Raw genomic sequence first — 57,671 nt, 5'->3', positions numbered from 1 at the left:
AGAACGCCCGGCGCAGCGGGTCCATGCGCGGGTCGTTCTCCCATGCCTCCGGGATCATCATCAGCACCGCGTGCGGCAGGCTTCGCCCGGCCAGGTGCAGCAGCTCCAGAACCTCGTCGAAGTTCGCCGAGTCCGACGCCTCGGGCGTGCAGATCGGGAACAGCCGGCGGATGTTGCCGGGCAGGGTTTCCGTGGCCAGCAGCGCCTCGCGGGCGGCCATCCAGTTGCGGTTGCCGCGGATCGTGTTGATCTCGCCGTTGTGGGCGATGATGCGATACGGGTGCGAGAGCTCCCACGACGGGAACGTGTTGGTGGAGAAGCGCGAGTGCACCAGGGCGATCGCCGAGGCCACCCGCTCGTCGGACAGGTCGGGGAAGTAGGACACGACCTGGTCCGGGGTGAGCATGCCCTTGTACGTGATCGTGCGCGCGGACAGCGACGGCAGGTACAGCTTGATACCGCGCTCGCGGGTCTCCCGCTCGGCCTGCTTGCGCACGCAGTAGACGACGCGGTCAAGCTCCAGGCCGGACAGCACCACGCCGGGCGTGCCGAGCCGCTCCGCGCTGAGGAACACCTGGCGGATGCGCGGCATGGCGGCCAGGGCGGTGGCGCCGAGGTCGGTGGCGTCGATGGGCACGTCCCGCCAGCCGAGCACCTGGGCGCCCTCGACCAGCGCGTACTTCTCCAGCACCCGCTGGGCGCGCTCGGCGGCGTCGTCGTCGGTCGGCAGGAAGGCCAGGCCGGTGGCATATTGCCCGGCGGGCGGCAGCGCGAACGGCACCACCTCGCGCAGGAACGCGTCCGGAATCTGGATCATGATCCCAGCGCCGTCGCCGGTGTTGGGCTCCGCACCGCGAGCGCCTCGGTGATCCATCCGGCGCAGCGCCGTGAGGCCCTTGAACACGACATCGTGGGACTTTCGACCGTGGATGTCAGCGACGAAGGCGACCCCACAGGCGTCGTGCTCAAAGGCAGGGTCGTATAGGCCCTGCCGCGCCGGCTGGGAATAAACCATCGGGGCCTCCTGACGTTATCGAGTGCAAATCGGGACAACGTCGGCCCTAAGGAGCGGTCTTGCCAGTGTACGCGAAGAACGGGGGCAATTCGCATGATCGGCACTCGAGTCCGTACCTCATGACAGCGAGCCCGCCGCGCGCAACAACGTACCGTGCGCATCGGCGGCCGACCACCCGCAAGGTCGTGAGAAATCCCACGAGCGGCAGGTCGGGGCCCCGTTACCGAACTGTCACGCAACCTCACGCAGTCCGGAACGCGTCGAATAAGCGGATGGCTGCGATCATCGGTTACTTCCCACGATGTCGCAATGCAAGATCACTCGCCACCACGGGGTTCGCGCAAGTTTGGACCGGTGGCACAAACACGGGATACACCGGTGTTGCCACCGGTACATGCTCTAGCTAGCCCAACGAAGGAGGTGTGGACATGGGAGTCTCCGCACGCGCACTGGCCACGATCGCCGCTCTCACGGGTGTCGCCGTTCTGGCTGCGGGCTGCAGCAACGACGGTTCCAAGCCCAAATGGACCGGCCCTGACGGCAGTGCCGGCGGCCCCTCGGCTTCCGCGTCCGCCGAGCTGATCAAGGCGACCTTTACCGCCCCCGCCGACGGCGCGAGCAACGTCTCCACCGCCACCGAGCTGTCCCTGCAGGCCGCGCCGGGCTCCAACGCCCAGGTGACGCTCGCGGACGCCTCCGGTGCGACGGTGGCGGGCGCGCTCCGCTCCGACGGGACGACCTGGATCCCCGCCACGCAGCTCAAATACGGCACGCAATATACGGCGACCGTGACCTCTGCCGGCGACACCGCCGGTAAGAAGATCACGTTCACCACGATGGCGAAACCCGGCAAGACGGTCAACGCCTCGACGGCGATCACCGATAACAAGACGTATGGCGTGGGCATGCCCATCGTCGTGCGGTTCGGCTCCAGCGTCCCGCAGGATCTGCGCGCCTCGGTGGAGAAGCGGCTGCTGGTCACCGCCGACCCGCCACAGGTCGGCACCTGGCACTGGTTCAACGGCGGCGAGGTCCACTACCGCCCGAAGGAGTACTGGAAGGCCGGCACGAAGATCAGCACACGGCTCGCCGTCGGCGGTCTCCAGCTCACCAAGACCGGCTGGGGCACCAAGGACGTCACGAGCACGTTCAACATCGGCGACAGCATCGTGATGACCACGGACGACAAGACCCACCAGATGACGGTGGAGCAGAACGGCCAGGTCATCAAGACGATCCCGGTCAGCCTCGGCAAGCCCAAGACCCCCTCGTCCAGCGGGCACATGGTGGTCATGGACAAGAACCAGTCCGAGCTGTTCGTGGGGACCGACCCGGAAGACCCGTACCGTGAGACCGTCTACTGGACACAGCGCATGACCAGCGGCGGCGAGTACATCCACGCCGCCCCGTGGTCGGTGGACGCGCAGGGCAAGCGCAACGTGTCGCACGGCTGCACGAACGTCTCCGAGTCGAACGCGAAGTTCCTGTACAACCTGACCAAGATCGGCGACGTCGTGATCGTGAAGAACACGACCCGCAAGCTCGCCTGGGGCAACGGCTGGACCGACTGGGACAAGTCCTGGGACGAGTACGTCAAGGGCAGCGCGCTGACGCCGCCGGCCGGCACCGCGAGCCCGAGCGCCTCGGCGTCGGCGAGCGCCTCGGCGTCGGCGAGCGCCTCGGCCTCGGCGTCCCGCTCGGCCTCCGCGCCGGCCGCGTAAGCGACAGCGCGAAAGGCACCACAGGGCAGCACCAGACGTCGGCGGGGCCGTCGTCCGCTCCACACGGGGCGGGCGGCGGCCCCGCCGCTGTCGCGCCCCGAGGCGAAAAGAATCAGGAGACCCCCGAAGGAACGAGTTTGACCCCCGAAGGAACGAGTTGAAGTTGAACGATCCCCGGATGAATCCGAACATCGACGGGCGCTAGCGTCGCGCGCATGGCATTGGTCCGGCGCAACGCCGTTCTCGGTAACACCAGCAACCGGGTCGTGGCCGCGGCCGCGGTCGCACCGCCCAACCTCGCCCGGCCGCCCGTGCCCGCCCAGCCCGGACCGGCCGACGACGTGACCCAGCGCATCCCCGCCCCCGGGCCGGTCGCGGGAGTGCCCGGCCCGAATGTGCCCGGGGCCGGGATCGGCGCGGCCGTGGCGGCGGCCGGGGACGACGGCGTGGCGGCGCCCGGGGGCGAGGCGGCCGCGGTGGCGTCGCAGCCGGCCGGCGTCGGCGCGCTCATCGCGGCGTTCCTGCTCGTCGCGGCGGGCGGGGCGGGCTCCTGGGCGCTGTACCACTTCGGCGTCAACGCCGAAGAGATCCACCTGCCGGACGCGACCGCGCTCTTCGGCGTGCTGTTCGCGTTCGCCACCGCGCTCGAGCGGGTGCTCGAGCCCTTCGCCCGGTTCATGCCCGGTCAGCACGCCAAGGGCGAACTGGAGCGGGCCGTGGCGAACATGGCGAACAAGTACCACGACGCCACCCTCGACGACCTCATTCAGGTCGCGCACGCCAAGTCGCTGGTCGACAAGGGCCGCGCCAGCCGCGGGCTGATCTCGTGGGGCATCGCGGTCGCGCTGGCCACCGTCGCCTCCGCGTCCGGCGGGCTGTATCTGCTGCACTCCATCGCCGGCACCGGCTGGCAGGGCATCCCGGTCTGGGTCGACGCGATCATCACCGGCGTGGTGGTCGGCAGCGGGACGAAGCCGCTGCACGACGTCATCAGCAAGGTGCAGAAGAACAAGGAGAAGTCCGAGGACACCACGGCCGCCTGAGCCCGCGCCCCGGCGCCGCGCCAGCCGGGCTCACAGCACCAGCAGGCCGTCGGTCTGGCCGCGCTGGGCGAGCCCGGCCAGCGCGGCGTCGGCCTCCAGGAACGGCAGGTACGGCAGGTCGTGCGGATGCCCACGTAGCACCTGTGTCGCGTGGTGGGCCGGGACGGAGCCGGACGGGTATGCGCGGGCGCACCGCCCGTCGACGAGCGCGTGCCGGGTCCCGAACGCCGCCACCGCCTCCCACTCCGCGAGCGGCGCGGTCGTCGGCAGCGGCACCCCGGGCGGCTCCGGCAGCACGTCGACCGACGTGAACGGCTCGCTGCCGGCCAGCCACCACGACGCCGCGCGCACCGCGGAGCGCAGCGGGTGCTCGCACCAGTACGGCACCAGGCCCGCCCGCACCACGTGCCACGGGTCGAACAGCCGGCCGCACTCGACGACGAGCCGGTTGCCGGTGCGGGCGCCGGCGCGCAGCCAGTCGCGGTAGAGGTCGGCGACCGCGCCGCTGAGCACGTCGGGGTGGCGGTAGAGGATCTGGCGGACCGGATGGCCGTGCGCGGAGGCGTAGCGGCGCAGGTCCTCGACGAACCCGCGGTCCACGCTGCGCTCGCCGTCGCTGTCCTCCGGCAGGTCGCTCTGCATGGGCGCGGTGCGGCGGTCGTAGTAATCGGACGCTGCCAGGCCGGTGGAGCGGCCGCCGAGCTGGAAGGTGTACCCCTCCGGGCCGGACACGGTCAGCCAGCGGCTCACGTCGCGGGTCACGACGATCGGGGCACCCGGGCGCAGCCGATCGGCGATGAGGTCCCGGTAGGCCTCCGGCAGCCGTCGCCAGCGGACCACCGCGTAGGCGGTCGCGGCCGGGCTCCAGCCGCGCCACACCGGGTCGTAGATCTGCCGGACCGTCACGTCGGGGTTGGCGTCGAGGATGACGCGGGCGTGCCGCTCGCCGGCCGCCGCCGCCCCGCTGCCCTCGGCGGCGGCGATGTCGGCCGTCGGCAGCTCGAACGCCGCCGGCAGCCACGGCACGCCGAGCGCCGCCGCCAGGTGCAGGGCGGCGCCGTGCGGGGAGCCCACGACCAGGCCGTTGTAGCGGCCCGGCGGCAGCTGCCCGGCCAGCCACCGCGCGACCACGCCCGCGTCGAGCGTGGTGCCGGGGTCGCGGCGGGCGTGCCGGCCGCGGGCTGTGCTCCAGCGGGGCGCGGCGACGACCGGCCGGGGCACGCCGCGGCGGTACGACAGCGCGCGGCCCGAGGCGATGGCGAGGGCGGTGCCGAGGCCGGTCGGCCACTGCAGGTCGACGTCCCGCGCGGCCTCCGATCGCCGCCTCATGACCGCCGCCCAGTCGTCGAAGTGCGTTCCTGCCGCGCCATCCCGCCCGCTCCCCCGTCCCGTGTGTGCGACGGGACTGCCCAACAGCCGGGCGGCTAAACCCCTGCCGTGGCATAGCGGCACGTCAACCCGTAGACTCGCTACACATGAAGGCGGACGCGCTACGCGGGCATCTCGACGCACTCCTGCTCGCGGTGCTCGACGGCGAACCCCGCCACGGGTATGCGATCATCGAGGCCCTGCAGGAGCGCAGCGGCGGATCGCTGGCGCTGCCGACCGGCACCGTCTATCCGGCGCTGCGGCGGCTCGAGCGGGCCGGTTACGTGGAGAGCGCGTGGTCCACGGTCGGCGGCCGGGAGCGGCGCACATATCGGCTTACCAACGCCGGGCGGCGGGTGCTGTCCGAAGAGCGCTCGGCCTGGCAGGAGTTCACGGCCACAATCGGCGCGGTGCTGCTGCCGCCTCCCGCACCGTCGGCGTGACGCCAGTCTCGCTCGGGGGCACGGCCGGGCAGCACGGCTCAGCTAGCGCGACTCAGGCGATGGCGGCGTTGCGGTCGCGCGGCGCCGTGCGAGTGAACTGGACGCAGCGAACCGCGAGCAGGCCGGCGTAGCCGAACGCGGCCGTGTTGACCGCCATGCCGGCCAGCGCCGGCGGCCACGTCGCCGCGGCCGGCCACTGGTAGACGCTCAGCCCGAACACCGCGGCCCCGACCAACCCGTGCAGCCCGAGGAACGTGACGGCGCCGAGGCCGACGACCCGCGTGTAGCGCACGCCGTCGCGCAGGTAGCGGCTGCCCCACGCGAAGCCCGCGACCACCAGGGCGGCGATCCCGGCGGCGAGGAACGACGCGGCCTTGAAGTGGTCGACGAGCACCCAATACAGAGGGCTGGCGTGTTGGCCCGCGCTCCAGGGGCTGTCCCACCACATCAGCGGCTCGAGCAGGTTGACGAGGGGCAGGGCGAGCGCGATCCACGTCGCCGTGCGGCGACCCTGCTGGGCGGCGAGCTCGGCCTGGTATCCGGGGACGACCTGCCCGTGCGTGCCGAACTCGCGCACCGCCCGGTGCCGCGCGTCCAGCGGCTCCAGGCCCTCGTCCTCGAACGCGGCGGCCGCGTCCTCCAGGCTGTGCCGCGCCTCGGTGATCATCTCGGCGCGCGAACGGCTCGGCCCGCGCAGCGCGGCGGCCAGGCCCGTGACATAGTCCCCGATCGGATCAGCACCGATCCGGGTCGCGTCACGCTGCGGCACCCCCTCCACGGGTTCCAGGCTCTCACACCGGCCGCCGGTCGCGTCAACCGCTCGCCGGAGCATCAGCCGGCCACGGGGCCCGCCAGCCGGCCGCCCTCGACAGTCACCACCTCGTCGAAACGAGCCAGGTCGGCCTGCCGGTGGGTGACGACCACCACCGTGCGCTCCCCCGCCGCCCGCAGCGCTGTGGCCAGCACGGCGTCCGCCGCGGCCGGGTCGAGGCCCTCGGTGGGCTCGTCCAGCAGCAGTACCGGCGGCGCGTCCACGAGCGCCCGGGCCAGCAGCAGCCGCTGCCGCTGCCCGCCCGACAGCCGCCCGCCGTCCTCGCCGACGAGCTCGTCCAGGCGGTCGCCGTACTCGGGCAGCCCCGCCGACTCCAGCGCGCACCGCAGCTCTGGGTCGCCGAAGCCGTCCCGGCCGAGCGTGAGGTTGTCCCGCACGGTGGCGTGGAACACGTGCGCGTCGGCGAACACGCCACCGGCCACCTGCCACGGCTCGGCCCCGGCGGGCACCCCGTCGACGCGTCCGCCGTCGACGGGCACCCGCCCGGCGATGGCGTCCAGCAGCGTCGACTTCCCGGCCCCGCTGCTGCCCACGACGGCGACCCGCCGGCCCGCGGGCAGGTCGAGGTCGACACCCTCGAGCGCGGCCCGCACGCCGTGCGGATAGCGGACCGTGACCCCGCGCAGCCGCACGTTCACGGGTTCCCGCAACGCCCGCCGCCGCGGTCCGTCGGCCACGCCGTCGCGGTCGCCATCGCCGACGCGGGCAACGTCGCGGTCGCCGACGAGGGCCCGGACGCGCTCGACGGCGCCGCGAACCTCGCTCTGGCGGGCGGCGGCCGCGGCGAGCGGGGTCACCACCTCGCCGACGGTGAGCGCCACGAGCGCGAGCACCGGCGCGGCGGGGCCGTGCACGAGCGCGGCGATGCCCACGGCGGTGGCCGCCGGTACCACCGCCGCGACCCCGGTCACGAGCCCGGTCACGGCCGCGGCGCGCGCCTCCAGGCGGGCCAGCCGACGGCCGCGCGCCGACGCCTCGGCGAGCGCGGCCGGCATGGCGCCGAACGCGGTCAGCTCCGCGGCCCCGTGGACGAGGTCCACAGTGGACTCCGTGACCTCGCCGCGGGTGCGGGCGATCGCCGCCGCCGACGCGGGCCCGGTGCGGGCGAGGGCGTTGCCGAGCAGGGGCAGCGCGACGCCCGCGACGAGCAGCCCGGCGGCGAGCAGCGCACCCGCGCGGAGGTCGGCGGCCCCGACGCCGGCCACGGCGGCCACCCCGACGACGCCGGCCACCCCGGCCGGCAGCACCGCCCGCAGCAGCAGGTCCTGCACGGCGTCCACATCGGACACCACGCGGCTGAGCGCGTCGGCGTGGGAGGCACTCTGCGAGGAGGACTGCCAGGCCGGGTCCCGGCGCGCGGCCAGGGCGGCGAACGCCCGGGCGCGCAGGTCGGCGAGGACGCGCAGGACCACGTCATGGGAGGCGAGCCGCTCGGCGTAGCGGATGCCGCCTTTGAGCAGCGCGAAGGCCCGCACGGCGGCGATGGCCACGGCGAGCGCCGCGAGGGGCGGCTGCTCGGCCGCGCGCACGATCATCCAGGCCGCGGTGCCGACGAGCCCGACGCCGGCCACCTCGGTGAGCACCGCGAGCAGCCCGGCGAACACGAGCCGCACCAGCGCACCACTGCTGAGCAGGCCCCCGCGCGTCAGCGAACCGGCTGTGAGTCCTGAGAGTCCTGAGGTCATTGGGCCGCCACCGCCGGGCGCAGCTCGGCGAGGCCGCCGTCGACGGTCACCGTGCGGGTCGCGATGGACAGCAGGGCCGGGCGGTGCGCCACGAGCAGAGCGGTGCGGCCGGCCGCCAGCCGGGCCGCCGAGGCCACCACCGCGGCCTCGCTGGCCGGGTCGAGGCGCGCGGTCGGCTCGTCGAACAGCAGCACCGAGGCGTCGGCGCGCAGCCAGGCGCGGGCCATCGCCAGCCGCTGCCGCTGGCCGCTGGACAGGCCGTGCGCGCCGAGGTCGGTGTCATACCCGCGCGGGAGCGCCCGCACGAACCCGTCCGCCTCGGCGGCCACCGCGGCGGCGACCATCGCGTCCAGCGGGGCGTCCGGGGAGCCGAGGCGGATGTTGTCCGCGACCGTGCCGGCGAACAGGTGCGGCCGCTGCGGCATCCAGGCCAGCCGGGCGCGCCAGGCGGCCAGGTCGAGGCCGGCGAGGTCGGCCCCGCCGACCAGGACGCGGCCCTCGGTCGGGGCGGTGAAGCCCAGAATCAGCGACAGCAGCGTGGACTTGCCGCCGCCGCTGGGGCCGACCAGCGCGATCCGGTCGCCGGGCTCGATGCGCAGGGTCGCGTCGCGCAGCGCGACGACGTCGCCGTAGCGGACCTCGACCCGGTCCAGGGCGATGGCGGCGCCGGGCGGGGGCAGGCGGGGCTCGGTCGTAGCCGTCGTGGCCCTGGGCCGATCCAGCAGTACCGCATGAATCTCCGCGGACGCGGCGAGCCCCTCCTGGCTGGCGTGGAACTTCGTGCCCAGCGCCCGCAGCGGCAGGTAGGCCTCGGGCGCCAGCAGCAGCACCACGAGCGCGGCGCTCAGTGTCAGCCCGCCGTGCAGCAGCCGCAGGCCGACCGGCACGGCCACGAGCGCGATCGAGACGGTGGCGACGAGCTCCAGCACCAGCGCCGACAGGAACGCCAGGCGCAGGGTGCGCATGGTCGCGGCGCGGTACGCCTCCGCGGTGTCGCGCACCCGCCGCACGTAGGCCGGCTCGCGGCCGAACGCGCGCAGCGTCGGCAGGCCGCGCACGGTGTCGAGGAAGTGCCCGCCGAGCCGGCTGAGCAGGTGCCATTGCCGAGCAGTGCGCGCGCCGGTCGCCTTGCCGACGAGGACGCCGAACAGCGGGATGAGTGGCAGCGTCAGCGCGACGACGACCGCGGAGGCGAGGTCGGTGAACGCCAGCCAGGCCAGCGTGGCGAGCGGGACGAAGGCGGCGAGGAACACCTGCGGCAGGTAGCCGGTGAGGTATCCGTCGAGGCCGTCGACGCCGCGCCCGGCGAGGGTGGCCAGCTCTCCGGCGCGCCGGCCGGTGAGCCAGGCCGGCCCGCGCCGGGCGGCGGCGTCGAGCAGCTCCTCCCGCAGGTGCGCCTTGACCCCCGCGGCGGCCCGGCCGGCGATCGCGCCGAGCGCGCCGGCGTGCAGGCCTCGCAGCACTATCGCGGCCAGGCAGACGGTCAGCCACACGGCCGTCTGCGGGCGGTCGAGCCGGCCGGTGACGGCCGCGGCGAGCAGCGTGGCGAGGCTTACCGCCTGTGCCACGACGAGCACTGCGGCCAGCAGCGCCGACCCGGCCAGCACCACCGCGTAGCGGCGCACCGGGCCGAGCCGTAGCAGTCGTCTGTCCACGTGTCGTGACCTACCAGTACAGAGACGTCCGGCGGCTGCCCGTGGCTCGGAAGAGCCACCAGCAGGCGGCCTGGACGGCGACGAGCACCGCAAGCAGCGGCGCCGCGCCGAGGGCGAGTAGCCGCAGGGTTTCGCCGCCGGCGGCCGCGTCGTCGACGGTCACCGTCGCGCCCGGGTCCATCGTGGACGCTAGCACGGCCGGGAACAGGGCCGACGCCGCCGCGAGCACGGGTAGGGCACACGCCACAGCGCTGGCCGCGAACACCCGCCCGCCACCCCTCTTCGCCGCGAGCCCGGCGGCGACGACGGCAAGGGCGATCACGAGGGCCAGGGCGGTCCCGGCGACCGGGTTGCGGATGCCCGGGGGCGCTTTGAGGTACCAGCCGCCGAGGACGAGCACGGCGACGCCGCCCGCGGCCGGGCCGAGCCGGGCGACGAGCCGGCGCATCCGCTCCCGCGCCGGCCCAGCGTCGAGGCGCCAGACCAGGAAGGCCGCGCCGTGGACGAGGACCAGCAGGACGTTGGCGAGCCCGGTGAACCAGACCTGCGGGTCCTTCAGCGGCGCGAAGCCGTGCAGGTGGCCGCCGGCGTCGAGCGGGACGCCGTGCAGCAGGACGCCGAGCAGCAGACCCCAGCCCAGCGCCAACGCCAGGCCGCTCGCGGCGATGAGCGCGTCGAAGCCGGCCCGGCGCCGGCCGCGGCTGCGCAGTTGGACGCCGGCGTTGAGGGCGAGCAGGCCGAGCACGATCACGATCACCGCCGGGTACGCGGCGCCGTAGAGCTCGCCGTCCAGGCGCGGGAACGCGGCGACGAGCACGCCCGCGGCGCCGACCGCCCAGACCTCGTTGCCCAGGAACATCGGGCCGATCGCGTTGAGGGCGGCGCGCCGCTCGCCGTCGCCGCGCAGCGCCGGCAGCAGCATGGCGACGCCCTGGTCGAGCCCGCCGAGGACGAAGTAGGCCACCAGGCAGAAGCCCAGGATGCCGTACCACAGGTTGCTCATACGAGCGCCTCCCGCAGCTCGCGGTGCTCGCCGGTCTCGCCGGACTCCTCGCCGGTGCCGAACTCGCCGCCGGGCGTGCGCGCGGCGGCCCGGGCCAGCAGCCACCAGTCAACGACGGCCAGGGCGGCGACGGCCACGGTGAAGCCGAACGTCGACCACCGCAGTGCCCCGGCGCTCATCGGTGACACCGCGTCCACGGTGCGCAGCAGACCGTACACGGCCCACGGCTGGCGGCCCTCCTCGCGCACGATCCAGCCGAGGATCGCGGTGACGAACGGCACCGGGATGAGGACGGTGAGCATCCACAGCGCCGGCCGGGCCCAGCGGCGGCGGATCAGCGTGTCGCGGAACGTGAGCACCTGCGCGACGAACAGCAGCAGGAACAGCAGGTTGGCGATCCCGGTCATCGCCTCCAGCGAGATGACGACCCAATCGCTGGGCAGGTAGTCGCCGGGGCCGAACCGGTCGACCATCGCGGCCTGCTGGGCGACCGCCTTGGCGCCGCCGGCGAGCTTGGTCGGCTGGTTGTCGCCGATCGGGCCGAACTGCGCGTAGCCGAAGCCGATGGTGAAGAACGTGCCGATCAGCCCGAACCGGATGCCGAGGCGCAGCGAGCGTCGGAACAACTCGTGGTCCTCCGGCGCGAGCTCGCGCCGGCGGCGGGCTCGATGTGCGCGGCGCAGCCGCCAGGCGCTGACGCCGGCCAGCAGGATGCCGCCGGTCGTCATCGCCGCGAACACGGTGTGCAGCAGGGCGAACCACAGTGCGCTGTTGGACAGCAGCGCGCCGAAGTCGGTGAGCCGGGCGATGCCGTCAGCGTCGAGGGCGTAGCCGACCGGGTGCTGCAGGAACGCGTTGCTGACCATGACCCAGAACGCGGAGAGCATCGCGGTCGCGGCGACGCCCCAGATGAGCGCGAGGTGCAGCCGCTTGCCGAGCCGGCCCCAGCCGAAGATCCACATGCCGAGCAGGGTGGACTCGAGCACGAACGCGATGAGCGTCTCCAGCGCCAGTGGCGCGCCGAACACGTCGCCGGTAAGCCGGGACAGGCCCGCCCAGTTGAGCCCGATCTGAAACTCCATGACGAGGCCGGTGGCGATGCCGACCGCGTAGTTGATGGCGTACAGCAGGCCCCAGAAGCGGGCCATCCGGCCGTACGCCAGGTTGCCCGACACGACGTACCGCGTCTGCATGACGGCGACGAGCACGACCAGGCCGAGCGTGACCATGACGAACAGGAAGTGCAACGACGCGGTGAGCCCGAACTGCAGCCGGGCGTACTCGAGGGCACTCACGCATCGCCCTCCGACATGTACCCAACCAACATGTCGTCACCCTACACGTAGACGGGTGCGACAAGAAGCGCCCCCTCGATCGACGAGGGGGCGTTCTCAGCGTGTTCTCAGGCCGCCGTGCGCTTCGCGGCCACGCGGGCAAGCTCGACCAGGGCATGGGCCCGGGCGTATTCGGCCGGGGTGAACACCGGCGCCGGACGCCGGACGTACAGGGTGCCGCCCGCCGGGTCACGCAGCTGCATGCCGGTGGCGGTGAAGCCGACCGTGCCGGTCGAGGCGCCGGCCCGCCAGGAGATGTCGCAGTCGCCGAGCAGCGCCGCGATCGCCTCCTCCAGGGTGGCCGAGCCTTCAAGGACCTTCGTGGCCAGCGCGAGGACCCGGGTGGGCTCGTCAATGAGGCCGCGCACGTCGGCCTGGGCCACCCACGGGTCTCGGCCGCGGCCGCGCTGCACGGCGTCGACCAGGTCGGCCCGGGTGAGGGCGTCGGGCGCCTCGACGAGGAAGTCGTCGACCGCGCCGGACTCGGTGGTGTGCACCTGCACGGAGAGGATGTTGACCTTCCGCAGGGCGAGGCTCGCGGTGAGGACCGACAGGAAGCCCGGGCGGTCGTCGACCGTGGCCCGGATGCGCCAGAGCGTCATTCCCGATGCCCCCCGCCTGCGGTTGAGGGCGACCATGACGATCTTGTGCCGGCGGGAGCGGGGGTCCCGGCAACGCGACTCCCCGCCTTACCCGGTTCCGCCAAACCGGGCCCCGCCAGCCGATCCCCCAGCACAGACGCGGTTGCACCGACCAGCTGCGCCAGCCGTTCCACCTCGGATCCGTGGAACGGTGGTGCTCCAGCGTCGCCTTCCGCCCCGCCGCGGCCGACGACAAGGACCAGCCCTGCACGCTGGAAAGGCGCGACGGCGAGATGAACGCCGTCAGCTGCGCTCACCGCGCGGGGCCGGAGTGGTGCGATGTCCACCTGAGGGGGGACAACCGGAGCGCGCCAACTGGCGCATACCACCGAGGAGTCGGTCCATGCCTGGGCGCGCGCGCCGCCGCCCGCCCAGTCCGATCCGACAAGGATCGCGACCGCCCAGTCCGCGCCGAACAGTGCAGGTGCCGCGTCCACGACCGTCGCCAGGCCCTGGTCCGGGTTTGCCGCCACCTGTCCGATCAGCGCGACCTCGCGGCCGCTGCTCGGCTCCGAAAGCTCGGTGCCGCGCCACACACCGTCCACGCGCACGCCTGGGACCGCCGCGAGGCCGGCGAGTACGCGGTCGACCGCGGCCGAAGCCGGCCAAACCACGGTGAAGTCGTCCACCGCACGACCGCCGACCCGTTCCAATACAACCACTGAAACGATGTCCGCGCCGACCACACCCAGCGTCCGGGCGACCTGCCCGAGTGAGCCGGGACGGTCGGGTAGCGCAACCCGCAGCCTGAGCAGCATGGAGTCGACCTCCCGTTCGTCCTTGGCCGGGGATGTACGCCGCCGTTGGTGTACGCCTTGTTCTCCGGTACTGCGAACAGATTGCCTACCGCGGGTTTCCACCCCGTTTCGCCGCGGTGTCGATGCCGGAACGTTTGAGCCGGCGCCGGACGGCGGTCAGGCGGAGGCGCGGCGGACCAGGTGCGTCTCCACCATCACCGACGAGGACGCAGCGCCGCCGATGCGGGCCACCAGCAGCCGCGCCATCTCCCGGCCCATCGCCTCGACCGGCTGGTGCACGGTGGTCAGCGGCGGGTCGGTCTGCCGGGCGATCGCCACGTCGTCGAAGCCGACCAGCGCCACGTCGTCGGGGACCCGCTTGCCGAGGGTGCGCAGGGCGCGCAGGGCGCCCACGGCCATGAGGTCGGAGGCGGCGAAGACGGCGTCGATGGAGGGGTCCGCGGCGAACAGGTCGTGCACCGCGCGCTCGCCGCTGGCCTCGGAGAAGTCGCCGTACGCGATGAGCCGCTCCTCGACGCCGAGCCCGGCCCGTTCCAGGGCCTCACGGTAGCCGGTCAGCCGGGACACACCCACGGCCATGTCCTGCGGGCCGGCGATCGCGGCGATGCGCCGGCGCCGGCGGTCCAGCAGGTGGCCGACGGCGATGCGGGCACCGCCCTCGTTGTCGGCGTCCACATAGGACAGCTGCGACAGCTGGGCGGTGAAGTTGAGCCGCTCGTCGTCGGCGAGCATCTGGGCGGGGCGGCCGCCGAGCACGACCGGCAGGCCGCGGCGCTCCAGCAGCTGCGGCAGCGGGTCGGCGTCGTGCAGGGACAGCAGCATGACGCCGTCGACGTGTTGGTTGGTCAGGTGGTGCTCGACGCGCTCGCGCTCGGCCGGGGACTGCGCCATCGCCAGCCACAGCTGCAGCTGGGTGTCGGCCAGGGCCGAGCTGATGCCACGGACGATGCCGGCGAAGAAGGGCTCGCCGAAGACGCGGTCCTCGGACTCGGACACCACGAGCGCGACCGAGTCGGTTCGCTGGGTGACGAGCGCCCGGGCCGCGCGGTTGGGCACGTATCCCAGCTCATCGATCGCCTTGCGCACCGCCGCGCGGGCCTCGGGACTCACCTGGGGCGAGCCGTTGACCACCCGCGACACGGTGCCGCGGCCGACGCCGGCACGCAGCGCGACCTCGTCGAGGGTGGGCCGGCCGGCGGAGCGCGGGCGGCCCGGGGACGGGATGTTCACGGCCCCATTGTGCGCACATTCCGTCATCGGGCCACCCGCAGCCCCACGATCGTTTGCGGGAAAACCGTCGCAATCACCTCAACATCGGCGTCTTCGGGCGCGACCAGCAGCCGGCTCAGGCCGACTCGCGCACCACGAGGTGCGTGTCGAGCACGGTTGAGTCGGCCGGTGCGCCGGCGATGCGGGCCAGCAGCAGCCTCGCCATCTCGCGACCCATGCCCTCCACCGGCTGGTGCACGGTGGTGAGCGGCGGCAGGGTCTGCCTGGCCACGGCGGAGTCCTCGAACCCGACCACGGCGACGTCGGCGGGGATGCGCCGGCCCTGCTCACGCAGGGCTCGGATGGCCCCCGCGGCCATCAGGTCGGAGGCGGCGAACACGGCGTCGAGCCCCGGGTCGAGACGCAGCAGGCGGTACATCGCATCGGCGCCGCTCGCCTCGCTGAAGTCGCCGTATGCGACGAGCCGGTCGTCGTACGGCTGGGACGCCAGGCGAAGCGCCGCACGGTACCCACGCAGCCGCGCCTTGCCGACCCCCATGTCCTGCGGGCCGGCGATCGCCGCGACACGGCGGCGCCCCAGGCTGAACAGGTGCTCGACGGCCGTGCGGGCACCGCCCTCGTTGTCGTTGTCGACGAAGGCGACGCGGTGCCCGTCCGGGCGGCCTTCTGGTTTCGCGGTTGCGGGGTTGGTGCCCGCTTCGATCATGTGTGTGGTGCGCCCGCCCAGGACGGTCGGCAGCCCGCGCCCGGCCAGCAGGCCGGGCAGCGGGTCGTCATCGTGCAGCGACAGCAGCAGCACGCCGTCGACGTGCTGGTCCGGCAGGTGCCGCTGCACGATCTGCCGTTCCGCGGTGGACTGGGCCATGGCCAGCCACAACTGCATCCGGGTGTCGGCCAGGTGCGAGCTGACGCCGCGGACGATGCCGGCGAAGAACGGCTCACCGAAGACCCGTTCCTCGGACTCGGAGACGACCAGTGCCACCGCGTCGGTCCGGCGGGTGACCAGGGCGCGGGCGGCGCGGTTGGGCACGTAGCCCAGCTCCTCGATCGCCTTGTGCACCGCGGCCCGCGCCTGCGGGCTCACCTGCGGCGAGCCGTTGATGACCCGCGATACGGTGCCACGCCCGACACCGGCCAGGGCAGCGACCTCGTCAAGTGTCGGGCGGTGCACGCTACCCGGCCAGGCCGTTGCGCCTGACGACGTCGCCGTACCGGTGCCCGCTGGCCTTGATGGTCCGCCGCTGGGTGGCGTAGTCCACGCCGATGATGCCGAAGCGCTTCGAGTATCCGAACGCCCACTCGAAGTTGTCCAGCAGCGACCACGCGAAGTAGCCCCGCAGCGGGGCGCCCTGCGCGATCGCGTCGAGGCAGGCCCGGTAGTGCGCGTCGAAGTAGGCGACCCGCTCCGCGTCGTCGATCGCCCCGTCGGCACCGGGGATGTCGACGTAGGCGGCCCCGTTCTCGGTGACGTAGAGCGGAATGCCCGGGTAGTCCCGCGCGACGCGCACCAGGGTCTCGGTGAGCCCGGGCGCGTCGACCTCCCAGTCCATGTCGGTGACGGGAACACCGGGCCGCTTGACGAAGCGCACGTCCTCGCCGCCCGGCCACGGCGTCGGCACCCGCCGGTAGGACTCGGCCGGCGCGTCCGGCTCGGGCGCCGCGACCACGTGCCGGCTGTAGTAGTTGATGCCCAGCAGGTCCAGCGGCGTGGCGATGACGTCCAGGTCACCGTCGCGGACGAAGCCGAAGTCGCTGATCCCGGCCAGATCCTGGCGCACGTCCTCGGGGTAGGCGCCCCGCAGTACCGGATCCAGGAAGATGCGGTTGGCCAGGCCGTCGATGCGCCGCGCGGCCTCCAGGTCGCCGGCGTTGCCCGGGTCGGCGGGCGAGACCGCGTACAGGTTCAGCGTGACGCCGAGCTGCGCGCCGGGGTCGTTCGCGCGGATGGCGCGGACCGCCTCGCCGTGGCCGAGCAGCAGGTGGTGCGTCGCGGCGAGCGCGTCCGGGGCGTGCTGGCGGCCCGGGGCGTGCACGCCCGAGGCGTAGCCCAGGAACGCCGAGCACCACGGCTCGTTGAGGGTCGTCCAGTGCCGGACCCGGTCGCCGAGCGCGCCGTGCACGAGTGCGGCGTACTCGGCGAAGCGGGCGGCGGTGTCGCGCGCCGGCCAGCCGCCGGCGTCCTCGAGCTCCTGCGGCAGGTCCCAGTGGTACAGCGTGACCCACGGGGTGATGCCCCGCTCCAGCAGTTCGTCCACGAGCCGCCGGTAGAAGTCGAGCCCCTTGCCGTTCATCGGCCCGCGTCCGCCCGGCTGCACACGCGGCCACGCGACGGAGAACCGATAGGAGCCGAGCCCCAGATCGCTCATCAGCGCGACGTCCTCGCGGTAGCGGTGATAGTGCTCGCACGCCACGTCGCCGGTGTCGCCGCCCACCGTCCTGCCGGGGGTGTGGCTGAAGGTGTCCCAGATGGACGGGGTGCGGCCGTCTTCGGCGACCGCCCCCTCGATCTGGTACGACGCGGTTGCCGCGCCCCAGAGGAAGCCGGGTGGAAACGTCAGCGGGTCGATGCTGGTCACGCCTTGACCGAACCTTCCATGATGCCGCCGATGATCTGGCGGCCGAATGCGATGAACACGATGAGCAGCGGCACGATCGCCAGAGCCGTCCCAGTGAAGACTTGCACGTAGTCGGTCTTGTAGTAGCCGGTCGCCAGAATGTTCAGCGAGACCTGCACGGTCGGCGTGTCACCGTTGAGCACCACGTAGGGCCAAAGGAAGTCGTTCCAGGTCTGCATGAAGGTGAGCAGGCCGAGAACGGCCGCCGCCGGACGCAGCGCGGGGAGCACGACGCTCCAGTACGTGCGCCAGGTCGACGCCCCGTCGATACGGGCCGCCTCGATCAGCTCGTCGCTGATCGCGGACTCGGCGAACTGCCGGATCATGAACACGCCGAACCCCTGCACGAGGAACGGCACGATGACCGCCTGCAGCGTGTTGGTCCAGTCCAGCTTCACCATCAGCAGGTACAGCGGGATGATGTTGATCTGCGTCGGGATCATCATCGTCAGGATGATGATCAGCAGCAGCGCGTTCTTGCCGCGGAACTTCAGCTTGGCGAACGCGAAGCCGGCCAGGGTCGAGAAGAACACCACCGACACTGTCACGCAGCTGGCCACGACGGCCGAGTTGACCAGGCCGTAGAGGAAGTTCGCGTCGGTGTTCTCAAGCACCCGGGCGGCGTTGGAGAAGAAGTTCGACCCCGGCGTGAGCGGCGGCGGGATGGCCGTCACCGCGCTGTTGTCCCGCGAGGCCACGATGAACGACCACAGGATCGGGAACACGGACAGCACGATCGTGATGATCAGCCCCAGGTAGGTCAGCGGGCTGGCCTGCCACAGCGCCTCCGACCCGCCGCGCACGCGGCCGGGCCGCCGCTGCGGGTTCTTCTTCTGGTTCTTCGGGCTCTTCGCAGCGCCCGGCTCCTGGTGGGGCGGGGCGGTTCGGGTCATCGTGCTCATGTCGTGTTCCCTCGAACCGAGCGGCGCACCAGCAGGAAGTTGACCAGCGCGAAGATGAGGATGATCAGGAACAGCAGCCAGGAGATCGCCGCGCCCTTGCCCACGTTGTAGTTGTTCGTGAACGTGGTCTCGTAGATGTACATCGCGACGGTCTGGAACTCGTTCAGCGAGCCGCCCTGGATTCGGCCGTAGTTGAACAGCAGCGGCTCGGTGAACAGCTGCATGCCGCCGATGGTCGAGATGATCACCGTGAACAGGATCGTCGGCTGGATCAGCGGCACCGTGATCCGCCAGAACCGCCGGAAGGCCGAGGCCCCGTCCAGCGAGGCCGCCTCGTACAGCTCCTTCGGGATCGCCTGCATCGCGGCGAGGTAGATGAGGGCGTTGTAGCCGGTCCAGCGCCAGTCGACCATGAACGCGATGGCGGTCCACGACGACCAGCGGTGGTTGCGCCACTCGATCGGGTCGAAGCCCACCGACTGGATCAGCCAGTTCGCCAGGCCGTATCGGTCGGCGAAGATCAGGCCGAAGACGATGCCGACGGCGGCGACCGACGTGATGTTGGGGACGAGCACGCCCATGCGGATCGCGGTGCGTGCCTTCATCTTCTTGTTGAGCCAGCTGGCGACCATGATGGCCAGGACGAGCTGCGGCACCGTCGCGACGATGAACAGGCCGAACGTGTTGTAGATGACGGTCCAGAAGTGCGGGTCGACCAGGACCTTGCGGTAGTTCTCGAGGCCGACGAAACCCGCGTCGCCACCGGTCAGGGTGTTCTTGCGCAGCGACAGCACGGCCGTGTAGACGAGCGGGTACGCCCCGAACACCGCGAACAGCAGGAAGAACGGCGCGACGAACAGATAGGGCGAGAGCCTGAGGTCCAGTCGGCCGAGACGTACGGAGCGCGGCCTCGGCGGCGTCACCGGGTCCTTTCGCCCGTGACGAGGCCCGGCGACCTCGACGTTGGTGGTCATGGTGGTGGTCCTTCTTCCTTAGCGTGCGGGTTGCCGGTCGCTGGGGCGGAGGCGGCACGTCGCCACCTCCGCCCGGTGTCGATCGGTCCCGATCAGCCGTCGGCTAGCGCCTTGCTGTCCTTGATGGCCTTGTCCCAGCCCGCCCGCGCGGTCAGCTTGCCCTGCTCAGCGGCCTGCATGGCCGGCTCGAACGCGTTCTCCCACAGGGCCTGGTGCTTCGGGCCCAGGTAGATCGGCTTGAGCTCCTTCGCCGCGCCGGCGTAGATCTGGCCGACCGGGGCGTTGTTGAAGTAGTCGTTGGTGGCACCGGTCAGCGACGGATCGGCCAGGGCCGAGACCGACGACGGCAGCGGGCCCGCCTCCTTGAACGCGTCCAGACCGCCCTGCTTGCCGGTCAGGAACTTGACGAGCTCGAACGCGGCCTTCTTGTTCTTGCTCTGCGCCGGGATGGCCAGGTAGGAGCCGCCCCAGTTGCCGCCCTTGCCGGGGATGGTGGCGATGTCCCACTTGTCCTTGCCGCCATCGCCGGCGCGCTCCTTGATCACGCCGGTGTACCACGGCGGGCACGGCACGGTCGCGAACGCGGCGTTCTTGAATGCGGCGTCCCAGTCCGCCTGCCAGCGCTGCAGCTTGGCGGTCAGGCCCTTGCCGGCCATGTCCATGCCCAGGTCGTAGGCCTTGCGCACGGCCAGGTTGGTGTCACCGATGTACTTGTCGCTCTTGTCGTAGAACCAGGTGTCGCCGTTCTGCATGATGTACGGCTGCATGATCGACGTCGCCGAGTCGATCCAGGCCGCGCCGGTGTTCTTCGCCTTGAAGGCCTCGCCCTGCTTGATGTAGTCCGCCCACGTGGGCCACAGCTTGCTGACCTCGTCGCGGCTGGTGGGCAGGCCGGCCTTCTGGAACAGGTCGGTGCGGTAGCACATCGCGAGGGGGCCGACGTCGGTGCCGAGGGCGACGAGCTTCTTGCCGTCCGCGGTGAACGCGTTCTTCCACTTGAACGCCAGGTACTCGTCCTGCAGCGAGGAGGCGCCGAGGTCGAGCAGGTTGGCGAACGACTTGTTGTCCTTCAGGTATTGCAGCAGCATGCCCTCTTCGAGCATGACCACGTCGCTCGCGCCGCTGCCGGCCGAGAGCTGCTGGGCCAGCTTCGGCGTGAAGTCCTTGGTCTGGCCCTCGTTCTTGACGTCAACCTTGATGTCCGGGTTGGCTGCCTCGAAGTCCTTGACCGCCTGGGTGAAGCCGGGCGAGCCGAAGTAGGACAGCGAGATCCTGACCGAGCCGCCGGCGCTGCCGCCGGAACCGCCGTCCTTCTTGGCACTGCAGGCGCCGATGCCGAGGGCGAGCCCGACGGTCAGCGCGGCCGCGGCGACGGATCGCACGCGACGCGGGGTGAAGCTCATCCTGATCCCTCTCAACAGGTCGTGATGCGGTGTTCGGCGTGGGGGTGCTTGATGCGTGCCGGCGGGCAGGGTGAAGCCCCGCCGGGGTATGGCGGACATGCGAACTGATGGCCCCCGCGACTGCGGGATGTGTCACCTGCCACAGCCACGGGAGCGCTCCCATGAGCCTGGACCGCGAACGGCCGCCGTGTCAATAGGGTAATGGGAGCGTTCCCATTTCGTTATCGCGGGACTTTTTGATCCGTCCTTATCGCGCTATATACCCTTTTGCACCATCACACATGGTGACTTTGGCGCCGAGGGCGACGTGGCGCTCGCTTGATTCCGCCACATTCCGCGCGAGCAAGGTCTCCGTGGTCATGCGCCCGGCGTCCACGATGCGCGGGGTTCGTCATGATCACGGAGTGAACGTGCCGCTTTTTTGTGCATTTTCACTCCGTGATCACGGCGAACATGATGCCGGTCGACGCGGATCGCAGCCGCGGGGCCAGCGCCGCCCCAAACGATCATCGATCACGGCGGCGGCCCGGCGGCCCGAAGCGGTCCAGCACTGCGGCGACGCGGTACGGCAGCGGTCCCGGCCCCGCCCGGTGGGTCCGGCGATACGGCAGCCCTCGGCACCGCCCCGGCGCGGCGGCGGTCCCGTTGTCCCGGTACCGACCACCAGCTCGCACAGCATCCGCAAGACGCGCTTGTCCGCGGGCCCGGACAGCGGGACCGCCCCTGCGCGGCGGCGGTCCGGCGCGGCGGCAGTCCGGCGCGCCGGCAGTCCTGCACCGCCCCCAGCGCTAGCCCGGCAGCGGCCCGGCGGCAGTCCGGCAGCGGCCCGGCGGCGGCCCGGCGATACGGCACCGCCCCAGCGATGGCCTGGCGGCGGTCCGGCGGCAGCGGCGGTCCGGCCGGGCAGCGGCCCGATCCGGCCGGGCAGCGGTCCAGGACAGCGGGAAAAGTCTTTCCCGATCAGGCCGCGATCAGACCCCGATCAGGTCATCCGGCGCAGCAGCGTCGTCGGCGGGGCAGGGTCGAAGGCGGCCGGATCGAAGGCGCGGCCGAGCCACACGCGCATCGCGAGGTGGTCGGGGTGAGCCGGGTCGACGTAAGCGGTCAGGAAGTCGCGGTAGCCCTCCGGGCCGCCGACATCGTCGGGCGGGCAGGCGCGCTCGCCGCCGGTGCACATCGGGTAGCGGATGTCGGGGTCGGCGGGCACCACGTCCTCGATCGCGACGTCGTGCTCCCACCAGTCGCCGAAGTCGTAGGTGTACCGCAGCCGGGTGCCCTTGCCCGCCACCATGTCCAGGCGGGTGTCCAGCTCGTCGCGGACCTCGAGCAGGCCATCGGGGTCGGGCACGCCGTACTGCACGCCGTCGATGTCGAACACGTGCAGGTGGCGGTCGCTCCAGCCCATCGCGAACTGGATCACCCGGTGCAGGCGGTCGAGGGTGAAGGCGCCGGGCACGAGGATGCGGCGCCAGACCGGCGGGTCCACGCCGTCCAGCGCGATGCGCAGCTGATAGATCATGCGAGCCATGGTGCAGACATTGTTGACCGGACAGGCCCGGCGGCGCAGCCTGAAACTGTGATCTGTCAAGCGTGCCGCGACAAACGGCATGCCGAGTGCCGCGGCGGGAGCTGGTGCGACTGCCAGCACCGGCCGCCGAGACCGACGCCACCGGTCACGGGTCCGCCCGGCGAGTAAGGTCGTCGGGTGCAGCTGCTGCGGCCCTCCCCAGATGAGCTACCCGACCTCGCCGAGCTCTACCGCACGCCGCCCGACCCGTGGCTGCGGCTGAACTTCGTGTCCAGCCTCGACGGCGCCGGGCACGTGGACGGCCGCAGCGAGCCGCTGTCCGGGCCTGCGGACAAGCGCGTCTTCGGCATCCTGCGGATGCTGTGCGACGCGCTGGTGGTCGGGGCCGGAACGCTGCGCGAGGAGGGCTACCACGCCCTGCGGCTGGATGCCGGGCGGCGGGCCTGGCGGGTCGCGCACGGCATGAGCGAGTATCCGACCCTCGTCGTGGTCTCCGCCCGCTGCGACCTCGACCCGGCGCACGAGGCCCTCGCCGACGCCCCGGTGCGCCCGATCATCGTCACCCGGGCCGCCGCCGAGCCGGGCCCACTCGCCGCGGTCGCCGACATCGTCGTGGCCGGCGACGACCAGGTCGACCTCCCCGCCGCCGTCGCGCTGCTGCACGAGCGCGGGCTGCGGCAAATCCTCAGCGAGGGCGGACCGCAGCTCTTCGGGTCGCTGACCGCGGCCGGGCTCGTCGACGAGCTGTGCCTGACCCTCTCGCCGCTGCTGGCCGGGCCGGGCGCCGGCCGGATCACCGCCGGGCCGCCGATCGACATGCCGCAGGCGCTCACGCTGCGTCACGCACTCCTCGCGGAGGGCCTGCTTCTGCTGCGGTACAGCCGGTAAGCCATCGATCCACAGCATCGTCCACAAGCCTGTGGACAACCGCCCGGAACCTGTGAATAACCGTGGGTTATACCCCGTTTTCACCCGATTCCGAGCCATGAATCGGACACTCACCTGCCCACCGCTGGCGTGGTGCCTTCGACCCACGGCCGACGGTGAGGCACGATGCACAGGCGAACACATGTACTGGGGGTCGACACCATGGCGGACGAATCCGCGCCCACACCGGGCGGGCCCGTCGTCGGGCGTGTGCTCGGCACCGCCGACGCGACCCCGCTGACCTTCTGGGTCGCCGTCGAGGACGGCGCCTACCTCCAGCTCGATGACGTCGTCGTCACGAAGCGTGACCTTCCCGAGCGCGACCCGGTGACCATCGCCGGGGTGGTAACCGCCGTGCGCGCCCGGCACGAAGGCGTGGCGTTCGACTCCGACGTCTTCCTCGTCGCCGACGGCACCCTCCCGGCGACGATCCAGGAGGCCGCCGAGATCACCACCACCCGAGTCGACCCCGAGGTGTACGTGCCGCCGGCCCCCGGCGCGGTGGTGCACCGCGCGCAGGGCGACGCCAGGGCCGGCGCGCTGTACTTCGACCGGATGGAGCGCACGATCCCGATGGGCTTCGGCCGCGACGGCGCGCCCATGTTCCTCAACGCCGACTTCCTCGACGGCTCCCGGGGCGCGCACGTGTCGATCTCCGGCATCTCCGGCGTGGCGACGAAGACCAGCTTCGCCACCTTCCTGCTGTACTCCGTGTTCCGCTCCGGCGTGCTCGGCGGCGCCGGGGAGACCGCCAACACTCGCGCGCTGATCTTCAACGTCAAGGGCGAGGACCTGCTGTTCCTCGACCACCCCAACGCCCGGCTCGACGCGGCCACCGTAGACGCCTATGCCCGGCTCGGCCTGGCCGCGGGCCCGTTCCCTGACGTGCGCGTCTACGCGCCGCCGCGCGCCGGGGACTCCTCCGGCACCCCCGACGTGAGCAGCCGCCTCACCGGCGTCGACGCGTTCTACTGGACCCTGGCGGAGTTCTGCGCCGACCGGCTGCTGCCCTACGTGTTCGCCGACGCCGACGACGAGCGCCAGCAGTACACGATGGTGGTGCACTCGGTGACCGCGCACCTGGCGCGGGTCGCCCAGCCGGCCGAGGGTGGCGTCGCGATCGACGGCACCCGGCTCAACTCCTACGCCGACCTGGTCGACCACCTCGTCGAGCAGCTCAACGACGACGCCACCCGCGGGCAGTGGGCCGGCAGCGCGGTCGGCCTGGGCACCGTCAACGCGTTCGCCCGGCGGCTCATCGGCAGCAAGAAGGACCTGTCCCGGCTCATCCGCGGCGACCTCGCGACGCGCAAGCCGCACCAGATCAACACCGCCGAGTCCGCTCAGGTGACCGTCGTCGACCTGCACAACCTGCCCGACCGGGCGCAGCGCTTCGTCGTCGGCGTGACGCTGCGCACCGAGTTCGAGCGCAAGGAGAAGGCCGGCACCGCCAAGCCGCTGCTGTTCGTCGTCCTCGACGAGCTGAACAAGTACGCGCCACGGGAGGGCACCAGCCCGATCAAGGAGGTGCTGCTCGACATCGCCGAGCGGGGCCGCTCCCTCGGTGTCGTGCTCATCGGCGCGCAGCAGACCGCCAGCGAGGTGGAGCGGCGCATCGTGGCCAACTCGGCGATCCGGGTCGTCGGGCGGCTCGACCCGGCCGAGGCTGCCCGCCCGGAGTACGGCTTCCTCCCGCCCGCGCAGCGCCAGCGCGCGCTGCTGGCCAAGCCCGGCACCATGTTCGTGTCGCAGCCGGAGATCCCGGTGCCGCTGTGCATCGAGTTCCCGTTCCCGTCGTGGGCGACCCGGCCCGCCGAGGCCGGCGCCCCGCCCAGCGCGACGCTGCGCTCGATCGTGCAGTCCAGCGACCCGTTCGCGGTCGTGGCGCGGGTCGGCGCCGGCGGCGTGTCCGACGACGACATCCCGTTCTGAAGACGTCCCGCGCTAGACAAGGAGCCGGCTTGCGCATCCTCCACACCTCGGACTGGCACGTCGGAAAGGTCCTCAAGGGACAGTCGCGGGCGGCCGACCACATCGCGGCGATCAACGGGCTCGTCGACGTCGCCAAGGCCGAGCGGCCCGATCTGGTGATCGTCGCCGGTGACCTCTACGACACCGCCACCCCGACCGCCGACTCGACCCGGATCGTCACCCGCGGGCTGTCCGCGCTGCGCCGCAGCGGCGCCGAGGTCGTCGTCATCGGCGGCAACCACGACAACGGCAACGCCCTCGACGCGCTGCGCCCGTGGGCCGACGCCGCCGGGATCACGATCCGCGGCGCGATCGGCAAGCCCGAGGATCACCTGCTGTCCGGCACGACCCGGGGCGGGGAGGAGTGGCGCCTGGTCGCGCTGCCGTTCCTGTCCCAGCGGTACGCGGTGCGCGCCAGCGAGATGTTCGAGCTCTCCGCCGCCGAGATCACACAGTCGTACGCCCACCACATCGGCGAGCTCATCAGCCGGCTCGCGCAGGGCTTCGGCGGCGGCACCGTCAACCTTCTCACCGCGCACCTGACGGTCATCGGCGCCACCATGGGCGGCGGCGAGCGGGAGGCGCACACCATCATGGGCTATGCGGTGCCGGCCAGCGTCTTCCCGTCCTCGGTGCATTACGCGGCCCTCGGCCACCTGCACCGCGCCCAGCAGGTCAACGGGCCGTGCCCGATCCGCTACAGCGGGAGCCCGCTGCCGATCGACTTCGGCGAGGAGGAGAACCTCGTGACCGCGAGCGTCGTCGACGTGACCGCCGCGACCGCGGCGCGGGTGCGGGAGGTCCCGCTGCCGGTCGCGACGCCGCTGCGCACCGTCCGCGGCACCCTCGCCCAGCTGTCCACACTGGACACCGGCGAGGCGTGGCTGCGGGTGTACGTCCAGGAGGCGCCCCGCGCCGGGCTGCGCGAGGAGGTCCAGCAGCTACTGCCGAAGGCGCTCGAGGTCCGTATCGACCCCAAGCTGCTGCCCGGTCCCGGCGCCGGCGAGAAGCCCGAGCGGGCGCGGGCCGGGCGCTCCGCCGGGGAGCTGTTCGCCGACTACCTCACCCAGCGCGGACACGCCGACGAGGCGACCGAGGCCCTGTTCCACCGGCTACACGACGAGGTGATCAACTCATGAGGCCGATCCGGCTGGATCTGGACGGGTTCACCGTGTTCCGCGAGCCGACCACCGTGGACTTCACCGACACGGACTTCTTCGCGCTCGTCGGGCCGACCGGTTCCGGCAAGTCCACGGTCCTCGACGCGATCTGTTTCGCGTTGTACGGCACGGTCCCGCGCTGGGGCGACCGGCGCGCGATCGCCAACGCGCTCGCCCCGTCGGCCGCCGAGGCTCGGGTGCGGCTGGTGTTCGAGTCCGCCGGGGTGCGCTACGTGCTGTCCCGGGTGGTGCGCCGCGACGCCAAGGGCGCCGTCACCACCAAGCACGCCGGGCTGGAGGCGCTCGCGCCCGAGCTGGACCTGTCGAAGCTGGAGCACGGCCTCGACGCCGACGACGTCGCCGAGGTGCTGGCCGGCACCCCCGGCGAGGTCGACGAGGCGGTGCTGACCGTCGTCGGGCTGCCGTATGAGCAGTTCACCAAGTGCGTGGTGCTCCCGCAGGGCGAGTTCGCCGCGTTCCTGCACGCGAAGCCGGCCGAGCGGCAGAAGATCCTGGTCAACCTGCTCGGCCTGGACGTGTACGGGCGGATCCGGGAGCGGGCCGCGGCCGAGGGCTCCGCCGCCGAGGCCAAGCTCAAGGTGCTCGATGAGCAGCTCGCCGTGCTGTCCGACGTCGACGAAGCGGCGCTGACCGCGGCGGCCGCGCGGGTCGAGGCGCTGCGCCGCGTCGCCGGGGCCGTCGACGCGATCGCACCCCGGCTGGAGGAGGCCGGCCGCCTCGCCGGGCAGGCCACGACCGCGCTGGCCACTCTCGACGTGGAGATCGACCGGCTCGGCGCGGTCACGGTGCCCGCCGAGGCGGCCGGGCTGGCCGCGGCGGCCGCGGCCGCGCGCGCCGCCGTCGCCGGGGCGGTGGAGGACGCCCGGGCCGCCGAGGAGCGCGAGGAGAAGCTGCGCGGCGAGCTGCAGGCCGCCGGCGACGTGACCGCGCTGCGCCGACTGCTCGACCGGCACGCCGAGCGGGCACGCCTGGCCACGGAGGCCACCGCGGTCCACGATCGGGTCGCCTCGGCCTCCGAGGAGCACGACCGGGCCGCGCGGTCCGTGGAGACGGCCCGGACCGAGGCTGCGGCGGCCAAGCGGGCATTGGAGGCGGCCTTCGAGGCGTACAACGCCGCGATGGCCGTCGACCAGGCCGCGGCCCTGCGCCCGCAGCTGCGGGCCGGCGAGGCGTGCCCCGTGTGCACCCAGACCGTCCACGACCTGCCCGATCTGCCGCACGAGCCGGCCGTGGTCGCGGCCAAGGCCGTCGGTGAACTGGCCCGCAAGCGCAGCAACGCCGCGGACCGGACCGTGGAGGAGCGCGACCGGACGCTACGCGACCTCGACCGGAACCTCGCCACCGCCCGCGCCCACGCGCAGCAGGTGGAGCAGCGCATGGTCGCCCTGGACGCCGAGCTGGAGGGCACTGCCCCGCCCGAGGCGCTGCAGCGCGACCTCGACGGCATCGCCCGGCTCACCAAGGGCCTGGAGAACGCCGGCGCCGAGGTGCGCAAGGCCCGCGAGGCGCACCGTACCGCCGCCGGCGACGCCGACCGGGCCGATGAGCGGCTGGGGGCCGCGTGGCGCTCCTTCGACACCGCCCGCGACGGCCTCGCCGCGTTCGGGCCGCCGCCGGCCAACCGCGACGACCTCGCCGATGCCTGGGCGACGCTGCACGGCTGGGCCACCGGCGAGACGGGCCGCCGCCGCGCCGGGCGGCCGGCCGCGCTCGACGAGGTCCACGGGGCCGAGCGGCGCGCCGCCGGCGTGCGCGATGAGCTCGCCGCGCTGTTCACCGGGGCCGGGCTGGCGGCGCCGGGTGGGGACCCGGCACGGGAGGCGGCGGTCGCCGTCGAGCGCGCGGAGGCGGCGCGGCGGCGCATCGAGGAGCGGCGCGCCGACGCCGAGCGGCTGCGCGCCCAGCGCGACGCGATCGCCCGGGACGGCCAGGTCGCCAAGGCCCTCGCCCAGCACCTGCGGGCCGACCGGTTCGAGCGGTGGCTGCTCGCCGAGGCCCTCGACACCCTCGTCGAGGGCGCGTCGCGGACCCTGCGGGAGCTCTCCGGCGGCCAGTACGACCTCGGCCACGACAAGGGCGAGTTCTACGTCGTTGACCACCACGACGCCGGGCTGCGCCGTGTGGTACGCACGCTGTCCGGCGGCGAGACGTTCCAGGCCTCCCTCGCGCTCGCGCTCGCCCTGTCCGAGCAGCTCGCCGGCATGTCGGCGGCGTCGGCGAGCCTCGAGTCGATCGTGCTCGACGAGGGCTTCGGCACCCTCGACGCGTCCACGCTGGACACGGTCGCGGTGACGCTGGAGAACCTCGCCGCCCGCGGCGACCGCATGGTCGGCGTCGTCACCCACGTCGGGGCGCTCGCCGAGCGGATACCGGTGCGCTTCGAGGTGCGCCGCGACGCCCGGACCGCCCGCATCGAGCGGGTGGGGTTGTGAAGCTCCACGTCGACGCGTGGGACCCGGCCTACGGGCTGTCGTTCGAGGCGGCCGAGGCCTCCGGGCCGCAGGCGCAGAGCAGCGCCCAGCTCCAGCCCGACGTCGAGCTGCCCGCGGACGCCTGGCGCCCGGTCGACCCGCCGGCGGGCCTCGACCCGCCCGGGACCGTGCTCATCGTCGACGGGGTGCAGCGCATCGACGCCCGGGTCTGGATCACCGACGACGCCGGCACGACCCACCCGGGGGTCGCGGCCTCCTACGCCGCCGGGGTGGTGCGCTGCGAGCTCGGCCGCGGCGTGGCGCAGGTGGCCACCACGCGGATCGAGCGGGGGCTGTTCACGCCCGTCGAGGACCTGCCGCCGATCGTGGCGGGCAACATCCGCTACCCCGGCCGGCGGGTCTCCCGTGGCGAGCCGAAGGACCTCGCGCTGGGCGTGCAGCGGCACATGCGCGCCCTGGAGGTGGGCGTGTCGAACGAGGAGCGGGCCGACGGCGACCTGCTCATCGTCGACGGGCCGCTGCAGGAGCGCGTGCACCTGCCCCGGGCGCTGGGCTACATCAAGACCCACCGGGTGGAGTACCTCCCGGCCGGCCTCACCGAAGTGGTGACCGCGCTGCGCGGCGGGCAGCGCACGCCCGTGTTCCTGCTGGGCACGTCGTGGAACCGTTTCGCGTGGTACCTGCGGCTGCCCGGCCCGGCCGGGGCGCCGTGGTCCGGGATCGTGCGGGCGGAGTGCTCGGCCGACCTGACCCACGCCGGTGCCGTCGCGCTCGCGCACCTGTCGGCGGTGACGCTGCCGCGGTTCGCGTCGCAGGCGTACAAGGACCCGCGGGCGCCGCAGAACCTGGTGCCGATCGCCGGGCTGGAGCGTAAGCTGCGCGCCATGCTCGGCGACTCCCGGCTGCTGCACCGCGCCCTGTCCCGGGTCGCGGCGTGAAGGTCCCGCCGCGTTACGACCTGGCCCGGACCATGCGCGGCCTGGCGCTGATCCAGGGTGACCCGACGCTGTCGATCTCGCCCCACTCGTGCTGGTTCGCGACCCGCACCCCCGACGGCCCGGGCACGCTGCGGCTCGTGCTCGGTGGCGACGAGCTCTCCTTCGAGGCGTACGGCCCGGGGGCGGACTGGCTCCTGGCACGGGCCGACGCGATCGCCGGGCTGCGCGACGACGTCACCGGCTTCGCCGAGCTGTCCCGGCAGCACCCGCTCGTCGCCCGGCTCGCCCGGGAGCACGCCGGGCTGCGCATCGGCGCGACCGGGCGGGTCTTCCACCATCTGGTGCCGGCGATCCTCGGGCAGAAGGTGAGCGGCAAGGAGGCCCACCACGGATACGTGCGAATGCTGCGGAAGCTCTCGCAGCCGGCGCCCGGGCCGCGGGAGGGGCTGCTGCTGCCGCCCGAGCCGGAGGTCCTCGCCGCCACGCCGTACTGGGCCTTTCACCCGTTCGGCATCGAGCAGAAGCGGGCCGAGACGCTGCGCCGGGCGGCCGCGCAGGCGGCGGCGCTGGAGCGGTCCGCGGACGCGGCCGCCTGCACGGCGCGGCTGGTGAGCATCCCCGGCATCGGGCCGTGGACGGCGGCCGAGGTGACCCGGGCCGCGTACGGCGACGCCGACGTGGTCTCCGTCGGCGACTACAACATCAAGAACAACGTGGCGTTCGCGCTGACCGGGGCGGCCCGCGGCACCGACGAGCACATGCTCGAGCTTCTGGCGCCGTTCGCGCCGCACCGGGGGCGGGTCTGCGCGCTGATCGGCGCCGCCGGGATCGGCGCGCCCCGATTCGGGCCGCGGATGCCGATCCGGTCGTTCGCGCGCTTCTGAATCCGGTTCGGAAAAGTTGTCGTACCTGTGTGGTTGACTGGGCCACGTGGAGCTGCCAGTCCTGCCGCCAGTCGAGCCGATGCTCGCCAAGAGCATTCCCAGCCTGCCCAGCGCGCCCGGCATGAGCTACGAGCCGAAGTGGGACGGGTTCCGCTGCATCGTGTTCCGCGACGGCGACGAGGTCGAGCTCGCCAGCCGTGGCGGCAAGACCCTGACCAGGTATTTTCCCGAGGTCGTCGAGCAGGTGCGGGCCCAGCTGCCCGCCCGCTGCGTCGTCGACGGGGAGATCATCGTGATCCGGCGCGATACGGGAGCGCCGCGGCTCGACTTCGAGCTGCTCGGCCAGCGCATCCACCCGGCCGCCTCCCGGGTGCGGCTGCTCGCCGAGCAGACACCGGCCTCGTTCGTGGCGTTCGACCTGCTGGCCATCGACGACGAGGCGCTCGTCGGGCAGGGCTACGCCCAGCGCCGGGCCCGGCTGGTCGAGGCGCTCGATGGGGTCAAGCCACCCGTGCACGTCACGCCCGTGACGACCGACGTCGAGGTGGCGCGGGACTGGTTCGAGCGCTTCGAGGGCGCCGGGCTCGACGGGGTCATCGCCAAGCCGGCCGAGGGCGTCTACGAGCCGGGGAAGCGCACGATGTACAAGATCAAACACTCCCGGACGGCGGACGTCGTGGTGGCCGGTTTCCGCTGGCACAAGGACGGGCCGATCGTGGGATCGCTGCTGCTGGGCCTGTATGACGACGAGGGGCGCCTGCACCACGTCGGTGTCGCCGCGTCGTTCACCCGCGAGCGCCGCGCCGAGCTGGTCGAGGAGCTCGCGCAGTATCGCGAGGGCGTCGTCGACCACCCGTGGAACTGGGCCGGTCTCGCCCCCGGCAGCGCCGCGGAGAGCCTCGAGTCGGTGCCGGCCAGCGGCGCGGCCACCCGGCTGCCCGGCGGGGTGAGCCGGTGGACCGGCAAGAAGGACCTTTCGTTCGTGCCGCTGCGGCCCGAGCTGGTCGTCGAGGTCGGCTATGACGCGATGGAGGGCGATCGGTTCCGCCACACCGCCCAGTTCAAGCGCTGGCGGCCCGACCGGGACCCGCGATCCTGCACCTACGAGCAGCTCGATCGCCCGCTGCGCTTCGACGTCGAGTCGGTGCTGGCGGGCCGGCCGTGACGCTGCCGAAGATCGGGCGCGCCCGCCGGTTCGCTCCCCTGCTGCTCGTCGCCGCCCTGCTCGCCGGCTGCACCAATCCCCCGCAGTTCACCACGCCGACGTCCGGCCGCGCGCTGGGCACCCCGTCCGCGGCGCCTTCGGGCCCCGTGACCCGGTCGGGCGGCCTCGACATCCCGCCGGCCGACTGGAAGCCGTGCCCGGACGCGTATAAGGGCATCTTGTCGACCCCGCCGCAGAACGTCACCTTCAGCTGCGCCACCGTCAAGGTCCCGCAGGACTGGGCGCACCCGAAGGACTCCGGCACGTTCGACATCGCCCTGGTCCGCGGCCGGTCCTCGACCCAGCGCGACCGGGTCGGCTCGCTGTTCATCAACCCGGGCGGCCCCGGCGGCTCCGGCTTCGAGTATGGCGTCTACCGGTCCGTCTACCTGCCGGCCGAGATCACGCGCCGCTTCGACATCATCGGCTTCGACCCGCGTGGCGTGGGCCGCTCGTCGCCGGTCAGGTGCTTCTCCGACGCCGACCTCGACCAGAACTTCGGCATCGACCCCGACCCGGTCAGCGACCAGGGCTTCCAGCAGACCGTGGCGCTGGCCCGGAAGCTGGCGCAGTCCTGCGGCGAGAAGTATGGCGACAAGCTGCCGCTGTTCTCCACCGAGCAGGCCGCCCGGGACATCGACGCGTTGCGCGCCGCGGTCGGCGAGCGGCAGCTGACCTACCTCGGGTATAGCTACGGCACGCTGCTCGGCGCCGTCTACGCCCAGCTGTTCCCGAAGAACGTGCGGGCGCTGGTGCTCGACGGCGCCGTCGACCCGAAGCAGTCGATGCAGCAGTCGGCGCAGAGTCAGGCGGCCGGCTTCGAGCTGGCGTTCTCCAACTTCAACACGTGGTGCTCGAACAACCCGACCAGCTGCCCGATCGGTCCCGACGCCCGCGCCGTGGTCATGAAGGCGATCGCCGACTCGCGCACCGCCCCCGTCCAGGGCAGGGGCCGCAAGGCGAGCGCCGGGTGGGTGTTCACGGCGGTGGTCTCGTCGCTGTACAGCGAGTCGTCGTGGCGCATGCTGGCCCAGGCGATGCAGGACCTGCGCAACGGCAAGCCCGACAAGCTGTTCCAGCTGGCCGACGCCTACACCGGGCGCGACGACGACGGCCATTACACGAACATGTTCGACGCCAACTCGGCGGTCGGCTGCGCCGACAGCGATGACACCCCGACGGTCGAGCAGTCCCGCGCCCTGCAGAGCCAGTGGCGCGCGAAATACCCGCTGTTCGGCGGCGCCCTGGCCCTGAACCTGATCTGCGCCCAGTGGCCCGGCAAGCGCGACCCCTACCCCACGGGACCCGCGACGGGCTCCGCCCCCATCATCGTGATCGGCACGTTGGGCGACCCCGCGACTCCGTACGAGCAGGCCCCCGCCCTGGCCAAGATGCTGGGCGTCGGCACCCTGGTCACCTGGAAGGGCGAGGGCCACACCGCTTATCCCCAGACGGGCTGCATCATCGACGTGGTCAACCGCTACCTGATCGACCTGAAGGTCCCCCCGGCCGGCACAGCCTGCGAGAAGTAACGCACCGCCACGCCCCGGCCCCCGATCGAGCGGCCGGGGCCTGACGGAGCCGGGGTCGCGCCCGCGCCAGGCCAGCCGGGTCTGGCGCCGCGCATGGCGTGGGTCGCGTCAGGAGGCAGGCTTCTTCGCGCGGCTGGGCTGGACGCGCATGGGCTCGCCCTCCATCTTGGGATATTCCGGCGGATACGGCATGTCGCCCTCGCCGTTGGCGGCGTCGCGCTCCGACCATTCCAGGAGTTCGGTGATGTCGTGCGCCACGTCGTCGATGCCGGCGTGGGGATCGCCGGTGGCGGCGACGCGGGCCGGCACCGTACGCAGGTCGAAGTCGTCCGGCTCGACGTCCGGGAGCTCGTCCCACCGTAGCGGAGTCGACGCGGTCGCCCTCGGGTTGGCGCGCAGCGAGTAGGCGCACGCGATCGTGCGGTCGCGCGCCATCTGGTTGAAGTCCACGAACACCCGCTCCCCGCGCTCCTCCTTCCACCACTTCGTGGTCACCAGGTCGGGGCGGCGGCGCTCCAGCTCGCGAGCCAGCGCGATCACCGCACGCCTGGCCTCGACGAACGTCCACTTGGGCTGAATCCTGACGTACACGTGGACGCCCCGCCCACCGGAGGTCTTCGGCCAGCCGATGAGGCCCAGCTCGTCCAGGACCGCCTTGAGCTCGCCGGCCACGACCGCGGCATCGGCGAAGTCGGTGCCGGGCTGCGGGTCGAGGTCGATGCGCAGCTCGTCGGGGTGGTCGACGTGGTCGCGGCGCACCGGCCAGGGGTGGAACACGATGGTGCCCATCTGCGCGGCCCACGCGACGTGCGCGAGGTCGGCCGGGCACAGCTCGTCGGCCTTGCGCCCGCTGGGAAAGGCGATCTTCGCGGTTTCGATCCACGGCGGTACCCCGCGGGTCGGCACCCGCTTCTGGAAGAACGCCTCGCCGCCGATGCCCTCGGGGAAACGCTGCAGCGTCGTCGGCCGGTTGCCGAGGGCGCGCATGATCCCGTCCCCGACGGCCAGGTAGTACTCGAACACGTCCCGCTTGGTGTACCCCCGCTCGGGGAACACGATCCGCTCCGGGCTGCTGAGCCGTACCGCCCGCCCCGCGACCTCGATCTCCAGCGCATCGGCCATGCCAAGGACCTTACGCCGCCGGACCGCCCCGCGACGGTCACACGAGGCGGCGGGCGTTCTTGGGCCGTAATGGTCGGGGTGCGGGGGGCGGCCTACCGTTAAGGCATGACCGAGCCACTTGTCAGCCTGCCCACGACCGACGCGGAGTGGCGGGTGCGGCTTTCCCCGGACGAGTTCCGGGTGCTGCGCCTCGCCGGGACCGAGGCTCCGTGGAGCGGGGAGTATGTCAACACCAAGACCGACGGCGTGTACCGCTGCCGTGCCTGCGGTGAGCAGCTGTTCGAAAGCGGCGCCAAGTTCGACTCGCACTGCGGCTGGCCCTCGTTCGACGACGCCATCCCCGGCACCGTCAAAGAGATCGAGGACCGCTCCCACGGCATGGTGCGCACCGAGATCCGCTGCGCGCGCTGTGACTCGCACCTCGGCCACGTGTTCCGCGGCGAGCGGATGACGGCGAAGAACACGCGCCACTGCGTGAACTCGCTCTCGATCAGGCTCGATCCGAAGGAGTGACGACCTGACGCGACGGGGCGAAGCGCACGAAGGACAGCGCATTCGCCTGGGGCATCGAGCAGCCCGCTACGCCGCCGGGCGGCGCATCGGCACATGCTCGATGCCCTCGTCGTCGAACGCCGGGCCGCACACGGTGAACCCGAACCGCTCGTAGACGCCGGTCGCGGTCGTCTGCGCGTCGAGCACCACGTCGCGGCCCGGGCCGATGCGCTCCAGCGCCTCGGCGAGCAGCTTGCCGGCCAGGCCCCGGCCGCGGTGGGCCGCGGCGGTGACGACGCGACCGATGCGCGCCCCGCCGCCGGGCTCGTCGAGGATCCGCAGGCAGGCCGCGATCGAGCCGTCCGGCGCGTCCAGCCACAGGTGCAGCGTGCCCGGCTCGTCGTCGCGCCCGTCAAGCTCCGGATAGGCGCAGTGCTGCTCCACGACGAACACGTCGCAGCGCAGCTTCAGCAGGCGGTACAGGTCGCGGGTGCCGAGGGACGCGAAATCCGAGATCACCGGCTCAACCTACCGAGCGTGCCGGCAGCGCCTCGTCGGCCTTGCGCGCGGCGATGAGGATCGGGTCCCGGACCAGGCCCCTATGCCAGTTCTTTCGACATCTGCACGGAGGCGGTCTCGTAGCCGAGGCTCTCGTAGAGCCCGCGGGCGACCGTGTTCGGGCCGAAGACGTTGAGCCCCAGTCGCGTCACCCCGCGGGCCTTGAGCTCCTCCTCGGCGGCGAGCATGAGCGCCCGGCCGTAGCCCTTGCCCCGGTGGGCGGCGGCGACCTGCACCTCGTACACCCACGCCTGCGGCCGCTTCTCGTCCGGCAGCCCGAGCCAGATGTGCCCGGCCACGGCGCCGTCGACCTCGCCGGCGAAGATCAGGTGTCCGGCGGTGCCGACACCGTCGGGCAGCAGCCCGGCCATCATCGCCTCGACGTTGGCGAGCGCCGTGTCCGGGTGGTCGCGGCCGGCGCGGACCGACTCCTCGGCGTACTCCCGGTTGAGGATGGGCAGCAGGGCATCGAACTCGGCCTGGGTCATCGGGCGGAGGGTCAGCATGCCGCTCACAATACGAAAGCGTCCGTCCACAGCTGCCGGGAGCGGCCGGACAGGGCCTCCAGCAGCCCGACCGCCTGGCCGTCGGTGAGCGCGGCGACGAAGTCGACGATCGCCCGGCCGCGGGCCATCGCCGCCACGTCGAGGGTCTCCAGGCCGTAGTCGGCCGGGGTGAGGGTCTCGGTCTCCGCCTCGGCGAGCTCGACCAGGTCGTGCAGCCGGCGGGGCAGCCGCGCCTCCTCCCCGGGGTCGGCGAGCCAGGAGTGCAGCGCCTCGACGAGCGCGGCGAGCAGCCCCGCCTGGCCGCGCTGGTGCAGGGCCAGGTCGGGGCGTTCGAGCACGAATCGGTGGTGGATCAGCTTGAGCACCTGCACCTCGTGCCACTGCGCCTGGGCCAGCAGCACGTGGCCGGAGCGCACCGGCGGGTCGGGGCGCACGTGCACGGCGTCGATGAGCCGGCGGGTCCAGCGGGCCGAGAACCGCGCCACCGCCTGCTCGGCGTCGATGGAGCCGTCGAACGGCGCGGCGAGCAGCCCGTCGGCGAGCTCGGCCCGCACGTGCTCGACGGCGGCGGCGAACGCGTCGTCGTCGCAGATCCAGCCGTCCTTGCGGTGCAGCTCGCGGCGCAGCTGCTCCACCGAACGGCCGGGCCGGCGGACGCTCGCGCGCAGCTGCATGTCGCCGAGGGAGCGCAGGCCGGCCGCGTCGCGCTGCCAGGCGACCAGCTCCGCGGCGACGGAGCCCTGCTGCAGCACCCCGACGCGGTGAAAGTCCTCGAGATCGTGGATGGCGTAGGCGATGTCGTCGGCGATGTCCATCACCGACGCCTCGACGGTCTGCTGCCAGTCGGCGAGCCGACCGGCGAACGGGGCGCGGGCCTGGCGCAGGTCGGCGAGCTCGGTGACATACGCGCCGAACTTCGCGGAGCCGACCTCGGGGTCTCCCCCGGCGCCGCGCGGCGTCGGGTGCAGGTGCATCGGGTGCGGGTCGGGGTGGGTGCGGCGGGTCCACGGGTACTTCAGCAGCGCCGCCCGCACCGCCGCGGTCAGGTCGAGCCCGATGGCGGCGCCGCGCACCTGGGTGCTGGTGACGATGCGGTACGACTGGGCATTGCCCTCGAAGCCGTCGGGCAGCCCGAGCCGCTCGCGGGCGAGCCGGTCCAGGACCCGCTCGCCGAGGTGGCCGAAGGGCGGGTGACCGAGGTCGTGGGCGAGCGCGGCGGCCTCGACCACGTCGGCGTCGCAGCCGCCGAGCTTGTCCAGCAGGGACCGCTGCTCGGCATCGGCGCACAGCCGCTCGGCGATGCCGCGGGCGACGCTGGCGACCTTGAGGCTGTGGGTGAGCCGGTTGTGCACCAGCAACCCGGAGCCGCCGGGGCTGATCACCTGCGTGACGCCGCCGAGACGGGCGAAGAACGGCGAGGCGACGATGCGGTCCCGGTCCACCCGGTAGGGGCTGCCGGTCAGGTCGCCGGGGGCCACCACCGCCCCGCCGAAGAGCCGCCGCGCGCGCTGGTCGTCATTCATCCCGCTATTTCTATCAGGCAGTGCTGTCAGGCAGGGCGGCTCAGTCCGGCTCGCACCTCGACAACCCGCTCGCCGCCTGCGCCGCCATCCCCGATCAGGGGGTTTCGCGGTTCCGGATGAGCGCCTCCAGGCCGTCGAGGAAGCGCGCCAGGCCGAACTCGAAGTCGTCGTCGGGCCCCTCCGGCGTCTCCAGCACACCGGAGGCGACGAGCTCACCGACGGCCGGGAACCGGGCCGGGTCGGCGAGGCGCTTGAGCAGCCGGCCGTAGCCGAACATCGCCTGCTCGGTGGTGACCCCGCCAGCCTGGGCGGCGGCGTTGATGTCGGCGGCAAGGAGCGCCCAGTTCCGCACGATCCCGCTGACGATCATGATGGCGAACAGCCGCTCGTCCTGGCGCAGCGCGGTGCCGCCCATCGTCGCCAGGCCGTAGTTCATCCAGGCGATCTGGTTGGGCATGATCGGCGGCGAGTTGAACGGCACCCGGATCACCCACGACTGCCGGCGCAGCAGGTCGAGATAGGCGCGCGCGAAGCTGGTCAGGCCGGCCCGCCACCCCCCGCCGGGTGGCACCGGGGGCGGCTGGCCGATCGCGGCGTCGACCATGAGCTCGAGCAGCTCGTCCTTGGTCGTGACGTAGCGGTACAGCGACATCGTCGCCGCGCCGAGCTCTCTCGCGACCCGGCCCATGGAGACGGCGCCGAGCCCATCGGTGGCGGCCACCTTCACCCCGGCGGCGACGATGCGCTCGAGCGTCAGCCCCGGCCGCGGCCCCTTGACCGGCCGCTCGCGCAGTCCCCACGCCGCGGCGAGGACCGGGGGTATGCCGTCTTCGTGCTCGCTCATACCGTCACCTCCGCTCCGCTCCGTACCGCTCATTGACTGCAGAGTGTACTTCTGCGTATAACGTACGCATCAGCGTATGACATACGCAGAAGGGGAAGGGTGCATGGACGCCGCCATCGAGGCGACCGGCCTCACGAAGTCGTACGGCAGGCTCGCGGTGCTCACCGGGGTGGACCTGCGGGTGCCCGCCGGCACGGTGTTCTGCCTGCTCGGCCCGAACGGCGCCGGTAAGACCACCACCGTGCGCATCCTCGCCACGCTCACCCGGCCCGACGCGGGCACCGCCCGGGTCGCGGGCCACGACGTGGTCCGCGAGCGGCACCTGGTGCGCCGCGCGATCAGCCTCACCGGGCAGTACGCGGCCGTCGACGAGTTGCAGACCGGCGCCGAGAACCTGCGGATGACGGCACGGCTTTGCGGGCTGTCCCGGCGCGAGGCCCGCCGGCGCGCCGACGAGCTGCTGGAGCGCTTCGGGCTCACCGAGGCCGCGAACCGGCGCGCGGGCCAGTACTCCGGCGGCATGCGCCGCCGGCTCGACCTCGCCGCCGGGCTGACCGGGCGACCCTCGGTGATCTTCCTGGACGAGCCGACCACCGGGCTGGACCTGACCAGCCGGCAGGCGATGTGGGACGTCGTCGACGGGCTCATCGGCTCCGGCACCACCGTCTTGCTCACCACGCAGTACCTGGAGGAGGCCGACCGCCTCGCCGGCCGCATCGCCGTCGTCGACCACGGCCGGGTGGTCGCCGAGGGCAGCCCGGCCGAGCTCAAGCGGCGCTTCGGCGACCAGCGCCTCGACCTGGACCTGGCCGACCGGGTCGCGTTCGACGCGGCCGTCGCGCGCCTCGGCGCCCGGGTCGTGCAGCGCGACGACGCCCGGCTCACCCTCGGCGTGACCACCGACGGCAGTGCCGCGCACGTGCGCTCCGTACTCGACGAGATCGACCCCGCGGGCTCGGCGGTGCGCCGCTTCTCCCTGCACAGCGCCACGCTTGACGACGTCTTCCTATCCCTGACCTCCCGGAAGGAGCTCGCCGGTGTCTAGCACCGCGCTCACGCACTGGACCGTGCTCGGCGGCCGCTCGCTGCGCCTGGGCCGGCGCAACGTCGAGGCGCTCGTCATGTCGGTCGCGCTGCCGGTCATGCTCATGATCGTCTTCGTGTACCTGTTCGGCGGCGCCCTGCGCGTCGGGACCGACTACGTGACGTACGTGGTCCCCGGCGTCATGCTGCTGTGCGTCTCGTTCGGCTCGGCGATGACCGCGGTCTCCGTCGCCAACGACCTCACCGGGGGCATCGTCGATCGGCTCCGCTCCCTCGACGTCAGCGGCGCGGCGCTGCTGTCCGGCCACGTCACCGCGAGCCTGGCCCGCAACGTGCTGTCCAGCGCGCTGGTCCTCGGCGTCGCGCTCGCCATCGGCTTCCGCCCGCGCGCCGACCCCGGCCAATGGCTCGCCGCCGCCGGCATCCTGGTCCTGGTCATCGCCGCGGTGTCGTGGCTGTCCGCGGCGCTGGGACTGCTGGCCGGCTCGGCCGAGGCGGCGGGCGGCTACACGTTCGTGATCACCTTCCTGCCGTACGCCAGCAGCGCCTTCGTCCCGATCGACACCATGCCGTCGTGGCTACGCGGCTTCGCCGGCAACCAGCCGGTCACGCCGATCACGGAAAGCCTGCGGGGCCTGCTGCTCGACGAGCCCGTCGGCTCGGCCCCGTGGCGCGCGGTCGCGTGGTGCGCCGGGATCGTGCTCGTCTCGGTGGTCGCCGCGCGGGTGCTGTTCCGCGCCAAGACCCGCGGGTGAACGGCCGTTTGCCATCGTCAGCGTTCGGGTGTCAGCAGGACGGGCGCCAGCGTGGCCAGCCGTGGTCGCCGGCCAGCTGGGACAGGCGCGAGCCGAGCATCAGTGTCGTCGCCGGCTCCAGGCCCAGCAGGCGGTGGTGGACCTGTTCGGCGATCTCCTGCGCACGGTACTCCGCATGCTCCAGCAACTGCAGCGTCACCGACCACCAGTATCGATCCTCATCGGTGGCGTGCGGCGCGCCCGCCCGGAACCACTCGGCCAGGCCGTCCAGCAGATCGTCGCCGACCCCGTCCGGGTCGGTCAGGCGCAGCGCGGCGCACACCCGTGCCACCACGTCGTCGTCCCAGCCGGAAAGGTGCCCGCGCACCAGCGTGTGCAGCGAGGCATGCCCCAGGGCACCGGCGGCGTCGATCTCCAGGGAGTACACGTTGTCCCGCGACAGGCGCTCGTGCAGCACTGGCAGGACGCGGCTGTCGCGGCGGCGGGCCAGGCCCAGCAGCGCCTCGCAGCGCGTGTCGTCGTGCGGGTCCTCCAGGCGTGCCGCGAGCGCGTCGCGGACCACGGGGTCGTCGACCTCCGACAGCTGGGTGCCGAGCGCGAAGCACGCCCAGTCGCGCACGTCCTCGTCGGCATCGGCGCTGAGCATGACCAGCGCGCGAACGGTGTCGCCGGGCTCGGTGTCACCCAGGACGCTCGGCAGTGCCTGGGCCACAGCCCGCCGCACGCCGGCGTCGGGATGGCGGGCCAGCGGCAGCAGCAGCGGCAGTGCCTCGTCGTCGTAACACCATGCCACCGCGTCGGCGAGTTCGGCCGCCGGCGTCATCGGGGTCTCCAGCAGCGCGGCGATCGTGCGCGCCGTCGGCTCGGTGTCGTCAACAGCATCCCCGAACGGCGCACTGTCACCGAACGAGGCCTCGTCGTCCCACGAGACACTGGCAGCCAGCGGGTTCAGGACGAACCCGTCCAGGCCGTCCGGCAGCGCGTCGGCCGGGTCCCGCGCCGCCGGTGCGGACAGCTCCGACGCCCGGGGGAACAGCCCGGACACGTCGGCGGGGCCACCGGGGCACGGGTCCGGCGGCTCGTCGGGCGCGGGCCGGGAGGACGCGAGGTCGCTCATCCACGAGAGTGTGCGCGCCTTCGCGGAGATCTTCCAGAGGGTTCGCCCCTCAGATGGACATCGCGGTGAGGGATCACACTCGCCGGCGACATATCGACGCACATCGGTAGCGGCGCACTGTCGGCCTCCCCCAGCGCGCCCGCGCTGGGACAGGCGCGGCGACTACCCGATGCCGTGAGCCGCCCCCGTGATCACTGCCACTGGCTCGTCGCCCGCTCCGCGACAATAGACTTGCGGTCATGACACTGCGCGTCGTGGTCGTCGGCGGGGGCATTGCCGGGCTGGCCGCGGCGCACCGGTTGCGCACACTGCGCCCGGAGCTCGACGTGGTCGTGCTCGACCAGCGGGACCGGCTCGGCGGCAAACTATCCACCGGCACCCTGGCCGACGGCCTGGTGGAGCGCGGCGCGGAGTCGTTCCTGGTCGGCGACCCGGCGGGCGGGCCGAGCGCGGCACTGCGCCTGGCCGAGGAGGTCGGCCTGGCCGCCGCGGTGGTCCACCCGACTCCGGCGCGCGCGGCCGTCGCCCTGGACGGCGGCCTGCGCGACCTGCCCTCAGGCACCCTGATGGGCATTCCGTTCAAAGCCCCGGATTCGGCACCCGATGTGCCGTCCGGCTCCCCCCTGCTGCCCCCGGGCGGCGACGTCACGGTCGGCGCGCTGGTCCGCCCGCGCCGCGGCGACGCCGTCGTCGACCATTTCGTCGATCCCCTGCTGGGCGGGGTCTACGCCGGCCGCGCGGATCGCCTGTCACTGCGGATGGCACTGCCCGCCCTCGCCGCCGCGGCCGAGCGCGCGCACACGCTGACCGACGCGCTCGCGGAGGCGGTCGCGGCGAGCCGCCGCACCCCGGGCGCCCCCATGTTCGGCACGATCGAGGGCGGCATGAGCCGGCTCGTCGACGCGGTCGCCGCGACCCTGCCGGACGTGCGCAGTGGCGTCACCGTGCGCGCCGTGCACCGCCACGGCGGCGGCTGGCGGCTCACGCTCGGCTCGACCCGCGACGCCGAGACCCTCGACGCCGACGGCCTGGTCCTCGCCGTGCCGGCCGCGCCCGCCGCCCGGCTGCTCGCCGGCGTCGAGGGCGTCGAGCCGGTACAGCTGGAATATGCCAGTGTCGCGCTCGTCGCCCTGGCCCTGCCGGCCACGAAGCTGCCCGACCTGTCCGGATTCCTCGTGCCCGCGACGGAGGGCTTCGCGGTCAAGGCCGTCACGTTCTTCGACCGCAAGTGGGCGCACCTGCGACGCCCCGGCGTGACCGTGCTGCGCGCCTCAGTGGGCCGCTTCGGCGACGAGGAGCAGCTGCAGCGCACCGACGGCGCCCTGGTCGAGCTCGTGCGCCGCGAGGTCGCGCGGATCATCGGCGTGGACGCGCTGCCGGACGAGCTCGACCGGGGCGTCTTCCGCTGGGGCGGGGCGCTCCCGCAGTACCAACCGCATCATCGGGACCGGGTGAGCACGCTGCGCGAAGGCCTCGACGCGCACCCGGCGATCGCCGTGGCCGGCGCGGCCTACGACGGCGTCGGCATTCCGGCGTGCGTCACGTCCGGCCGTACCGCCGCCGAGGCGGTGCTCGCGAAACTGGAAGGATAGGCATATGACGACCACGAACGCCGCACGCATCCGCGAGCTCAACGACACCATCCGGTACACGATGTGGTCGGTCTTCCGGCTCGCCACCCCGTACGGCGCGGACGACCGGGACCCGACCCAGGTGGCCGCGTTCCTCGCCGATCTGGCCGCCAAGGACGTCGTGGTGCGCGGCACGTATGACGTGGCCGGCCTGCGCGCCGACGCCGACCTCATGATCTGGTGGCACGCGCCGAGCGCCGAGGCCCTCCAGGAGGCGTATTCCGGGTTCCGCCGCACCGACGTCGGCCGGCGCCTGGAACCCGTGTGGTCGCAGATGGCGCTGCACCGCCCGGCCGAGTTCAACAAGAGCCACATCCCCGCGTTCCTGGCCGACGAGCACGCCCGCGAGTGGGTGTGCGTCTACCCGTTCGTGCGCTCGTACGAGTGGTATCTGCTGCCGGACGAGGAGCGCCGCGCGATGCTCGCCGAGCACGGCCAGCAGGCCCGCGGCTTCCCGGACGTGCGCGCCAACACCGTGGCGAGCTTCGCCCTGGGCGACTACGAGTGGATCCTGGCCTTCGAGGCCGAGGAGCTGCACCGCATCGTCGACCTGATGCGCGAGCTGCGCGCCTCCCGGGCCCGCCGCCACGTGCGTGAGGAGATCCCCTTCTACACCGGCCGCCGCCGTGAGATCGCCGACCTGGTGGCGAACCTCCCGTAGTGGCCGCCAGGCTCCCAGCTGTCCGACCGCCGCGGTCCCACCAGGACGGGCGTCCGCGACCAACGCTGACACTGTCACAAGAACCGCACCACCGGTCCGACCACCGACAGCCCTACCAGGGCCGGCCCTGACCCGACGGGCCGGCCTCACCGCGGCTGAAGGTGCCGGCACTCAGGAGTGCAGGGCCGTCACGCCCGGTGGGGGGAGGCCGGCGGTCGACGCGAGCAGGGTGCACCAAGCGTGCACGTGGGCCTGCATGTCGTCGTCGGTCGGGGTCCACGAGGCGCGGATCTCGATGTCCGCCGCGGGCGGGGGGCCGGCCAGGTCGCCGAAGCGGGTGGACATGGTCTGTGTGACAGTGCCGCCGATCGCCGTGTACGCCGCGCCGTGGCCGTCCAGCGCGTCCACCAGCCAGCTCCAGCCCACGCCCGGCAGGAGCGGGTCGGTGGCCAGCTCCGCCTCGAGTTCGGCCGTCACGTACGTCACAAGTCGCATCGTGCCGTCCCACGCCTCGTGGCCGGCGGGGTCGTGCAGCAGGATCAGCCGGCCGGTGGCCACCTCGTCGCCGTGTCGCAGGACCGTGCCGCCGATCGCATGGGCGTACGGTGCCAGCCGCTGCGGGGCCGGGACCTCCTCGAGCGTGATCTCCGGCCGGGTGGTCACGGCGCGCAGCTCCTCCACCGCCCGGGTGAATGTGGGCGGAGTCGCGGTAGATGGCGCCATAACGGAAGACTAAGACCGAAACATGCGTAGGGGGTGCCGCCGCGCCGCCGGTACGCACTGAGTGAAACGATGGGCTCGCTATGGACGACACGACGAAGCTGTTGCTGCGCGCCGCGCGCGGCGAGGCCGTACCGCACGCCCCGGTCTGGTTCATGCGCCAGGCGGGCCGATCACTGCCCGAATACCGCGCGCTGCGCGCTGACATCGGGATGCTGGAATCCTGCCGCCGGCCCGACCTCGTCTGCGAGATCACCCTCCAGCCGGTACGCCGGCACGGGGTGGACGCCGCGATCCTGTTCAGCGACATCGTGGTTCCGCTGCAGGCCGCCGGCATCGACCTTGACATCGTCGCCGGCACGGGCCCCGTGGTGGCGAACCCGGTGCGCACGATGGCCGACGTCGAGGAGATCCGCGAGCTGGACCCGGCCGCCGTGGGCTTCGTCGCCGAGGCGATCCGCCTGCTGCTGGCCGAGCTGGACCGCACAGCCCTGATCGGCTTCGCCGGCGCGCCGTTCACCCTGGCCAGCTACCTCGTGGAGGGCGGGCCGTCCCGCCACCACGCCAAGACCAAGGCCCTGATGTACGGCGCCCCCGACGTCTGGCACGCCCTGTGCGCCGCGCTGGCGGACATCACCCGCACGTTCCTGCAGGTCCAGGTCGACGCCGGCGTCGATGCGATCCAGCTGTTCGACTCCTGGGCCGGCGCCCTGTCGGAGGCCGACTACCGCCGCTACGTCCTCCCCCACTCGCGGGCGGTCCTCGGCGGCATCGTCGGAAAGATCCCGAAGATCCATTTCGGCGTCGGTACCGCGGAGCTGCTGCCCGCCATGTCCGAGGCCGGCGTCGACGTCATCGGCGTGGACTGGCGCACACCCCTGGACGTGGCCGCCGGCCGGGTCCCCGGCAAGTCTCTGCAGGGCAATCTGGACCCGTGCGTCCTGCTGGCCCCGTGGGAGGTCGTCGAGCAGGAGGCCCGCCGCGTGCTGGCCGAGGGCACGAAGGCCCATGGCCACATCTTCAACCTGGGCCACGGCGTTCTCCCGGAGACCGACCCGGACATGCTCACGCGCCTGGTCGACTTGATCCACTCAACCTGACCGCACGGATCAGGGCCGGCACCCGTTTGGGAGCCGGCCCTGATCCGTGTGAGCGCTAGCGTTGGCGCGCCGCGTCAGATGCCGAGGATCGACCGGGCATCGGTACAGGGCTTGTCCATCTCCTTGAGTTTGTTCTGCATGGTGGTCTTGTCGTTCGCGGCGGAGGCTTCCAGCGCATCGAACAGCAGCGTCAGACACTTGCCGATGACGTCGCGCTGGCGCTTGGCCTCCGTGCTGTCGGCCTGGGTGCCACGCAGGTCCTGCTGGGCCTTCGTGAGCTCGTCGGCCTTGGCCTTCAGGTCGCTGCGGGTCTGCTCGAGGTCCTTGCTGGTCGTGTCCAGGGATGCCTGACGCTGGGCCGACTGGGTCTCGGACTTGGTGAGCTTGTCCGACTTGTCGACGTACAGGCCGACGAAGACGCCTGCCGCGATGACCGCCAGCGCGAGCAGGCTGGCCAGCAGCGGGACCGCCACGCCGCGCTTCTTCTGAGGCCCGACCGGCGGGTAGGCCGCCGGCTGGCCGGGAAAGCCGGTGATCGGCGGGGCCGAGACCGGGCCGTACGCGGTCGGCGGGCCGGACATCGGCGGGCCCGACATGGGCGGCGCGGACATGGGCGGCGCGAACTGCTGGACCGGGGTCGTGGGGGGCCCGGAGACCGACGGGTCGAGGCTGTAGGAGGCCTCGCCGTAGGTCGGCAGCTGCGTGGTGCTCTGGTCGTGCACCGGCTGGGGCTGCGGCGGCACGGGCTGGCCGTACTGCGGCGCCGGCTGCTCGCCGTAAGCCGGGGCCGGGGCGTACTGCGGCGCCGGCTGCTCACCGTACGGCGAGGCCGGGGCCGGGGCGTACTGCGGCGCCGGCTGCTCACCGTACGGCGAGGCCGGGGCCTGGGGCGGCGGGTACGCGCCGGCCGGGGCGTTGGGGTTGGGGTAGCCGTATCCCTCGCTCGGGTTCCCCTGCGGGCTACCGGGGTATGTCATGTTGTTCCTCCTGGTGGTCCCGGCCGGGCAGCGCCCCGGCGGGAGTCGTACAGCCGGCGCTCCGGGTTGCGCGGCCGTGAAGCACCCGGCGGTGGCCGGGACGGACGGACTGGGGCGGTGAGGGGATCAGCAGACGCTCGGGACGGTGTCGCACACCACGGACATCGGGATGGCGAGGCCGATGCCCTCGGCCTGCTGGGCCTTGAGCGTGGCGACGCCCACCACCTCTTTCTTGGCGTTGAACACGGGGCCGCCGGAGTTGCCGGGGTTGATGGCCGCGTCGAACTGCATCAGGGCCTCGCCGCTGAGGGTGCGGAAGGCGCTCACGACGCCGGTGGTGACGGTGTCCTCGAGGCCGAGCGGGGAGCCGATGACGAGCACCGGCTCGCCGACCTTCGGCACGGCCGAGGCGGACACGAGGCGCGGGAACTCCTCGTCGGTGTGCAGCACGGCGAGGTCCTTGTCGGGGTGGACCTCGACGATCTTGCCGGGGAAGCGCTGATCGGTGCGCTCCAGGCTGACGTTCTTCTCGCCCCTCTGGTAGGCGTCCGCGATTACGTGGTAGTTGGTGATCAGGTCGGTGCCGCCGCCGGCCGGGGCCTTGCCGAGGGCGAAGCCGGTGCCGGTGGAGTATCTGGTGGCGACCCGGAACACGCTGGGGCGCACGCTTGAGGCGACCTCGGCGGCGTCGAGGCTGCCACCGGTCTTCTGCTCGAGCTTGTCGGCGCGGTCTTCGAGGGCCTTGAGCCGGGAGGCGTCACCGGCCTGCGCGGTCTTGGCGGCGGCGTCGGCCCGGTCGACCCGCTGCTTCAGGTCGACGATGAAGGCGGCCTGCACGCCCACGACGATCAGCAGCAGGATCGCGAGCACCATGGCGATCGCGCCGAGTGGGCTGCGGCGGGTGGCGGCCGGCCCTGGCGGCACTGAAGGCACTGGCGGCACTGAAGGCACCGGCGGCACGCTGTGCGGCGGCATGACCGGCCCCGGCACGGGCCAGGAGCCGGTCGGCTGCGGCGGGATCGAGCCGGTCGGCGCGGGGCCGCTGACGGTGGCGGGCGCGGGAGTGGCAGCCGCCGGGATGGCGCCGGTGACCGGCGGGAACGAGCCGGTCGAGGTCATCCTGGGGGGAAGTGGGCCGCGTCGTTCCGGGTCGTCACCGTTGCCGGCCGCTTGGCGCGGGCGGTCGGGATCATACGAATCAGAACTGCCGGAAGCCACCGGGTTGGAGGGGTCATACCCGGCCGTCATGCTTCTCGTTTCCTTCCTGTCACGGTTCCACCCGTTTCGACGGACACGTTCACCTCTGCGGGAGGTCGTCCGGCAACGCCGCGGTCGGCCCTCACCCTAGACCGCCTGAACAAGCCCCGCGACCTTCGTGGCAACCACTCGACACAACCGGTCGCCCACGCACGCGCACCGTACCGGCGGCCACCCCTGTCTGTCCGTCCCGCGCCGCGGCCCGAACGCACCCCCGAAGATCCCAAGAACGCCGACGCGCCGGACCGGCTGCACCAAGGGACCTATGGCGCAACGTACGGTTGTCGCGTGACCGACGAACCCCCCATGCGGCGTCGGGACGAGGAGCCAGACGGTCCGGGCAATCCGGACGCAAAGACCGAGCCCGTCCTGTTGACCGCCCCCCTAGACGGGACCCCGGAGCCGATCGCGGACCGGGCCGAGCTGGCGCGTGCCGTCGAACGGTTCGCCAGAGGCACCGGCCCGGTGGCTGTGGACGCCGAGCGCGCCTCCGGCTACCGCTACACCCACCGGGCGTACCTGGTGCAGCTGCGCCGCGCGGGCGCCGGGACCGTGCTGATCGACCCGCTACCGTTCGGCCAGCTGCCGGAGCTCGACGAGGTGATCTCTCCAACCGAGTGGATCCTGCACGCGGCGAGCCAGGACCTGCCGTGCCTGACCGAGCTCGGGCTGCGCCCCACCCGGCTGTTCGACACCGAGCTCGCGGCCCGGCTGTGCGGGTTCGAGCGGGTCGGGCTCGCGGCGCTGACGGAGTCGCTGCTGGGGTACACCCTGGAGAAGCACCACTCCGCGGCGGACTGGTCGACGCGGCCGCTGCCACCGGCCTGGCTGACCTACGCGGCCCTCGACGTCGAGCTGCTGCTGCAACTGCGCGACACGCTCGCCGCGGAGCTGGCCCGGCAGGGCAAGACCGACTGGGCGGCGCAGGAGTTCGCCGCGCTGGTCGCCTCCGCCGGCGACCCGCCGCGGGTGCGCGCCGACCCGTGGCGGCGCACCTCCGGCATCCACCGGGTGCGCGGCGCCCGCGCCCTGGCCCGCGTGCGGGCGCTGTGGACGGCTCGGGACGAGATCGCCCAGCGTCGCGACGCGAGCCCCGGCCGGGTCCTCGCCGACGCCGCGATCATCGCCGCCGCCGAGGCCGACCCGAAGGACGAGCGGTCGCTGCTGGCCCTGGCCGGGTTCGGCGGGCGCTCGGTGCGCCGGCTCGCCCCGACGTGGCTGAGCGCGCTGTCCGACTCCCGCGCGCTGCCGGACAAGGAACTGCCCACGACCCCTCCGTCGGAGGGACCGCCGCCGCCGCACCGGTGGGCGGAGCGCGACCCCGTCGCCGCGGGGCGCCTGGCCCGGTGCCGGGAGCTGGTGACCGGGCTGGCGGCCGCGCACCAGCTGCCCCCGGAAAACCTGATAACCCCGGATTCGGTACGCCGCCTGGCCTGGTCGCCGCCCGAGGAGCTCACGGAGGACGCCGTCGCCGCGGTGCTCTCCGGCTACGGGGCGCGCCCGTGGCAGGTGGCGCTGGTGACACCGGGACTGACGAGCGCGTTGGCACCAGCACCGTGACCTCGCCGGACAAACACACTGAGAAGGACTACAACACTGAAAAGTGACTAACAGGCCGGGATCACCAGCATGACGTCGCGAAGGGGTTCACAGCGACCTACTGGCTAGTAACATTGCCGGTAACTCGTTGCTAGGAGGACTCCCGTGCCCCGTGCTGTCCGCGACGTCGTCTTCGTCGACGGCGTACGCACCCCGTTCGGCAAGGCCGGTGGGATGTATGCCAACACCCGAGCCGATGACCTCGTCATCCGCTGCATCCGGGAGCTGCTGCGGCGCAACCCGCAGCTGCCGCCCGAGCGCGTCGACGAGGTCGCCATCGCCGCCACCACCCAGACCGGCGACCAGGGCCTGACCATCGGGCGCACCGCCGCCCTGCTGGCCGGGCTGCCCAAGAGCGTGCCCGGCTACGCGATCGACCGCATGTGCGCGGGCGCGCTGACGGCGGTCACCACCGTCGCCGGCGGCATCGCGTTCGGCGCCTACGACGTGGCCATCGCCGGCGGCGTCGAGCACATGGGCCGCCACCCGATGGGCGAGGGCGTCGACCCCAACCCGCGCATCCTCGCCGAGAAGCTTGTCGACCCGTCCGCGCTGGTCATGGGCTCGACCGCGGAGAACCTGCACGACCGGCTGCCCAGCATCACCAAGGAGCGGGCCGACCGGTTCGGCTACGCCTCACAGGTGAGGACCGCCGCCGCGTACGCCGCCGGCAAGCTGCAGCCGGACCTGGTCAGCGTGGCCACCCGCGACCCGGAGGCCGGCTGGGGCCTGGCCACCGTCGACGAGGCGCCCCGCGCGACTAGCCTGGAGAAGCTCGCCACGCTCAAGACGCCGTTCCGCCCACACGGCCGGGTCACCGCGGGCAACGCGGCCGGCCTCAACGACGGCGCCACCGCCTCGATCATCGCCGCCGAGGAGGTGGCCCGTGAGCTGGGCCTGCCGATCGGCATGCGGCTGGTGTCCTACGGCTTCGTCGGCGTCGAGCCCGAGGTCATGGGCTACGGCCCGGTGCCCTCCACCGAGAAGGCGCTGCGCCTCGCCGGGCTCACCATCGACGACATCGGCCTGTTCGAGCTCAACGAGGCCTTCGCCGTGCAGGTGCTGGCCTTCCTCGACCACTTCGGCATCGCCGAGGACGACCCGCGGGTCAACCAGTGGGGCGGCGCGATCGCCGTCGGCCACCCGCTCGCCTCCTCGGGCGTGCGGCTCATGACACAGCTGTCGCGGCAGTTCGCCGAGCGGCCCGACGTGCGCTACGGCCTCACCGCCATGTGCGTCGGCATCGGCATGGGCGCGTCGGTGATCTGGGAGAACCCGAACTGGGAGGGCGGCAAGTGACCATCACGAATGCCGGGGCGCTGACGAACCCGAATGAGGTCGTGACCAGGGCGCTGCTGCGCTTCGTCACCCTGCCCAGCCGCGAGCGGGCCGCGCTCATCACGCTCGACAACGGCTTCGACCACACCAAGCCCAACTCGTTCGGCCCGGCCGGCCTGGCCAGCCTGGAGGCCGCGATCGACGAGGCGGTCGCCGCGGCGCCGAAGCTCATCGCGCTGACCGGCAAGCCGTACATCTTCTGCGTCGGCGCCGACATCACCGGCATGCCGCTGATCACCTCCCGTGAGCAGGCCGTCGAGCTCGGCCGGCTGGGCCACCGCGTCTTCAGTAAGCTCCGCGACTCGGCCGTGCCCACGTTCGCGTTCATCAACGGCGCGGCGATGGGCGGCGGCCTGGAGGTCGCGCTGCACTGCCACTACCGCACCGTCTCCTCCGGCGCCGCGGCGCTCGCCCTGCCCGAGGTCGCCATCGGTCTGGTACCCGGCTGGGGCGGCACCCAGCTGCTGCCGAACCTCATCGGCATCGCCCCGGCGGCCCAGGTCATCCTGCAGAACCCGCTGACGCAGAAGCAGCTCAAGCCGGCCCAGGCGCACGAGCTGGGCATCGCCGACGCGATCTTCGACCCGGCGGACTACCTGGAACGGTCCCTGGAGTGGGCCGAGGGCGTGGTCGACGGCTCCGTCACGGTGAACCGGCCGGAGATCGACCGGGACATGTGGGACGGCGTGCTGTACTTCGCCAGGCACCAGCTCGACGAGCGGCTGCACGGCGCCGTCAACAGCGCCAACCGGGCGCTTGAACTGCTGGCGCTGGCCAAGGACGCGACGTTCTCCGACGGCACCGCGGCCGAGGACGAGGCCCTCGCCGACCTCATCCTGGGCGATCAGGCCCGGGCCAGCCTCTACGCCTTCGACCTCGTCCAGCGCCGCGCGAAGCGGCCCGCCGGTGCGCCGGACGCCGGCCTGGCCCGCGATGTCAACAAGGTCGGCATCGTCGGGGCCGGCCTGATGGCCTCCCAGCTGGCGCTGCTGTTCGTGCGCCGGCTCGAGGTACCGGTCGTGCTCACCGACCTCGACCAGGAGCGCGTCGACAAGGGCGTCGGCTACGTCCACACCGAGATCGACAAGCTGGTGTCGAAGCGGCGGCTCGACCCGGGCAAGGCGGCGAAGTACAAGGGGCTCGTCAGCGGCTCGGTCGACAAGGGCGTGTTCGCCGACGCCGACCTGGTGCTGGAGGCCGTCTTCGAGGATCTGAAGATCAAGAAGCAGGTCTGGGCCGAGATCGAGGCGATCGTCCGAGACGACTGCGTGCTGGCCACCAACACGTCGTCGCTGTCGGTCACCGAGCAGGCGACCGACCTGGCCCGCCCGGAGCGGGTGGTCGGCCTGCACTTCTTCAACCCGGTCGCGATGATGCCGCTGCTGGAGATCGTCCGCGCGGCACAGACCGACGATGCGACCCTGGCCACCGCGTTCGCCGTGGGCAAGGCGCTGAAGAAGTCGTCGGTACTGGTCAAGGACGCGCCCGCGTTCGTGGTCAACCGGCTGCTGACCCGCTTCCTCGGCGTGGTCACCGCCGCCGTCGACAACGGCACGCCGATCGGCGTCGCCGACTCGGCCCTCGACCCGCTGGGCCTGCCGATGCGCCCGATGGCGCTGCTCACGATGGTCGGCCCGGCCGTCGCCGCGCACGTCGCGGAGACGCTGCACACGGCGTTCCCGGACCGGTTCGGCGTCTCGGCCAACCTGGCCCGGGTCGTCGGCGCCGGCAAGCGCGGCTTCACCGACGCCGAGGGCAACCCGGACCCGGAGGTGCTCGCCCTGCTGGAGGTCGGCGACCAGCCGTCCACTGCGGAAGAACTGCGCGCGCGGGCGACCGAGGCCCTGGCCAAGGAGATCCGGCTGATGCTCGACGAGGGTGTCGTCGCGGACCCGCGGGACATCGACCTGTGCATGATCCTCGGCGCGGGCTGGCCGTTCCACCTCGGCGGCGTCACCCCGTACCTGGACCGCGAGGGCGTCTCCGAGCAGGTCACCGGCGCCCGGTTCCTGCCGCCCGGCGTGGCGAACGCGCCGTAGCCACCGGCGCGCCACAACACCGAACCGCCAGAACCGGACCCCGCCGACGCATAGTGAGCGTCGGCGGGGTTCGCGGTCTCCCGGCCGCTCGCCCCGGAGTACCTCATGCGCAGGTCCGTCGCCACCGCCGTTCTGGCGACCGCCGCGCGGGCTGCGGCCGTCGTCTCTCCCGAGCCGCCGCTCTACAGTCTCCGCACCGGCCACGGCCAGCGCGGGGTCAGCATGGTCGCGCCGGCCGGGTTGGCGGTGCGGGCAACTCCTCTGCCCCGCACCCGCACTTCGAGGTTCGCGTCAACATCCCGCCGAGGAACGCCTCGACCCACGGCTGAAATCCGCACCCACAGAGCCTCGACCGGCTGAGCGGGCTGAATTATATTGGCTGCGAAATTGTTCGTGGCGATGACACGCCCAAACGAACCATCAGCCAATAGGGTGACCGTTCTGCGACCCGCGGCGGCGAATGCGGGCGAGGAAGCTGTGCGCACCTCACCCGAACGGGTGATTCGGTCATGTGGTGTTCCTAACCTCACATGGTGCATTGATTCCAATTTGGCAGACAAGGCCCTTCTGTTCGATTCCGCAACATTGATGACGGTTTCCGGTGTGGCGCATCCGAATCCGCGGCAGGCGGTGTTCGACGCGATGCTCGACGGGTCGGGCGATCCATCAGCGGGCGCGAAACCCGAACAGGAAGGCGATCAGGCCGAGGTTGATGAGCCCGGCCCAGAGCCCGGCCGGCTTCTCGATCCGGCACCCACGGCAGCGGTCCACCGCAGCGGTTGAGGCGCGCATTGACCAGCCACGCAGCAGATGGCGGCTGCGGCGAACCCCGTCCCCGCGCCACCACGGGACCCGCCTGCACGCATTCATGCACTCCCATGAATGATGATCAATACGGCTGGCCGGCCGTGCGCCCGCATCGCTTCCGTGGGACGCCAGTACAGCCGCCGCACCACACCGGAAACCATGCCTCGTCTGCCGCCCGAGACGGTCGGCCTGTGCGCCGCCCACGACCGGCGCACGACGGGTAAATGCGCCGACCACAGCCGTGTTGATGTCCTTTTGTCAGGCTTGACCAAGGTCAACTCATCCAGGAAGCTCGGGCTGGCGTTGGCGGGGCCGGGGTCCCCCGCCGCATGTCCGCTCGCCCTGGGGGGTACTCCTTGCGCAACATCAGGTCCGTCTCCGCTGCCGCCGCCGCCACAGCGGTTCTGGCCGCGACGATCCTGGCCACCGTGCTACCGGCGACCGTCGCGCAGGCCGCGACCAGCGGGACGGTCGATTCCCCGAAGGTGCCGCTGAACGCCCGCACCGGCGCCTACGTCTGGAAGCCCAAGGTGGGCACCATCCCGAACGGCGCACCGGTCGCGATCGAATGCCAGGTCAAGGGCCAGCTCATCGACCAGGGCACAGTCCGGGTGACCAACTTGTGGGACCGGCTGACCGACGGCACGTACGTCTCGGACGCCTGGATCCGCCGACCGGCGGCGGATCTGCCACTCTGCGATCCCCAAACCAACGTCGCAGCTCCCACCAGCGCGCCGCCCACCAGCGCACCACCGACCACACCACCGCCCACCACGGCACCACCCACCACCCCACCGCCCAGCAGCGCAGCGCCAAGCAGCGCAGCGCCAAGCAGCGCAGCGCCAAGCAGCGCGGCGCCCACCACAGCGGCACCCACCACCGCCCCCACCGCGCAGGCCGCGGCCAGCGGGACCGTGAACTCCCCGAAGGTGCCGCTGAACGCCCGCACCGGCGCCTACGTCTGGAAGCCCAAGGTGGGCACCATCCCGAACGGCGCAACGGTCGCGATCGAATGCCAGGTCAAGGGCCAGCTCATCGACCAGGGCACAGTCCGGGTGACCGACCTCTGGGACCGGCTGACCAACGGCACATACGTCTCGGACGCCTGGATCGACCGGCCGGCTAAGGATCTGCCGCTCTGCGGCCCCCAACCCAACGTCACGCCGACCAACAGCGCAGCGCCAAGCAGCGCGGCGCCCACCACAGCGGCACCCACCACCGCCCCCACCGCGCAGGCCGCGGCCAGCGGGACGGTTGACTCCCCGAAGGTGCCGCTGAACGCCCGCACCGGCGCCTACGTCTGGAAGCCCAAGGTGGGCACCATCCCGAACGGCGCAACGGTCGCGATCGAATGCCAGGTCAAGGGCCAGCTCATCGACGAGGGCACGGTCCGGGTGACCGACCTGTGGGACCGGCTGACCAACGGCACATACGTTTCAGACGCCTTCATCCGCCGGCCGGACGCGGATCTGCCACTCTGCGGGCACCAACCCAACATCGCACCGACCACGGCACCGCCCAGCAGCGCGGCACCCAGCGACGCACCGCCCAGCAGCGCGGCACCCAGCAGCGCACCGCCCAGCGAAGCACCCAGCAGCGCACCGCCCAGCAGCGCACCCCCCACGACGGCACCGCCCACCACCGCACCGCCCACCACCGCACCCCCCACCACGGCACCGCCCACCACGGCACCCCCTACGACGACGGCACCGCCCCCGCCCACCACGGCACCCGTGGTAGCGCCCGCCGCGCCGGTCTGGGTGTCCCCGCTGCCCGGCCGCACGGCCGAGCCCGGCTTCAGGCCCGGCAGCCACGTCGGCGTCGACATCATGGCCCCCACCGGTACCCCGATCCGCGCGGCCTCGGCGGGTACGGTCGTCACAGTCGCGTGCAACATCACGTGGGGATTCAGCTGCGACCGGGTCGGCAACCGGTGGATCACGGGCTGCGGCTGGTATGTCAAGATCCAGCACGCCGACGGCATCTCCACGCTGTACTGCCACATGGTCCGCCGTGGCGTCGTCAACGTCGGCCAGAAGGTCACCGCCGGCCAGCTCATCGGCTACGTCGGCAGCTCGGGCAACTCCTCGGCCCCGCACCTGCACTTCGAGGTCCACACCAACTCCCCGCCGACGACCCCGAAGAACGCCATCAACCCGCTGCCGTTCATGCGCAGCCGCGGCGCCCCGATCGGCTGACCCGCGGTAGGTTCTCGGTAGATCCAGTGCCCTGACCAAAACGTTCACGGTGTTGGATGACACGCCGCCCGGCCCGCAGGCCGGGCGGCGTTGTCGCGGTCAGGCTGTCGGGGTGGCAGAACCTGTGCGTGTGCGGCGGCTGTCCGACCAGGAAGGTCAGCAGTTGCTGCGGATAACCAGACGAGCAACCGGCTCCGCGATCCGGCTGCGCCGGGCAATGGTCGTGCTGGCCTCGGCCGGCGGCAACAGCGTGCCGGTGATCGCGAGGCTGGTCCAGGCCGATGAGGACTCGGTCCGGCAGGTCATTCACCGGTTCAACGAGATGGGCATGGGAAGCCTCAACCCTCAGTGGGCGGGTGGCCGTCCCCGCCTGATCAGTGAAGACGACGAGACGTTCATCGTCGCGACGGCCAGCATCAGACCCGAAGCCCCCGGCCAGCCGTTCACCCGGTGGAGCTGCGGAAACTCGCCGACTACCTGGCCCACAACCGCGGCACCCGCCGGGTCCCAGATCGGTCGGGAACGACTCCGGCAGTTGCTGCGCAAGCACGACCTGCCGTTCCAGCGGACGAAAACGCGACCATCCGCCCTCACGGCGGGGCGGGCTGGGCACCGGCGGGACATCCGGACCGGCTACCGGCGAGCTATCACAAGCTGCACGGGGTGCGGCAGTTCCACGGCTGCTACTCGATCGGCGACGACATCCTCTGGGGCGTCGTACACCGCCGTAAGTCCGCAGCGAACACCCTCGCCGCGCTCAAGTCGATCCGCCAGTGGGCAGCCCGGAACAAGGTCGAGCTGTTGAGACGGTCGGCCGGTCGCGTCGCTGTCCGGTCTCGGTGAGGTTGGCGGGTTCGCAGGCAGTCGACAAGCTTCTCGACGGATTCTCGTGCAAGGAAAGCGTCGCATCCGGACAGGCTTGATGTACTCGCGCGCGCTGAAGGTGGGCGGGCCGCACCCCTGGACCGCGGTGACGCTGCGCAGCGCCGATGGTGAGAACCCCGGGCGCCGCACTTTCCGGATCTGCCCATGTGCGCGTCGTGCGGGCCATCGCCAATGTCTACACATTCGGGAATCGGCACCGGCGGTCCATGGGGACAGTGGTTACTTGTCCCCACCGTGCGGAGCATTCGACGGAAATGTCGCCCGGCCGTGCGCGGCATTGTCGAAAGACGGCCGCGATGCACCGGCGGCCGTGTATTTCCGCCGACCGTTCGACGCGTTGCCGGACCGGCGGGCCGGCGCACCTGCGGCGTGGACGCGCGACGACGCTTCGGGACAGGAACGGGCCGCCCGGCGCCGCCCGCCTGGCGTGGTGCGGGACCGCAGTCGTTTGCCGCGGTGCTGCTCGCGGGACGTCGTTCCTGGTCAGGCTGCGTGACCGGCGAGGGCGGCATCGGCCTCTGCACCGATCCGTCCCGCTGGTCGCTGGCCGTCGGCGGGGTGTCACCGCGCAGACGGCGGAGCTTCTCGGCGTGCCGCCTGGCCAGACCCCACTCTCGATGCCGAGCATGCTCCCGGCGGAACTGCTCCTTCGCCGGGGAATAACGACGTGACCTGGTCCGGTCACGCATGGCAGCCAACTCCGCCCTTGAAAACAATCCCAGCTGCCCCATGTGTGTAATTATCCCGGAACCCGGGGCTTGACCCCTGATCTTGGACACGGGGTTTATGCGGCTGGCGCCAGCGTAGCTGGTGCTGTTCGGATGTTGTTTTCGTAGTTGATCGGGGATTGCTGTCCGAGTCGGGAGTGGCGGCGGACGGTGTTGTAGCGGTGCAGCCAGCGGAACGCGGTCAGCCGGGCTTCGCGTTCGTCGGTGAACGCGCGGCGGCCTTGCAGGGTTTCGCGTTTGAAGGTGGCGTTGAACGACTCGGCCAGGGCGTTGTCGGCCGAACTGCCCACCTTGCTCATCGACTGGCGGACGCCGGCCGCGGTGCAGGCTTCAGCGAAGTCCTTCGATGTGTACTGGGCTCCGTGGTCGGTGTGCATGATCGCTCCGTCCAGGCTGCCGCGGGTGCGTTGGGCGGCGTTGAGGGCGTCGATGACCAGGTCGGTGCGCATGTGTTCGGCGATCGCCCAGCCGGCCAGGCGGCGTGAGTGCAGGTCGATGACCGTGGCCAGGTAGAGGAACCCGCGCTCACCGACAGGCAGGTAGGTGATGTC

General features: G+C 72.5%; 50 protein-coding genes (1 of these 50 running past the window's edge). 23 read left to right on the top strand and 27 right to left on the bottom strand.

Annotated features, from left to right (window positions below):
• A protein-coding gene (gltB, locus tag AB0367_RS08970) for a glutamate synthase large subunit (protein WP_366225669.1) crosses the window boundary here: on the bottom strand, positions 1-1,015 show its beginning. Its footprint begins 3,527 nt before the window's first position; only the first 1,015 of its 4,542 coding nucleotides appear in the window; it begins with the start codon at positions 1,013-1,015; its stop codon lies beyond the left edge, outside the window.
• 428 nt (positions 1,016-1,443) lie between these two features.
• On the opposite strand from gltB, the gene AB0367_RS08965 reads away from it, so the two are divergent.
• Both AB0367_RS08965 and AB0367_RS08960 read left to right on the top strand, forming a co-directional pair.
• Positions 1,444-2,736 carry an Ig-like domain-containing protein gene (locus tag AB0367_RS08965; protein ID WP_366225668.1) on the top strand — a complete coding sequence of 431 codons (1,293 nt, stop codon included), beginning with the start codon at positions 1,444-1,446 and terminating at the stop codon, positions 2,734-2,736.
• A gap of 215 nt (positions 2,737-2,951) precedes the next feature.
• Positions 2,952-3,779 (top strand): hypothetical protein, encoded by an 828-nt coding sequence (locus AB0367_RS08960; RefSeq protein ID WP_366225667.1) that lies wholly within the window; start codon positions 2,952-2,954, stop codon positions 3,777-3,779.
• 30 nt (positions 3,780-3,809) lie between these two features.
• Here AB0367_RS08960 and AB0367_RS08955 read toward each other — a convergent pair whose 3' ends face one another.
• Entirely contained in the window at positions 3,810-5,108 is a 1,299-nt protein-coding gene (locus AB0367_RS08955) for a hypothetical protein (RefSeq protein ID WP_366225666.1), read from the bottom strand.
• 146 nt (positions 5,109-5,254) lie between these two features.
• Here AB0367_RS08955 and AB0367_RS08950 point away from each other — a divergent pair, with 146 nt between their 5' ends.
• The gene (locus tag AB0367_RS08950) at positions 5,255-5,590 is read left to right on the top strand and encodes a helix-turn-helix transcriptional regulator (protein WP_366225665.1); all 336 of its coding nucleotides are present in this window, start codon (positions 5,255-5,257) and stop codon (positions 5,588-5,590) included.
• 52 nt (positions 5,591-5,642) lie between these two features.
• On the opposite strand, the gene AB0367_RS08945 is transcribed toward AB0367_RS08950, so the two are convergent.
• From AB0367_RS08945 to AB0367_RS08880, 14 genes are all read right to left on the bottom strand, one after another.
• Positions 5,643-6,368: a permease prefix domain 1-containing protein gene (locus AB0367_RS08945; protein ID WP_366225664.1), complete on the bottom strand. Its 726-nt coding sequence runs from the start codon at positions 6,366-6,368 to the stop codon at positions 5,643-5,645.
• Positions 6,369-6,421: 53 nt separating this feature from the next.
• A complete protein-coding gene (gene cydC, locus AB0367_RS08940; protein ID WP_366225663.1) occupies positions 6,422-8,035 on the bottom strand; it encodes a thiol reductant ABC exporter subunit CydC in 1,614 nt (537 codons plus the stop codon).
• 68 nt (positions 8,036-8,103) lie between these two features.
• On the bottom strand, positions 8,104-9,762 hold the full coding sequence (cydD, locus tag AB0367_RS08935) for a thiol reductant ABC exporter subunit CydD (RefSeq protein WP_366225662.1): 1,659 nt from the start codon (positions 9,760-9,762) through the stop codon (positions 8,104-8,106).
• Positions 9,763-9,772: 10 nt separating this feature from the next.
• Entirely contained in the window at positions 9,773-10,765 is a 993-nt protein-coding gene (locus AB0367_RS08930) for a cytochrome d ubiquinol oxidase subunit II (RefSeq protein ID WP_366225661.1), read from the bottom strand.
• Positions 10,762-12,060 carry a cytochrome ubiquinol oxidase subunit I gene (locus AB0367_RS08925; RefSeq protein ID WP_366225660.1) on the bottom strand — a complete coding sequence of 433 codons (1,299 nt, stop codon included), beginning with the start codon at positions 12,058-12,060 and terminating at the stop codon, positions 10,762-10,764. Before AB0367_RS08925 ends, AB0367_RS08930 begins: the two co-directional genes overlap by 4 nt.
• Before the next feature lie 107 nt (positions 12,061-12,167).
• Positions 12,168-12,701, bottom strand: a complete 534-nt coding sequence (locus AB0367_RS08920; protein ID WP_366225659.1) for an ACT domain-containing protein — start codon at positions 12,699-12,701, stop codon at positions 12,168-12,170.
• Complete coding sequence (locus AB0367_RS08915) at positions 12,698-13,498, bottom strand: amino acid-binding protein (protein WP_366225658.1); 801 nt, start codon at positions 13,496-13,498, stop codon at positions 12,698-12,700. The genes AB0367_RS08920 and AB0367_RS08915 overlap by 4 nt, the downstream gene beginning before the upstream one ends.
• 156 nt (positions 13,499-13,654) lie before the next feature.
• Positions 13,655-14,722: a LacI family DNA-binding transcriptional regulator gene (locus tag AB0367_RS08910; protein WP_366226032.1), complete on the bottom strand. Its 1,068-nt coding sequence runs from the start codon at positions 14,720-14,722 to the stop codon at positions 13,655-13,657.
• 121 nt (positions 14,723-14,843) lie between these two features.
• A complete protein-coding gene (locus AB0367_RS08905; protein ID WP_366225657.1) occupies positions 14,844-15,899 on the bottom strand; it encodes a LacI family DNA-binding transcriptional regulator in 1,056 nt (351 codons plus the stop codon).
• Position 15,900: 1 nt separating this feature from the next.
• The gene (locus AB0367_RS08900) at positions 15,901-17,304 is read right to left on the bottom strand and encodes a GH1 family beta-glucosidase (RefSeq protein ID WP_366225656.1); all 1,404 of its coding nucleotides are present in this window, start codon (positions 17,302-17,304) and stop codon (positions 15,901-15,903) included.
• The gene (locus tag AB0367_RS08895) at positions 17,301-18,245 is read right to left on the bottom strand and encodes a carbohydrate ABC transporter permease (RefSeq protein ID WP_366225655.1); all 945 of its coding nucleotides are present in this window, start codon (positions 18,243-18,245) and stop codon (positions 17,301-17,303) included. Before AB0367_RS08895 ends, AB0367_RS08900 begins: the two co-directional genes overlap by 4 nt.
• Positions 18,242-19,219, bottom strand: coding sequence for a sugar ABC transporter permease (locus AB0367_RS08890; protein ID WP_366225654.1), 978 nt, complete (start codon positions 19,217-19,219; stop codon positions 18,242-18,244). Before AB0367_RS08890 ends, AB0367_RS08895 begins: the two co-directional genes overlap by 4 nt.
• Positions 19,220-19,311: 92 nt before the next feature.
• Positions 19,312-20,622, bottom strand: a complete 1,311-nt coding sequence (locus tag AB0367_RS08885; protein ID WP_366225653.1) for an extracellular solute-binding protein — start codon at positions 20,620-20,622, stop codon at positions 19,312-19,314.
• Between the two features lie 982 nt (positions 20,623-21,604).
• A complete protein-coding gene (locus AB0367_RS08880; protein WP_366225652.1) occupies positions 21,605-22,150 on the bottom strand; it encodes a plasmid pRiA4b ORF-3 family protein in 546 nt (181 codons plus the stop codon).
• Between the two features lie 186 nt (positions 22,151-22,336).
• Between AB0367_RS08880 and AB0367_RS08875 the strand changes: the two genes are divergently transcribed.
• From AB0367_RS08875 to AB0367_RS08840, 8 genes are all read left to right on the top strand, one after another.
• The gene (locus AB0367_RS08875) at positions 22,337-23,038 is read left to right on the top strand and encodes a pyrimidine reductase family protein (protein ID WP_366226031.1); all 702 of its coding nucleotides are present in this window, start codon (positions 22,337-22,339) and stop codon (positions 23,036-23,038) included.
• Positions 23,039-23,239: 201 nt separating this feature from the next.
• A complete protein-coding gene (locus AB0367_RS08870; RefSeq protein WP_366225651.1) occupies positions 23,240-25,009 on the top strand; it encodes an ATP-binding protein in 1,770 nt (589 codons plus the stop codon).
• Positions 25,010-25,038: 29 nt separating this feature from the next.
• Positions 25,039-26,187: an exonuclease SbcCD subunit D gene (locus AB0367_RS08865; protein WP_366225650.1), complete on the top strand. Its 1,149-nt coding sequence runs from the start codon at positions 25,039-25,041 to the stop codon at positions 26,185-26,187.
• Positions 26,184-28,661 (top strand): SMC family ATPase, encoded by a 2,478-nt coding sequence (locus AB0367_RS08860; protein WP_366225649.1) that lies wholly within the window; start codon positions 26,184-26,186, stop codon positions 28,659-28,661. The genes AB0367_RS08865 and AB0367_RS08860 overlap by 4 nt, the downstream gene beginning before the upstream one ends.
• A complete protein-coding gene (locus AB0367_RS08855; RefSeq protein WP_366225648.1) occupies positions 28,658-29,599 on the top strand; it encodes a hypothetical protein in 942 nt (313 codons plus the stop codon). The genes AB0367_RS08860 and AB0367_RS08855 overlap by 4 nt, the downstream gene beginning before the upstream one ends.
• Positions 29,600-29,631: 32 nt before the next feature.
• A complete protein-coding gene (locus AB0367_RS08850) occupies positions 29,632-30,483 on the top strand; it encodes a DNA-3-methyladenine glycosylase 2 family protein (protein WP_366226030.1) in 852 nt (283 codons plus the stop codon).
• 46 nt (positions 30,484-30,529) lie between these two features.
• Positions 30,530-31,648, top strand: coding sequence for an ATP-dependent DNA ligase (locus AB0367_RS08845; protein ID WP_366225647.1), 1,119 nt, complete (start codon positions 30,530-30,532; stop codon positions 31,646-31,648).
• On the top strand, positions 31,645-33,219 hold the full coding sequence (locus AB0367_RS08840) for an alpha/beta hydrolase (RefSeq protein ID WP_366225646.1): 1,575 nt from the start codon (positions 31,645-31,647) through the stop codon (positions 33,217-33,219). The genes AB0367_RS08845 and AB0367_RS08840 overlap by 4 nt, the downstream gene beginning before the upstream one ends.
• A 108-nt stretch (positions 33,220-33,327) precedes the next feature.
• Here the strand turns inward: AB0367_RS08840 and ligD are convergent, their stop codons facing one another.
• A complete protein-coding gene (gene ligD, locus AB0367_RS08835; protein WP_366225645.1) occupies positions 33,328-34,341 on the bottom strand; it encodes a non-homologous end-joining DNA ligase in 1,014 nt (337 codons plus the stop codon).
• A gap of 105 nt (positions 34,342-34,446) precedes the next feature.
• Here ligD and msrB point away from each other — a divergent pair, with 105 nt between their 5' ends.
• The gene (gene msrB, locus AB0367_RS08830; protein WP_366225644.1) at positions 34,447-34,854 is read left to right on the top strand and encodes a peptide-methionine (R)-S-oxide reductase MsrB; all 408 of its coding nucleotides are present in this window, start codon (positions 34,447-34,449) and stop codon (positions 34,852-34,854) included.
• Positions 34,855-34,920: 66 nt separating this feature from the next.
• Here the strand turns inward: msrB and AB0367_RS08825 are convergent, their stop codons facing one another.
• The 4 genes from AB0367_RS08825 to AB0367_RS08810 form a co-directional block, all read right to left on the bottom strand.
• Positions 34,921-35,352, bottom strand: a complete 432-nt coding sequence (locus AB0367_RS08825) for a GNAT family N-acetyltransferase (RefSeq protein WP_366225643.1) — start codon at positions 35,350-35,352, stop codon at positions 34,921-34,923.
• Between the two features lie 80 nt (positions 35,353-35,432).
• Positions 35,433-35,897: a GNAT family N-acetyltransferase gene (locus AB0367_RS08820; RefSeq protein WP_366225642.1), complete on the bottom strand. Its 465-nt coding sequence runs from the start codon at positions 35,895-35,897 to the stop codon at positions 35,433-35,435.
• Between the two features lie 5 nt (positions 35,898-35,902).
• Positions 35,903-37,420 carry a dGTP triphosphohydrolase gene (gene dgt / locus AB0367_RS08815; protein WP_366225641.1) on the bottom strand — a complete coding sequence of 506 codons (1,518 nt, stop codon included), beginning with the start codon at positions 37,418-37,420 and terminating at the stop codon, positions 35,903-35,905.
• A 94-nt stretch (positions 37,421-37,514) separates the two neighbouring features.
• Positions 37,515-38,264, bottom strand: a complete 750-nt coding sequence (locus AB0367_RS08810) for a TetR/AcrR family transcriptional regulator (RefSeq protein ID WP_366225640.1) — start codon at positions 38,262-38,264, stop codon at positions 37,515-37,517.
• 103 nt (positions 38,265-38,367) lie between these two features.
• Between AB0367_RS08810 and AB0367_RS08805 the strand changes: the two genes are divergently transcribed.
• On the top strand, positions 38,368-39,309 hold the full coding sequence (locus tag AB0367_RS08805) for an ATP-binding cassette domain-containing protein (RefSeq protein ID WP_366225639.1): 942 nt from the start codon (positions 38,368-38,370) through the stop codon (positions 39,307-39,309).
• Positions 39,302-40,063, top strand: coding sequence for an ABC transporter permease (locus AB0367_RS08800; protein ID WP_366225638.1), 762 nt, complete (start codon positions 39,302-39,304; stop codon positions 40,061-40,063). Before AB0367_RS08805 ends, AB0367_RS08800 begins: the two co-directional genes overlap by 8 nt.
• 31 nt (positions 40,064-40,094) lie before the next feature.
• Here AB0367_RS08800 and AB0367_RS08795 read toward each other — a convergent pair whose 3' ends face one another.
• Entirely contained in the window at positions 40,095-41,180 is a 1,086-nt protein-coding gene (locus AB0367_RS08795; RefSeq protein ID WP_366225637.1) for a HEAT repeat domain-containing protein, read from the bottom strand.
• A gap of 239 nt (positions 41,181-41,419) precedes the next feature.
• Here AB0367_RS08795 and hemG point away from each other — a divergent pair, with 239 nt between their 5' ends.
• Positions 41,420-42,772, top strand: a complete 1,353-nt coding sequence (gene hemG, locus AB0367_RS08790; protein ID WP_366225636.1) for a protoporphyrinogen oxidase — start codon at positions 41,420-41,422, stop codon at positions 42,770-42,772.
• Positions 42,773-42,776: 4 nt separating this feature from the next.
• Positions 42,777-43,472, top strand: a complete 696-nt coding sequence (gene hemQ / locus AB0367_RS08785) for a hydrogen peroxide-dependent heme synthase (RefSeq protein WP_366225635.1) — start codon at positions 42,777-42,779, stop codon at positions 43,470-43,472.
• Positions 43,473-43,643: 171 nt separating this feature from the next.
• Here hemQ and AB0367_RS08780 read toward each other — a convergent pair whose 3' ends face one another.
• Entirely contained in the window at positions 43,644-44,195 is a 552-nt protein-coding gene (locus tag AB0367_RS08780) for a DUF3000 domain-containing protein (RefSeq protein ID WP_366225634.1), read from the bottom strand.
• Positions 44,196-44,275: 80 nt separating this feature from the next.
• On the opposite strand from AB0367_RS08780, the gene hemE reads away from it, so the two are divergent.
• Positions 44,276-45,292: a uroporphyrinogen decarboxylase gene (gene hemE, locus AB0367_RS08775; RefSeq protein ID WP_366225633.1), complete on the top strand. Its 1,017-nt coding sequence runs from the start codon at positions 44,276-44,278 to the stop codon at positions 45,290-45,292.
• A gap of 74 nt (positions 45,293-45,366) precedes the next feature.
• Here hemE and AB0367_RS08770 read toward each other — a convergent pair whose 3' ends face one another.
• Positions 45,367-46,269: a hypothetical protein gene (locus AB0367_RS08770; RefSeq protein ID WP_366225632.1), complete on the bottom strand. Its 903-nt coding sequence runs from the start codon at positions 46,267-46,269 to the stop codon at positions 45,367-45,369.
• A 126-nt stretch (positions 46,270-46,395) separates the two neighbouring features.
• Positions 46,396-47,388, bottom strand: coding sequence for a trypsin-like peptidase domain-containing protein (locus AB0367_RS08765; RefSeq protein ID WP_366225631.1), 993 nt, complete (start codon positions 47,386-47,388; stop codon positions 46,396-46,398).
• A 444-nt stretch (positions 47,389-47,832) separates the two neighbouring features.
• On the opposite strand from AB0367_RS08765, the gene AB0367_RS08760 reads away from it, so the two are divergent.
• The 5 genes from AB0367_RS08760 to AB0367_RS08740 all read left to right on the top strand — a co-directional run bounded on the left by AB0367_RS08760 (position 47,833) and on the right by AB0367_RS08740 (position 55,507).
• The gene (locus AB0367_RS08760; protein WP_366226029.1) at positions 47,833-49,086 is read left to right on the top strand and encodes an HRDC domain-containing protein; all 1,254 of its coding nucleotides are present in this window, start codon (positions 47,833-47,835) and stop codon (positions 49,084-49,086) included.
• 144 nt (positions 49,087-49,230) lie between these two features.
• Positions 49,231-50,424 (top strand): acetyl-CoA C-acyltransferase, encoded by a 1,194-nt coding sequence (locus AB0367_RS08755; protein WP_366225630.1) that lies wholly within the window; start codon positions 49,231-49,233, stop codon positions 50,422-50,424.
• Positions 50,421-52,502, top strand: coding sequence for a 3-hydroxyacyl-CoA dehydrogenase NAD-binding domain-containing protein (locus tag AB0367_RS08750; protein ID WP_366225629.1), 2,082 nt, complete (start codon positions 50,421-50,423; stop codon positions 52,500-52,502). Before AB0367_RS08755 ends, AB0367_RS08750 begins: the two co-directional genes overlap by 4 nt.
• Before the next feature lie 432 nt (positions 52,503-52,934).
• Positions 52,935-53,285: a hypothetical protein gene (locus AB0367_RS08745; RefSeq protein WP_366225628.1), complete on the top strand. Its 351-nt coding sequence runs from the start codon at positions 52,935-52,937 to the stop codon at positions 53,283-53,285.
• 380 nt (positions 53,286-53,665) lie between these two features.
• A complete protein-coding gene (locus tag AB0367_RS08740) occupies positions 53,666-55,507 on the top strand; it encodes a peptidoglycan DD-metalloendopeptidase family protein (RefSeq protein WP_366225627.1) in 1,842 nt (613 codons plus the stop codon).
• A gap of 156 nt (positions 55,508-55,663) precedes the next feature.
• On the opposite strand, the gene AB0367_RS08735 is transcribed toward AB0367_RS08740, so the two are convergent.
• The gene (locus AB0367_RS08735) at positions 55,664-55,813 is read right to left on the bottom strand and encodes a hypothetical protein (protein WP_366226050.1); all 150 of its coding nucleotides are present in this window, start codon (positions 55,811-55,813) and stop codon (positions 55,664-55,666) included.
• On the opposite strand from AB0367_RS08735, the gene AB0367_RS08730 reads away from it, so the two are divergent.
• Positions 55,758-56,312, top strand: a complete 555-nt coding sequence (locus AB0367_RS08730) for a helix-turn-helix domain-containing protein (protein ID WP_366226028.1) — start codon at positions 55,758-55,760, stop codon at positions 56,310-56,312. The genes AB0367_RS08735 and AB0367_RS08730 overlap by 56 nt on opposite strands.
• A gap of 864 nt (positions 56,313-57,176) precedes the next feature.
• Here AB0367_RS08730 and AB0367_RS08725 read toward each other — a convergent pair.
• Positions 57,177-57,671: IS3 family transposase (locus AB0367_RS08725; protein WP_366225626.1), on the bottom strand; the 495-nt coding region annotated here is incomplete at its 5' end.

The organism is Dactylosporangium sp. NPDC051484, assembly GCF_040689395.1.
GTDB lineage: Bacteria > Actinomycetota > Actinomycetes > Mycobacteriales > Micromonosporaceae > Dactylosporangium.
This window is presented reverse-complemented; position numbering and strand designations above follow the sequence as displayed.

Excerpts from the sequence above, each read along its gene's own strand:
- AB0367_RS08965 (WP_366225668.1), top strand. The coding sequence starts at position 1,444 with ATGGGAGTCTCCGCACGCGCACTGGCCACGATCGCCGCTCTCACGGGT.
- AB0367_RS08960 (WP_366225667.1), top strand. The coding sequence starts at position 2,952 with ATGGCATTGGTCCGGCGCAACGCCGTTCTCGGTAACACCAGCAACCGG.
- AB0367_RS08955 (WP_366225666.1), bottom strand. The coding sequence starts at position 5,108 with ATGAGGCGGCGATCGGAGGCCGCGCGGGACGTCGACCTGCAGTGGCCG.
- AB0367_RS08950 (WP_366225665.1), top strand. The coding sequence starts at position 5,255 with ATGAAGGCGGACGCGCTACGCGGGCATCTCGACGCACTCCTGCTCGCG.
- AB0367_RS08930 (WP_366225661.1), bottom strand. The coding sequence starts at position 10,765 with ATGAGCAACCTGTGGTACGGCATCCTGGGCTTCTGCCTGGTGGCCTAC.
- AB0367_RS08920 (WP_366225659.1), bottom strand. The coding sequence starts at position 12,701 with ATGACGCTCTGGCGCATCCGGGCCACGGTCGACGACCGCCCGGGCTTC.
- AB0367_RS08915 (WP_366225658.1), bottom strand. The coding sequence starts at position 13,498 with ATGCTGCTCAGGCTGCGGGTTGCGCTACCCGACCGTCCCGGCTCACTC.
- AB0367_RS08895 (WP_366225655.1), bottom strand. The coding sequence starts at position 18,245 with ATGAGCACGATGACCCGAACCGCCCCGCCCCACCAGGAGCCGGGCGCT.
- AB0367_RS08890 (WP_366225654.1), bottom strand. The coding sequence starts at position 19,219 with ATGACCACCAACGTCGAGGTCGCCGGGCCTCGTCACGGGCGAAAGGAC.
- AB0367_RS08885 (WP_366225653.1), bottom strand. The coding sequence starts at position 20,622 with ATGAGCTTCACCCCGCGTCGCGTGCGATCCGTCGCCGCGGCCGCGCTG.
- AB0367_RS08880 (WP_366225652.1), bottom strand. The coding sequence starts at position 22,150 with ATGGCTCGCATGATCTATCAGCTGCGCATCGCGCTGGACGGCGTGGAC.
- AB0367_RS08870 (WP_366225651.1), top strand. The coding sequence starts at position 23,240 with ATGGCGGACGAATCCGCGCCCACACCGGGCGGGCCCGTCGTCGGGCGT.
- AB0367_RS08860 (WP_366225649.1), top strand. The coding sequence starts at position 26,184 with ATGAGGCCGATCCGGCTGGATCTGGACGGGTTCACCGTGTTCCGCGAG.
- AB0367_RS08850 (WP_366226030.1), top strand. The coding sequence starts at position 29,632 with ATGCGCGGCCTGGCGCTGATCCAGGGTGACCCGACGCTGTCGATCTCG.
- ligD (WP_366225645.1), bottom strand. The coding sequence starts at position 34,341 with ATGGCCGATGCGCTGGAGATCGAGGTCGCGGGGCGGGCGGTACGGCTC.
- msrB (WP_366225644.1), top strand. The coding sequence starts at position 34,447 with ATGACCGAGCCACTTGTCAGCCTGCCCACGACCGACGCGGAGTGGCGG.
- AB0367_RS08820 (WP_366225642.1), bottom strand. The coding sequence starts at position 35,897 with ATGCTGACCCTCCGCCCGATGACCCAGGCCGAGTTCGATGCCCTGCTG.
- dgt (WP_366225641.1), bottom strand. The coding sequence starts at position 37,420 with ATGAATGACGACCAGCGCGCGCGGCGGCTCTTCGGCGGGGCGGTGGTG.
- AB0367_RS08810 (WP_366225640.1), bottom strand. The coding sequence starts at position 38,264 with ATGAGCGAGCACGAAGACGGCATACCCCCGGTCCTCGCCGCGGCGTGG.
- AB0367_RS08805 (WP_366225639.1), top strand. The coding sequence starts at position 38,368 with ATGGACGCCGCCATCGAGGCGACCGGCCTCACGAAGTCGTACGGCAGG.
- AB0367_RS08795 (WP_366225637.1), bottom strand. The coding sequence starts at position 41,180 with ATGAGCGACCTCGCGTCCTCCCGGCCCGCGCCCGACGAGCCGCCGGAC.
- hemG (WP_366225636.1), top strand. The coding sequence starts at position 41,420 with ATGACACTGCGCGTCGTGGTCGTCGGCGGGGGCATTGCCGGGCTGGCC.
- hemQ (WP_366225635.1), top strand. The coding sequence starts at position 42,777 with ATGACGACCACGAACGCCGCACGCATCCGCGAGCTCAACGACACCATC.
- AB0367_RS08780 (WP_366225634.1), bottom strand. The coding sequence starts at position 44,195 with ATGGCGCCATCTACCGCGACTCCGCCCACATTCACCCGGGCGGTGGAG.
- hemE (WP_366225633.1), top strand. The coding sequence starts at position 44,276 with ATGGACGACACGACGAAGCTGTTGCTGCGCGCCGCGCGCGGCGAGGCC.
- AB0367_RS08770 (WP_366225632.1), bottom strand. The coding sequence starts at position 46,269 with ATGACATACCCCGGTAGCCCGCAGGGGAACCCGAGCGAGGGATACGGC.
- AB0367_RS08765 (WP_366225631.1), bottom strand. The coding sequence starts at position 47,388 with ATGACCTCGACCGGCTCGTTCCCGCCGGTCACCGGCGCCATCCCGGCG.
- AB0367_RS08760 (WP_366226029.1), top strand. The coding sequence starts at position 47,833 with ATGCGGCGTCGGGACGAGGAGCCAGACGGTCCGGGCAATCCGGACGCA.
- AB0367_RS08735 (WP_366226050.1), bottom strand. The coding sequence starts at position 55,813 with ATGACCTGCCGGACCGAGTCCTCATCGGCCTGGACCAGCCTCGCGATC.